The organism is Pseudomonas sp. SHLD1, from assembly GCF_028640935.1.
GTDB classification, from domain to species: domain Bacteria; phylum Pseudomonadota; class Gammaproteobacteria; order Pseudomonadales; family Pseudomonadaceae; genus Chryseomonas; species Chryseomonas aestiva.
Window position 1 is genome coordinate 312801 of record NZ_JAQZAD010000014.1, and the last position, 54485, is coordinate 367285.

At 67.0% G+C, this 54485-nt stretch carries 44 protein-coding genes and 3 pseudogenes; 29 read left to right on the forward strand and 18 right to left on the reverse strand.

The genetic code is table 11. The features are described from left to right. The first annotated feature begins 59 nt into the window (after positions 1-59). The 3 genes from PVZ77_RS12055 to PVZ77_RS12065 are packed head-to-tail and all read left to right on the forward strand — an operon-like array spanning position 60 to position 2982. Positions 60-1352, forward strand: coding sequence for an L-fuconate dehydratase (locus PVZ77_RS12055; protein ID WP_273806619.1), 1293 nt, complete (start codon positions 60-62; stop codon positions 1350-1352). Next, entirely contained in the window at positions 1349-2209 is an 861-nt protein-coding gene (locus PVZ77_RS12060; protein WP_273806620.1) for an amidohydrolase family protein, read from the forward strand. Before PVZ77_RS12055 ends, PVZ77_RS12060 begins: the two co-directional genes overlap by 4 nt. Continuing rightward, the gene (locus tag PVZ77_RS12065; RefSeq protein ID WP_273806621.1) at positions 2206-2982 is read left to right on the forward strand and encodes an SDR family oxidoreductase; all 777 of its coding nucleotides are present in this window, start codon (positions 2206-2208) and stop codon (positions 2980-2982) included. Before PVZ77_RS12060 ends, PVZ77_RS12065 begins: the two co-directional genes overlap by 4 nt. Positions 2983-3192: 210 nt before the next feature. Here the strand turns inward: PVZ77_RS12065 and PVZ77_RS12070 are convergent, their stop codons facing one another. Both PVZ77_RS12070 and PVZ77_RS12075 read right to left on the reverse strand, forming a co-directional pair. Beyond that, on the reverse strand, positions 3193-3330 hold the full coding sequence (locus PVZ77_RS12070; protein WP_167348568.1) for a hypothetical protein: 138 nt from the start codon (positions 3328-3330) through the stop codon (positions 3193-3195). A gap of 60 nt (positions 3331-3390) precedes the next feature. Continuing rightward, complete coding sequence (locus PVZ77_RS12075) at positions 3391-3954, reverse strand: TetR/AcrR family transcriptional regulator (protein ID WP_273806622.1); 564 nt, start codon at positions 3952-3954, stop codon at positions 3391-3393. Positions 3955-4027: 73 nt separating this feature from the next. On the opposite strand from PVZ77_RS12075, the gene PVZ77_RS12080 reads away from it, so the two are divergent. From PVZ77_RS12080 to PVZ77_RS12110, 7 genes and pseudogenes are all read left to right on the forward strand, one after another. Further along, positions 4028-4900, forward strand: a complete 873-nt coding sequence (locus PVZ77_RS12080) for an alpha/beta hydrolase family protein (protein WP_273806623.1) — start codon at positions 4028-4030, stop codon at positions 4898-4900. A gap of 123 nt (positions 4901-5023) precedes the next feature. Continuing rightward, positions 5024-6142 carry a Re/Si-specific NAD(P)(+) transhydrogenase subunit alpha gene (locus PVZ77_RS12085; protein ID WP_273806624.1) on the forward strand — a complete coding sequence of 373 codons (1119 nt, stop codon included), beginning with the start codon at positions 5024-5026 and terminating at the stop codon, positions 6140-6142. A 35-nt stretch (positions 6143-6177) separates the two neighbouring features. After that, positions 6178-6492: an NAD(P) transhydrogenase subunit alpha gene (locus tag PVZ77_RS12090; protein WP_133861386.1), complete on the forward strand. Its 315-nt coding sequence runs from the start codon at positions 6178-6180 to the stop codon at positions 6490-6492. Position 6493: 1 nt separating this feature from the next. After that, positions 6494-7930, forward strand: a complete 1437-nt coding sequence (locus tag PVZ77_RS12095) for an NAD(P)(+) transhydrogenase (Re/Si-specific) subunit beta (RefSeq protein ID WP_273806625.1) — start codon at positions 6494-6496, stop codon at positions 7928-7930. A gap of 258 nt (positions 7931-8188) precedes the next feature. Continuing rightward, positions 8189-9310, forward strand: coding sequence for a hypothetical protein (locus tag PVZ77_RS12100; protein ID WP_273806626.1), 1122 nt, complete (start codon positions 8189-8191; stop codon positions 9308-9310). Between the two features lie 124 nt (positions 9311-9434). Further along, the gene (locus PVZ77_RS12105) at positions 9435-9917 is read left to right on the forward strand and encodes a hypothetical protein (protein WP_273806627.1); all 483 of its coding nucleotides are present in this window, start codon (positions 9435-9437) and stop codon (positions 9915-9917) included. A 21-nt stretch (positions 9918-9938) separates the two neighbouring features. Continuing rightward, a pseudogene (locus PVZ77_RS12110) lies at positions 9939-10685 on the forward strand (SDR family oxidoreductase); the annotation flags it as partial. A gap of 70 nt (positions 10686-10755) precedes the next feature. Here the strand turns inward: PVZ77_RS12110 and PVZ77_RS12115 are convergent. Continuing rightward, positions 10756-11007: a hypothetical protein gene (locus PVZ77_RS12115; RefSeq protein ID WP_273806628.1), complete on the reverse strand. Its 252-nt coding sequence runs from the start codon at positions 11005-11007 to the stop codon at positions 10756-10758. A gap of 403 nt (positions 11008-11410) precedes the next feature. Between PVZ77_RS12115 and PVZ77_RS12120 the strand changes: the two genes are divergently transcribed. After that, the gene (locus PVZ77_RS12120; RefSeq protein ID WP_443218031.1) at positions 11411-12490 is read left to right on the forward strand and encodes an alpha/beta fold hydrolase; all 1080 of its coding nucleotides are present in this window, start codon (positions 11411-11413) and stop codon (positions 12488-12490) included. A gap of 9 nt (positions 12491-12499) precedes the next feature. Here PVZ77_RS12120 and PVZ77_RS12125 read toward each other — a convergent pair whose 3' ends face one another. Next, positions 12500-13000, reverse strand: coding sequence for a GNAT family N-acetyltransferase (locus PVZ77_RS12125; protein ID WP_273806630.1), 501 nt, complete (start codon positions 12998-13000; stop codon positions 12500-12502). A 165-nt stretch (positions 13001-13165) separates the two neighbouring features. Between PVZ77_RS12125 and PVZ77_RS12130 the strand changes: the two genes are divergently transcribed. Further along, complete coding sequence (locus PVZ77_RS12130) at positions 13166-13726, forward strand: carboxymuconolactone decarboxylase family protein (protein ID WP_273806631.1); 561 nt, start codon at positions 13166-13168, stop codon at positions 13724-13726. Between the two features lie 13 nt (positions 13727-13739). Here the strand turns inward: PVZ77_RS12130 and PVZ77_RS12135 are convergent, their stop codons facing one another. Next, complete coding sequence (locus PVZ77_RS12135; RefSeq protein ID WP_273806632.1) at positions 13740-14909, reverse strand: MFS transporter; 1170 nt, start codon at positions 14907-14909, stop codon at positions 13740-13742. 96 nt (positions 14910-15005) lie between these two features. Between PVZ77_RS12135 and PVZ77_RS12140 the strand changes: the two genes are divergently transcribed. The 4 genes and pseudogenes from PVZ77_RS12140 to PVZ77_RS26095 all read left to right on the forward strand — a co-directional run bounded on the left by PVZ77_RS12140 (position 15006) and on the right by PVZ77_RS26095 (position 19593). Then, the gene (locus tag PVZ77_RS12140) at positions 15006-15899 is read left to right on the forward strand and encodes a LysR family transcriptional regulator (RefSeq protein WP_273806633.1); all 894 of its coding nucleotides are present in this window, start codon (positions 15006-15008) and stop codon (positions 15897-15899) included. Positions 15900-16083: 184 nt separating this feature from the next. Further along, complete coding sequence (locus PVZ77_RS12145; protein WP_273806634.1) at positions 16084-17496, forward strand: sugar porter family MFS transporter; 1413 nt, start codon at positions 16084-16086, stop codon at positions 17494-17496. A 234-nt stretch (positions 17497-17730) separates the two neighbouring features. Continuing rightward, positions 17731-18738: pseudogene (locus tag PVZ77_RS26090) on the forward strand (cache domain-containing protein); the annotation flags it as partial. 87 nt (positions 18739-18825) lie between these two features. Next, positions 18826-19593, forward strand: a complete 768-nt coding sequence (locus tag PVZ77_RS26095; RefSeq protein WP_405046307.1) for a methyl-accepting chemotaxis protein — start codon at positions 18826-18828, stop codon at positions 19591-19593. Positions 19594-19832: 239 nt separating this feature from the next. Here PVZ77_RS26095 and PVZ77_RS12155 read toward each other — a convergent pair whose 3' ends face one another. After that, positions 19833-21269, reverse strand: a complete 1437-nt coding sequence (locus tag PVZ77_RS12155; RefSeq protein WP_273806636.1) for a dihydrolipoyl dehydrogenase — start codon at positions 21267-21269, stop codon at positions 19833-19835. A 234-nt stretch (positions 21270-21503) separates the two neighbouring features. Here PVZ77_RS12155 and PVZ77_RS12160 point away from each other — a divergent pair, with 234 nt between their 5' ends. Together PVZ77_RS12160 and PVZ77_RS12165 are read left to right on the forward strand one after the other, a co-directional pair. Further along, positions 21504-22025: a hypothetical protein gene (locus PVZ77_RS12160; protein ID WP_187980319.1), complete on the forward strand. Its 522-nt coding sequence runs from the start codon at positions 21504-21506 to the stop codon at positions 22023-22025. A gap of 351 nt (positions 22026-22376) precedes the next feature. Beyond that, entirely contained in the window at positions 22377-23429 is a 1053-nt protein-coding gene (locus PVZ77_RS12165; RefSeq protein ID WP_273806637.1) for an acyltransferase family protein, read from the forward strand. A gap of 19 nt (positions 23430-23448) precedes the next feature. On the opposite strand, the gene crcB is transcribed toward PVZ77_RS12165, so the two are convergent. Together crcB and nhaA are read right to left on the reverse strand one after the other, a co-directional pair. Continuing rightward, positions 23449-23826, reverse strand: a complete 378-nt coding sequence (gene crcB / locus PVZ77_RS12170; RefSeq protein WP_273806638.1) for a fluoride efflux transporter CrcB — start codon at positions 23824-23826, stop codon at positions 23449-23451. Positions 23827-23837: 11 nt separating this feature from the next. After that, entirely contained in the window at positions 23838-25007 is a 1170-nt protein-coding gene (gene nhaA, locus PVZ77_RS12175; RefSeq protein WP_273806639.1) for a Na+/H+ antiporter NhaA, read from the reverse strand. 274 nt (positions 25008-25281) lie between these two features. On the opposite strand from nhaA, the gene PVZ77_RS12180 reads away from it, so the two are divergent. Next, positions 25282-26427: an HPP family protein gene (locus PVZ77_RS12180; protein ID WP_273806640.1), complete on the forward strand. Its 1146-nt coding sequence runs from the start codon at positions 25282-25284 to the stop codon at positions 26425-26427. A gap of 3 nt (positions 26428-26430) precedes the next feature. Here PVZ77_RS12180 and PVZ77_RS12185 read toward each other — a convergent pair whose 3' ends face one another. Continuing rightward, a complete protein-coding gene (locus PVZ77_RS12185; protein WP_273806641.1) occupies positions 26431-28056 on the reverse strand; it encodes a methyl-accepting chemotaxis protein in 1626 nt (541 codons plus the stop codon). Between the two features lie 158 nt (positions 28057-28214). Here PVZ77_RS12185 and PVZ77_RS12190 point away from each other — a divergent pair, with 158 nt between their 5' ends. The 4 genes and pseudogenes from PVZ77_RS12190 to PVZ77_RS12205 all read left to right on the forward strand — a co-directional run bounded on the left by PVZ77_RS12190 (position 28215) and on the right by PVZ77_RS12205 (position 30648). Beyond that, positions 28215-28646 (forward strand): DUF4398 domain-containing protein, encoded by a 432-nt coding sequence (locus PVZ77_RS12190; protein ID WP_273806642.1) that lies wholly within the window; start codon positions 28215-28217, stop codon positions 28644-28646. Between the two features lie 29 nt (positions 28647-28675). Beyond that, a pseudogene (locus PVZ77_RS12195) lies at positions 28676-29059 on the forward strand (DUF4398 domain-containing protein); the annotation flags it as partial. 105 nt (positions 29060-29164) lie between these two features. Beyond that, positions 29165-30172 (forward strand): zinc-dependent alcohol dehydrogenase family protein, encoded by a 1008-nt coding sequence (locus PVZ77_RS12200; protein ID WP_273806643.1) that lies wholly within the window; start codon positions 29165-29167, stop codon positions 30170-30172. Between the two features lie 83 nt (positions 30173-30255). Beyond that, positions 30256-30648 (forward strand): response regulator, encoded by a 393-nt coding sequence (locus PVZ77_RS12205; RefSeq protein WP_273806644.1) that lies wholly within the window; start codon positions 30256-30258, stop codon positions 30646-30648. Here PVZ77_RS12205 and PVZ77_RS12210 read toward each other — a convergent pair. Continuing rightward, the gene (locus tag PVZ77_RS12210; protein ID WP_273806645.1) at positions 30645-31028 is read right to left on the reverse strand and encodes a response regulator; all 384 of its coding nucleotides are present in this window, start codon (positions 31026-31028) and stop codon (positions 30645-30647) included. The two genes, PVZ77_RS12205 and PVZ77_RS12210, sit on opposite strands and share 4 nt — an antisense overlap. A 244-nt stretch (positions 31029-31272) precedes the next feature. Between PVZ77_RS12210 and PVZ77_RS12215 the strand changes: the two genes are divergently transcribed. Next, on the forward strand, positions 31273-34614 hold the full coding sequence (locus tag PVZ77_RS12215) for a PAS domain S-box protein (protein WP_273806646.1): 3342 nt from the start codon (positions 31273-31275) through the stop codon (positions 34612-34614). Between the two features lie 550 nt (positions 34615-35164). Here the strand turns inward: PVZ77_RS12215 and prpF are convergent. The 4 genes from prpF to PVZ77_RS12235 form a co-directional block, all read right to left on the reverse strand. Beyond that, positions 35165-36316, reverse strand: a complete 1152-nt coding sequence (gene prpF, locus PVZ77_RS12220; protein WP_273806647.1) for a 2-methylaconitate cis-trans isomerase PrpF — start codon at positions 36314-36316, stop codon at positions 35165-35167. A gap of 21 nt (positions 36317-36337) precedes the next feature. Continuing rightward, positions 36338-37228, reverse strand: coding sequence for a YghX family hydrolase (yghX, locus tag PVZ77_RS12225; RefSeq protein ID WP_273806648.1), 891 nt, complete (start codon positions 37226-37228; stop codon positions 36338-36340). A 104-nt stretch (positions 37229-37332) separates the two neighbouring features. Continuing rightward, complete coding sequence (locus tag PVZ77_RS12230) at positions 37333-41448, reverse strand: CheR family methyltransferase (RefSeq protein WP_273806649.1); 4116 nt, start codon at positions 41446-41448, stop codon at positions 37333-37335. Between the two features lie 340 nt (positions 41449-41788). Continuing rightward, complete coding sequence (locus tag PVZ77_RS12235) at positions 41789-44122, reverse strand: DNA polymerase II (protein WP_273806650.1); 2334 nt, start codon at positions 44120-44122, stop codon at positions 41789-41791. 209 nt (positions 44123-44331) lie between these two features. Between PVZ77_RS12235 and PVZ77_RS12240 the strand changes: the two genes are divergently transcribed. Further along, positions 44332-45024, forward strand: a complete 693-nt coding sequence (locus tag PVZ77_RS12240) for a 3'-5' exonuclease (protein WP_273806651.1) — start codon at positions 44332-44334, stop codon at positions 45022-45024. Positions 45025-45118: 94 nt separating this feature from the next. Continuing rightward, a complete protein-coding gene (locus PVZ77_RS12245; protein ID WP_273806652.1) occupies positions 45119-46162 on the forward strand; it encodes a zinc-dependent alcohol dehydrogenase family protein in 1044 nt (347 codons plus the stop codon). Between the two features lie 6 nt (positions 46163-46168). Here PVZ77_RS12245 and PVZ77_RS12250 read toward each other — a convergent pair whose 3' ends face one another. Then, a complete protein-coding gene (locus PVZ77_RS12250) occupies positions 46169-46660 on the reverse strand; it encodes a hypothetical protein (RefSeq protein WP_178083908.1) in 492 nt (163 codons plus the stop codon). 400 nt (positions 46661-47060) lie between these two features. On the opposite strand from PVZ77_RS12250, the gene PVZ77_RS12255 reads away from it, so the two are divergent. Continuing rightward, entirely contained in the window at positions 47061-48080 is a 1020-nt protein-coding gene (locus tag PVZ77_RS12255; protein WP_273806653.1) for a branched-chain amino acid aminotransferase, read from the forward strand. Positions 48081-49065: 985 nt separating this feature from the next. Here the strand turns inward: PVZ77_RS12255 and PVZ77_RS12260 are convergent. From PVZ77_RS12260 to PVZ77_RS12270, 3 genes are all read right to left on the reverse strand, one after another. Further along, on the reverse strand, positions 49066-49629 hold the full coding sequence (locus PVZ77_RS12260) for a DedA family protein (RefSeq protein WP_273806654.1): 564 nt from the start codon (positions 49627-49629) through the stop codon (positions 49066-49068). A gap of 9 nt (positions 49630-49638) precedes the next feature. Next, positions 49639-50745 (reverse strand): calcium:proton antiporter, encoded by a 1107-nt coding sequence (locus PVZ77_RS12265; RefSeq protein ID WP_017638648.1) that lies wholly within the window; start codon positions 50743-50745, stop codon positions 49639-49641. Between the two features lie 106 nt (positions 50746-50851). Next, entirely contained in the window at positions 50852-51952 is a 1101-nt protein-coding gene (locus PVZ77_RS12270; protein WP_273806655.1) for an acyltransferase family protein, read from the reverse strand. Positions 51953-52180: 228 nt separating this feature from the next. Here PVZ77_RS12270 and PVZ77_RS12275 point away from each other — a divergent pair, with 228 nt between their 5' ends. Together PVZ77_RS12275 and hisN are read left to right on the forward strand one after the other, a co-directional pair. Then, positions 52181-53131 (forward strand): adenosine deaminase, encoded by a 951-nt coding sequence (locus tag PVZ77_RS12275; protein WP_273806656.1) that lies wholly within the window; start codon positions 52181-52183, stop codon positions 53129-53131. A 2-nt stretch (positions 53132-53133) separates the two neighbouring features. Then, entirely contained in the window at positions 53134-53940 is an 807-nt protein-coding gene (gene hisN / locus PVZ77_RS12280) for a histidinol-phosphatase (protein WP_273806657.1), read from the forward strand. Positions 53941-54485: the final 545 nt, after the last annotated feature.

The following is a 54485-nucleotide window of genomic DNA, read 5'->3' on the forward strand; positions in this document are numbered from 1 at the left end:
ATCGAGCGGGCACGGGACCGGGCTCGCTTAGCCCGCGAAAACCCCTCGAGGACAGCGCCATGCCAACAACAATTACCGGCCTGCAGATCGAAGACATCCGCTTCCCCACCAGCCAGGCGCTGGATGGTTCCGATGCCATGAACCCTGATCCGGACTACTCCGCCGCCTACGTCATCCTGCAGACCGACCAGCCGGGCCTGGAGGGTCACGGCCTCACCTTCACCATCGGCCGCGGCAACGAGATCTGCTGCGCCGCCCTGCGCGCCCTGGAGCCGCGGGTGCGCGGCCTGACCCTGGAGTGGATCCAGGAAGACCCGGGCCGTTTCTGGCGCCACATCACCAGTGACAGCCAGCTGCGCTGGATCGGCCCGGACAAGGGCGCCATCCACCTGGCCACCGGCGCGGTGGTCAACGCCGCCTGGGACCTCTGGGCGCGCGCCGTGGGCAAGCCGGTCTGGCGCCTGGTGGCGGAGATGAGTCCCGAGGAACTGGTGCGCTGCATCGACTTCCGCTATCTCACCGATTGCATCACTCCCGAAGAGGCCCTGGCCCTGCTGCGCCAGCGCGCCGAGGGCAAGGCCGAACGGCTGCGGCGCCTCGAAGCCGAGGGCTATCCCTGCTACACCACCTCGGCCGGCTGGCTCGGCTATCCCGACGACAAGCTGCGCCGCCTCTGCCAGGAGGCCATCGACGCCGGCTTCTCCCATATCAAGCTCAAGGTCGGCCGCGACCTTGCCGACGACATCCGCCGGGTGCGCATCGCCCGCGAGGTGATCGGCCCCGAGCGCCACCTGATGATCGACGCCAACCAGGTGTGGGAAGTCGGCGAGGCCATCGACTGGGTGCGCGAACTGGCCTTCGCCAAGCCCTGGTTCATCGAAGAGCCCACCAGCCCCGATGACGTGGAGGGCCATCGCGCCATCCGCGAGGCGGTGGCGCCGGTCAAGGTCGCCACCGGCGAGATGTGCCAGAACCGCATCCTCTTCAAGCAATTCATCATGCGCGGCGGCCTGGACGTGGTGCAGCTCGACGCCTGCCGCCTGGGCGGCCTCAACGAGGTGCTGGCGGTGCAGCTGATGGCCGCCAAGTACGACCTGCCGGTCTGCCCCCATGCCGGCGGCGTGGGCCTCTGCGAATACGTGCAGCACCTGGCGATGATCGACTACCTCTGCGTCGCCGGCACCCACGAGGGCCGGGTGGTGGAATACGTCGACCATCTCCACGAACACTTCGAGGACCCCTGCCAGGTGCGCGGCGCCGCCTACCTGGCACCCCAGGCGCCGGGTTTCTCCATCGCCATCAAGGCCGCCTCCCGGGCGCGCTATCGCCATGCCGGGGAGCAGCCGTCATGAGTCTGCGCCTGGATGCCCACCAGCACTTCTGGCGCTACCGCCCGGCCGAGTTCGGCTGGATCGACGGGCGCATGGCCGGGCTGCAGCGCGACCATCTGCCCGCCGATCTGCAGCCGCACCTGCAGCGCGCCGGCTTCGACGGCTGCATCGCCGTCCAGGCGCGCACCCTGGAAGAAGAGACGGATTTTCTGCTCGACCTCGCCGCCCGGACGCCCTGGGTACAGGCGGTGGTCGGCTGGACCGACCTGCGCGCCGCCGACCTGGTGGCACGCCTGGAACGGCGCCAGGGCAGTCGTCACCTGCGCGGCTTTCGCCATCCGGTGCAGGACGAGGCCGATCCCGGCGCCTGGCTGGCCGATGCCGCCGCCAACCGGGGCGTCGCCACCCTGCAGCGGCATGGCTATCTCTATGAACTGCTGATCCACGCCGAGACCCTGCCCGCCGCCACCGCCTTCGCCGCCCGCCATGACCATGGCGTGCTGGTGCTGGACCACCTGGGCAAGCCGCCGGGCCGGGTCGCCCCCGCCGACTACGCCCGCCTACTGGCGCCCCTGGCACGGCTGCCCCATGTGCATTGCAAGCTGTCCGGGCTGGTCACCGAGGCCGACTGGCACGGCTGGCAGGCGGAGCAGTTGCTGCCCTATGCGCGGATCGCCCTGGAGGCCTTTGGGCCGGAGCGGCTGCTGTTCGGCTCCGACTGGCCGGTCTGTACCCTCGCCGCCAGTTACGCCGAGGTGATCGACCTGGCCGAACAGGCGCTGCTGGATCTCACGCCCAGCGAGCGCGGGGCGGTCTTTGGCGGCAACGCGGCCCGCCTCTATGGCCTGGGCACCCAGCCACGGGAGGCCGTGGCATGAACCTGCAGCTGACCGACAAGGTGTTCCTGGTCACCGGCGGTGGCTCCGGCATCGGCGCCGCCATCTCCCTGGCCCTGGCCGCCGAGGGCGCCATCCCGGTGATTCTCGCCCGCGAGCCGCTGGCGGCCGACTTCGCTGCGCAACTGGCCGAACGTCAGCCCAGGGCGCGGGCCTTCACGGTGGAGCTGTGCGACGAAGCCGCCTGCGAGCGGACCGTGGCCGCGGTGCAGGACGCCCATGGGCGCATCGATGGACTGGTCAACAACGCCGGGGTCAACGATGGCGTGAGTCTCAGCGCCGGTCGGGCGGCCTTCGTCGCCTCCCTGGAGCGCAACCTGGTGCACTACTACCACCTGGCGCACCTCTGCCTGCCGGCGCTGCGCGCCAGCACCGGCGCCATCGTCAACATCGCCTCCAAGACCGCCCTCTCCGGCCAGGGCGACACCAGCGGCTACACCGCGGCCAAGGGCGGCGTCCTGGCCCTGACCCGGGAGTGGGCCGCCTCGCTGCTGGACGACGGCATCCGGGTCAACGCGGTGATCCCCGCCGAGGTGATGACGCCGCTCTACGAACGCTGGCTACAGGGCTTTCCCGACCCGGCCGCCAAGCTCGCCGCCATCACCGCGCGCATTCCCCTCGGCCGCCGCATGACCACCCCGGAGGAGATCGCCGACACCGTGGCCTTCCTGCTGTCGCCACGCTCCAGCCATACCACCGGCCAGTGGCTGAGTGTCGACGGCGGCTACCTGCATCTGGATCGGGCATTGACATGAGGGAGTGAGGCGGAGGAGCAGGAAGGCGCCCTCACCCCAGCCCTCTCCCGGAGGGAGAGGGGGTGGTATCAACGTTAGCGATGGGATCATCCGTACGTGGAAAACGCTTCGCGGTTTTCCACCCTACCCATCTGCCGTAGTTTGGCGAGAGCGAGCTCCCGTAGGGTGAACAACGGCGCAGCCTTGTCCACGTGCCGGGCACCCAACCCGCTAGCGCTTCGGACTCAAGGGACTGTCGTCCTGGTCCTCGCGCTCTTCGGTGGTGGTGGTGTTCGCCGAATCCGGCACGTCGCCGTATTCGTCGTAGTCGTGGGGGGTCTGCTTGTCGTCGGCGGGTTCGGGATTCATGGGGTACTCCGATCTTAGAGGCACCCTCGGTGGAGTCCGCCGGCCCCGGTGGCGTTCCCGTCAGATCAGCGCCACCAGACGTTCGGCCACCCGGTCGAAGGGTTCGATGCTGCGCTGGGCGCGGCACAGCGGGATCACCCCCTGCACCGCCGCCACCAGCAAGGTGGCCAACCCCGTGGCCGCCTGCTCCGCATGGCCATGCTCGACCAGCGCCACCTGCAAGCGCGCTTCCCAGCGGCGATAGATGCCCGCCGCCGCATCCAGCTCGCGTTGGGCGATCTCGTCCACCGGTTCTTCCACCGCCACCGCCATCACCGGACAGCCGACGCGAAAGTCCGAGTCCAGCAGGATGTCGCGCCAGAGCCGCAGGAAGCCCTGGATGCCTGCCAGCGCCCCGGCCTGCAGCTGCCGCTCCAGGTCGCGACTGACCTGGGCGCCGGCCAGCTCCACCGCCTCCACCACCAGCTGATGCTTGCCGCCGGGAAAGTGATGATAGGTGGACCCCAGCGGCGCCTCGGCGCGCTTGATGGTCTCGCGGATGCTGGTGGCATTGAGGCCGTGCTGCGCCAGCATGGCCGACGCCGCTACCACTACCCGTTCCCGTACCGTCGACTGCTCGGTCATCCATTCTCCTTGCTATGACAGTCGTCATAATCTACCGTCCAGGCATTATAACAACTGTCATAGGGACCACCCCATGCCCAGCGACGCCCTCGTCGAGGAATTGATCACCGCGGACGGTTATCGCCTCAGTACCAGTCGCTTTCCCGCCCAGGGGCCGCTACAGGGACGGCTGATCGTCGCCGGCGCCACCGCCGTGCCCCAGGGCTTCTACCGGCGTTTTGCCCAGCACGCCGCGGCCCGCGGCTTCGAGACGCTGACCCTGGACTATCGCGGCGTCGGCCGCTCGGCGCCGGCGTCGCTCAAGGGCTTTCGCATGGACCTGCTGGACTGGGCACGCCAGGACCTCGCCGCCGCCGTGGACACCATGGCCCGGGGCGACGTCCCCCTCTACCTGGTCGGCCACTCCTATGGCGGCCATGCCTTCGGCCTCCTGCCCAACCACGCCAAGGTGGCCGGCTTCTACGTCTTCGGCACCAGCGCCGGCTGGTACGGCTACATGCCGCCGCTGGAAAGACTCAAGGTGCTGACCATGTGGAAACTGGTCTTGCCGGTCATGACGTGGTGGAAAGGCTACTGCCCCTGGAGCGCCCTGGGCCTGGGCGAAGACCTGCCGCGCGACGTCTATCGCCAGTGGCGCCACTGGTGCAGCTATCCCCACTATTTCTTCGACGACCCGGCCATGCGGGGCATTGAGGTCGGCTACGCGGAAGTGCGTACGCCCATCGTCGCGGTCAACGCCCTGGACGATCTCTGGGCCACGCCGCGCTCGCGCGATGCCTTCATGCAGGCCTATCGCAACGTCGACCTCCAGCGCGAAGACCTCGATCCCCGCCAGCACGGCGGCGCCATCGGCCACATGGGTTATTTCCGCGCCAGCGCCCAGCCCCTCTGGGATCGCGCCCTGGACTGGTTTGCCGCCCTGCCTCGTGTACCTGGCGTGAACTGAGCCCCGAACAGGCCGCCCCAGGGCGTGCCTGTCGCTTTTCCAAAAGCTCCCCGTCGTTTCCGGACAGCCATCCCGCTGCCCCAGGTCCCATTGTGGCGGCTCGAATAAAAAGGAGTGACACCCGTGCTGATCGGCATCCCGATGGAAACCGGTGCGGGGGAAACGCGCGTGGCCGCGACCCCCGAGACCCTCAAGAAACTGATCGGCCAGGGCCACCAGGTGGTGGTGCAACAGGGCGCCGGCGAACGCGCCAGCGTGCCCGACGCGGCCTATGCCGCCAGCGGTGCCCGACTCGGTGATGCCGCCGCGGCCCTGGGCGCCGACCTGGTGCTCAAGGTGGCGGCGCCCGATGCCGCCGAGCTGGCGCTGATGAAGCCCGGCGCCGTGCTGATCGGCATGCTCAACCCTTTCGCCCAGGAGACCCTGGCCCAGCTCAATGCCCAGGGCCTCACCGCCTTCGCCCTGGAAGCGGCGCCGCGCACCTCCCGCGCCCAGAGCCTGGACGTGCTCTCCTCCCAGGCCAACATCGCCGGCTACAAGGCGGTGATGCTGGCGGCCGACCACTATCCACGCTTCATGCCCATGCTGATGACCGCCGCCGGCACGGTAAAGGCCGCGCGGGTGCTGATCCTCGGCGCCGGGGTAGCCGGCCTGCAGGCCATCGCCACCGCCAAGCGCCTCGGCGCGGTGATCGAGGCCTCGGACGTGCGTCCGGCGGTCAAGGAACAGATCGAATCCCTCGGCGCCAAGTTCGTCGACGTGCCCTTAGAAACCGAGGAAGAACGCCAGTGCGCCGAAGGCGTCGGCGGCTATGCCCGGCCCATGCCGGCCTCCTGGATGGAGCGCCAGGCCAAGGCCGTGCACGAGCGCGCCAGGCAGGCCGACATCGTCATCACCACCGCGCTGATCCCCGGTCGCCGCGCCCCCACCCTGCTGCACGCGGCCACCGTGGCCGAGATGAAGCCGGGCTCGGTGGTCATCGACCTCGCCGCGAGCCAGGGCGGCAACTGCCCGCTGACCGAACTGGACCAGGTGGTGGTCAGGCACGGCGTCACCCTGGTGGGCTACGGCAACCTGGCCGCCCGGGTGCCGGCGGACGCCTCCGCGCTCTATGCCCGCAACCTGCTGGACTTTCTCAAGCTGGTGCTCAAGGACGGGGCCTTCCACCTCGACCTGGCCGACGACATCGTCGCCGCCTGCCTGATGTGCCACGGCGGCGAATTGCGCCGCAAGAACGCCTGAGCGCCCGCCCTCCGCCTATATAAAGGACTGCCCCCATGGATCTGATTTCCGACGGTCTCTACAACCTGATCATCTTTGTGCTGGCCATCTATGTCGGCTACCACGTGGTCTGGAACGTCACCCCCGCGCTGCACACCCCGCTGATGGCGGTGACCAACGCCATCTCCGCCATCGTCATCGTTGGCGCCATGCTCGCCGCCGCCCTCACCGTGACCCCGCTAGGCAAGACCATGGGCACCCTGGCCGTGGCCCTGGCGGCGGTCAACGTCTTCGGCGGCTTCCTGGTCACCCGCCGCATGCTGGAGATGTTCAAGAAGAAGGCCCCCAAGGCCCCGGCGGAGCAGCGCTGACATGAGCATGAACCTCATCACCCTGCTCTACCTGATCGCCTCGGTGTGCTTCATCCAGGCGCTCAAGGGCCTCTCCCATCCCACCACCTCGCGCCGCGGCAACGCCTTCGGCGTGGCCGGCATGACCCTCGCCGTGCTCACCACCCTGGCGCTGATCCACAAGCTCGGCAGCGAACTGGCGGTACAGGGCATTGGCTACGTCATCGTCGGCCTGCTGGTGGGCGGCAGCGCCGGCGCCTACATGGCCAAGCGCGTGGAAATGACCAAGATGCCCGAACTGGTGGCCTTCATGCACAGCATGATCGGCCTGGCCGCGGTGTTCATCGCCATCGCCGCGGTGGTCGAGCCGCAATCCCTGGGCATCGTCGCCAGCTTTGGCCAGCCGATCCCCGCCGGCAACCGCCTGGAGCTGTTCCTCGGCGCGGCCATCGGCGCCATCACCTTCTCCGGTTCGGTGATCGCCTTCGGCAAGCTCTCCGGCAAATACAAATTCCGCCTGTTCCAGGGCGCGCCGGTGCGCTTCGCCGGCCAGCATCCGCTCAACCTGGTGATCGGCCTGGCCATCCTGGCCTTAGGCCTGGTCTTCACCTTCAGCGGCAACCTTGGCGCCTTCGCCGTACTGGTGGCCCTGGCCTTCGCTATCGGCGTGCTGATCATCATCCCCATCGGCGGCGCCGACATGCCGGTGGTGGTCTCCATGCTCAACAGCTACTCCGGCTGGGCCGCCGCCGGCATCGGCTTCTCGCTCAACAACTCCATGCTAATCATCGCCGGCTCGCTGGTGGGTTCGAGCGGCGCCATCCTCTCCTACATCATGTGCAAGGCGATGAACCGCTCCTTCTTCAACGTCATCCTCGGCGGCTTCGGCGGGGCGACGGAAGCCGCAGCCAGTGGCGGCAGTGGCGAGCAGCGCCCGGTCAAATCCGGCTCGGCGGACGACGCTGCCTTCCTGCTCGGCAACGCCGACAGCGTCATCATCGTCCCCGGCTACGGCCTGGCCGTGGCCCGCGCCCAGCACGCCCTCAAGGAGCTGACCGAGAAGCTGGTGCACAACGGCGTGACGGTGAAATACGCCATCCACCCGGTGGCCGGCCGCATGCCCGGCCATATGAACGTGCTGCTGGCCGAAGCCGAGGTGCCCTACGACCAGGTGTTCGAGATGGACGACATCAACTCCGAATTCGGCCAGGCCGACGTGGTGCTGGTGCTCGGCGCCAACGACGTGGTCAACCCGGCGGCCAAGAACGACCCCAAATCGCCCATCGCCGGCATGCCCATCCTCGAAGCCTTCAAGGCCAAGACGATCATCGTCAACAAGAGATCCATGGCCAGCGGCTACGCGGGTCTCGACAACGAACTCTTCTACCTGGACAAGACCCTGATGGTCTTTGGCGATGCCAAGAAGGTCATCGAGGAGATGGTCAAGGCGGTGGATTAAGTCGTAGCCCCTCACGACCGCTTGGGTGGTCGCGAGGGGCTGTTCGCTGGCACCCCATAAGACATACGTTTCTCTCTCAAAGCCTCCAGGCTTACGCACTCAACGCAAGGTCGTTCACGCAAGGATCAGCATCGCTCCTTCGACCGATTGCGCCTTCAGCCTCACTAATCAGATTATTCCTCAGCGCCTCACCTATCCCCTGCCTCCAATCGAACGCTCACGCGCAGGGCTCTCCCAGCCCTCACAAGGACCGTCCCCATGCACACCTCCCGCTCCCTCATGGTCGCGTTGCTGCTGGCCAACACCGGTGCCGTCTGGGCCGAGTCCAATACGGCCAATGTCCAGCAGAACGGCGGCTTCAACGTGGTGAATCTGAACCAGGGCAGCGAGCTGTCGGCGCGCAACAAGGCGGATATCCAGCAGAGCGGCAGCTTTCTGAACGCCCAGGTCACCCAGCAGAACGATGCCGATGACAGCGTGCGGGTGCTGCAGACCAATGCCAGGAGCGCGGTCGAGGTCAATCAGGTCTGGGGTTCGCAGCGCCTGGTGGATATCGAGCAGCGCGATGGCGGCTATGACCGGGTGCAGGTCGATCAGGGACCGGGCAGCGGCAACGAGACGGTGGTGCGGCAGAGCGGTCTGCGGCAGGACACCTCTGTCCATCAGGACGGTGGCTATCACCGGATCGATATCGAGCAGGGCAGCTATGCCGCGGGCCAGAACACCCTGACGGTGCGTCAGGATGGCCTCAACGGCAAGCTCGATCTGGCTCAGCACGGTGATCGCCAGGACCTGCAGGTGACCAGTTTCGGTCTGCGCAACGAGGTCTGGGCGAGCCAGAACGGCGAGGACTCGACCACCCTCATCACGCAGAACGGCAACGACAACTACATCGGCCTCAAGCAGGGCGGTGAGCGGTTGGAGACCCAGGTGGTACAGCAGGGCAATGGCAACGACGCCCGGGTCCGGCATTCCAGTGGCAGCTCGCAGCCCAGTAAAGTCGACATCGCCCAGCGCGGTGATCTCAACCATGCGGACGTCAACGTCTATGGCACAGGCAACCAGCTGACCCTGGCGCAGACCGGTAACGGCAATGGCGCCACCGCCATCGTCTCGGGCGAGGGCAACCAGTTGGACTTGGCGTCCACTGGCGACGGCAATGGCATCAACGCCTATGCCCTGGGCAACGACGGCCAGCTGAAGGTCGATCAGCAGGGCAACGATCTGGCGCTGACCGCCTACGTCACGGGCAATGCCTCCAGCATCACCGCCAGTCAGAGCGGCTATCAGCACACCGCCAACCTGACCCAGAACACCGCGGGCAATGCCATCAACCTGACCCAGAGCGGCTTTTCCAACCACGCCGTCATCAGCCAGTAGACCTGGATCAGCGGGGTCCATCCCCGCCCTCTCCGGCAGGGGATGGGGTCCGCCCTGCCCCGCTCGCTCAATTTTCGCCTCCTGCGGCCGCTATCCTTGGGATGTACCTTTCAAGGAGTCCGCGATGTCCAGCACGCTGTCGGTGAATGGCATCGGCCATGGCATCTTGCGCGCGCCTACGCTCAGGCTGGGTGGCGCGACTGCCAAGCCCACCGCCGAGGAAGAGGCGGCCAAGGTCGAGCAAGCCAAGAAGCCCAAGGGCATCGGCAAGCCCAATTCGCTGAACCAGATCAAGGATAAGGCCGAAGCCGACGCCGCCCCCGCCAGCGAGAAGGGCAGCACCGGCAACAAGACCCTGGATACCCTGCAGAAGGCCATCGACATGGCCAAGCGGCAACTAGAGCTGGCGCAAAAGCAATTACGCGCCGTGGAGGCCCAGAGCAAGGGCGGCAGCAAGGCCGAGCAGGAGACCAGCCAGGCTGCCCGTGAAGCCGCCCAGGCCAATGTCGCCGCCGCCAGCGAAGCCCTGACTACGGCCTACGCCGCCTATACCGAAGCCCTGAAGAAGGCCGGCGAGACCACCAGCGGGGTCAGCGCCCGGGCGTGATGCTGGCCCCCTGACCCGACCGCCCGGGCCTTCGTGGCGGAAGGCGCCTTCGTCTATCTCACCGATCTCAACACTGAGCTCGGCCACGCCGTCGCGGCCGAGCTCGGCGACCTCGCCTGCTATCTGCCCCTGGATGTGCGTCTGGAGGCCGACTGGCAGCGGGTGATCGGGCAGCTTCTCGCTGAGCGCGGGCGGCTGGATGTGCTGGTGAACAACGCGGGGATCACCGGCTTCGAGCAGGGCGTGGTCGCCCATGATCCCGAACACGCCCGGCTCGAAGACTGGCACGCGGTGCATCGCACCAACCTGGATGGCGTCTTTCTCGGCTGCAAGCATGGCATTCGTGCCATGCGTCCGGCCGGGGCCGGGTCCATCATCAATATTTCGTCGCGCTCCGGGCTGGTGGGTATTCCCGGTGCGGCGGCCTATGCCTCGTCCAAGGCCGCCGTGCGCAACCACAGCAAGACGGTGGCGCTCTATTGCGCGGAACAGGGCCTCGCCATCCGCTGCAATTCGATCCACCCCGCCGCCATTCTCACGCCCATGTGGGAACCCATGCTGGGTGACGGACCCGACCGCGCGGCACGCATGGCGGCGCTGGTACGGGACACGCCGCTGCGGCGCTTTGGCCGCTCCGAGGAGGTGGCGGCCGTGGCGCTGTTGCTGGCGTCCGACGAGGCCGCCTACATGACCGGCAGCGAGCTGAATCTGGATGGCGGTCTGCTGGCCGGTTCGGCGGTGACGCCCGCGGTGGTCGAGTCACCCTAGCCGTTGATTTTGCAACTCAGCCGCAACGCGGTGCGGCGCCGGCTACCTGGTAGAGGCATCCTGCCGGTCGCTAGTCATTCGGATAGATGTCTGCCGCGGTGATGGCCGGCAGGCTGCCGCCGGCGCGCAATTCGTTGATGGCGTCGCGGATCACCTCGTAGAGCAGCGCCGTATTGCGCACCAGCGCCTGATTGAGGGTCCGTGATACCCGCGCCGGCCGGGCGGGGTCGATGAGGGTGATCAGCAGGTTGTCACCCTGGGATTGGATCTCGTGCTTGATGGGCGGGTCCAGCGCCGCCAGTTGGCTTTTAAGGGCTTGCATAGAGCCAAGTGTTCTCCAGGTGGTAATACTTTTACGACTCGACCGCTGGCGCCAGCGTTCCAGCGTTTCGCTCGCCAACGTCTGTCGTTCGGGGCCAGGGCTGACGAGAGCCCTTACCCGTCCAGCCCTCAACAGAGCCGTTTCACCACGAACGCGTGCCTGGCCCTCGGCGCACCGATTCAGCAGCGGAAACGAGAGAGTGCCTGCCTGCGATCGGAAGATCGGAAGGATGACGAGGACGTGGGCAGTCGTTGGAGCGGCCGGAAAGGGGCAAGCAGCCGCGGCAGGACGACTGCCGCGGTGGCCAAGCGCCTGAGTTGTCAGCTGCGCGGTTAGGACTTATACATTTCGATTCATCATTCTAATAAGAAACGGAAAGGCCTCAATGAACAGCATTTTCATCATGCGACGCGCCACGGCCACCCTGTACTCGGCCATGACCTTCCTGTTGCTGCTGACCACCCTGAGCGTCAAGGCGGACGAGCCACCCAAGCCGGTCGCAGGCGACTTCGTGGTGCCGCGCTTCACCTTCCATACCGGCCAGACACTCGACAACTTCCGCCTGCACTACCTGACGCTGGGCAAGCACGGCAACCCTGCCGTCCTGGTGCTGCACGGTACCGGCCAACAGGGCGCTGCGATGCTGAGCAAGGATGTCGGCGGCCAGTTGTTCGGTCCGGGCCAGCCGCTGGATGCAACCAAGTTCTTTATCGTGATTCCGGATGCGATCGGCACCGGTAGCTCGACCAAGCCGTCGGATGGCCTGCGCGCCGCCTTTCCCCCTTACAACTATGCCGACATGGTGCAGGCGCAGTACCTGCTGCTCACCCAGGGATTGGGGATAGAGCACCTGCGGCTGATCATCGGCAATTCGATGGGCGGCATGCAGACCTGGCTGTGGGGCGGCCTGCACCCCGGCTTCGCCGATGGCCTGGTGCCCATGGCGGCGCAGCCGACGGAGATGGCCGGCCGCAACTGGATCATGAGGCGCATGCTGGTGGAATCCATCAAGCAGGACCCGGCCTGGAACCAGGGCAATTACCAGACCCAGCCGCCGTCGCTGCGCCTGGCCAAGACCATGTTCGAATTCGCCACCAGTGGCGGCACCCTGAACTACCAGGAGATCGCCGGCACCCATGCCCAGGCCGATGCGCTGGTCGACAAGCGCCTGGCGGCCTCGGTCGCCGTCGACGCCAATGATTTCATCTACCAATGGCAGTCCTCGGCCGACTACAACGCCGAGCCGGGGCTGGGCAGGATCAAGGTGCCGGTGCTGGCCATCAACGCCGCGGACGACGAGCGCAATCCACCGGAAACCGGCGTCATGCAGGCGGCGCTCAAGCAGGTGCCCAGTGCCCGCTACCTGCTGATTCCGGGCAGCGCCGACACGCGCGGACACGGTACCACCGGGCTGGCCAGGCTCTATGCGGCGGAGCTGGCGCAATTCGTCGAAAAACTGCCCAGCGCCCCTGCCGGACGCTAGGGCCCTGGCCTAGAGCGGGGTCGTTTCTTCCTGGTAGATCCGCAGCCCGCGCGCCTGGTAGTTGGCCAGGGCCGCCGGATGATCCAGGGTGCAGGTGTGCACCCAGACGCGCTCGGTGCCCACCCAGTCCCAGGCGCAGCGGAGGGCGTGACTCAGCAGCGGACCGCCGAAGCCGAGCCCCATGAAGGCATTGGCCAAGCCGAAGTAGCGGATCTCGACGTTGCGGCCATCCGGGCGGTACAGCTCGTAGTAGCCGGCGATGGCGCCACGGTGATAGGCGACCCAGGTGCGGTGCCCTTCCTGCTCCACCAGTTCGCGCCACTGGGCATCGCTCCAGCCGCTGAGATCGCTCCAGTCCCAGGCCTGGCCGACCAGGGCATAGAGAAAGCGGTTGAGTTCGGGTTGCGGCACCTCGCACTCGACGATCTGCAGGTCGGGCCGCTGTGGCTTCTCGCGCAACTCGGCCGAGGAGGTCATTTCGAGGTAGAAGGTCGTGCAGGTCCGGTCCATCGCCAAGACTCCCTGGAAAAGGTCAGACCCGATTGTGACCAGAGCGGCAGGGGCGGTGCCAGTCCAATTGCGACCCTTGGCCAGGCAGCGCCGCGCTCTTGCCCCAGGAGCCTGGGGTGAGATTGGATAGGCGTCTCCCTGCCCACTGCCCGCTGAGTTATCACCATGCCCATCTCGTCACGCCTGACGCCCCTGTCCGACCAGAACACGACGCCCGAGCAGCAGCGGGTGCTGGACGACATCCAGCGCGGCCCAAGGGGCAATCTCGACGGCCCCTTCCTGGCCTGGGTGCACAGCCCGGCGCTGGCCGATCACGCCCAGCGGCTAGGCGCCTTCTGCCGCTATGGCACCCGGCTGGACGTGCGTCTCACGGAGCTGGCGATCCTCACCACCGCGGCCTGGTGGCGCTCCCAGGCTGAGTGGCAGATCCATGAGCCCATCGCCCGGCAGGCGGGCCTGGCGGAGGCCGTGATCGAGGCGCTCCGGCAAGGCACCGTGCCGGCCTTCGAAACGCCCGCGGAGACCTGTGTCCATGCCATCGGCGTGGCGCTCTACGCTACTCGGCGGATTCCCGAGGATCTCTATCGCCAGGGGGTAGCGCTGTTCGGTGAAGCGGGAATGGTCGAACTGGTGGGCGTCTATGGCTACTACAGCCTGGTCGCCATGACCCTCAATGCCTTCGCGGTGGATCGGGGCGGCGATACGCCCCGCCCCTTCGCCGAATGACGCCGCCGCGTCCCTAGCCGGCCACCGCCGCAGCGCTGGCCCGACCGCGCCAGGCCAGGGCCAGGGCCATCGCCAGGCCCAGGGCGGCCATGCCGGCGCCGGCCAGGGAGATCGCCGGATAGCCGAGGCCGGCGTCGATCACCGCGCCGCCCAGGGCCGCGCCGAGGGCATTGCCCAGATTGAAGGCGCCGATATTGACCGCCGAGGCCAGGTTGGGCGCGTCCTTGGCGGCTTCCATCACGCGCATCTGCAGCGGCGGCACCAGGGCGAAGCTGGCGATGCCCCAGACGAGAATGGCCACGGCGGCCGCCAGCGGCCAGCGCATCAGCACGCTGAAGGCCAGCAGCACCACGATGAGCACGCCCAGGGAGGCGATCAGGGTACGGTCGATGGATTTGTCCGCGGCCTTGCCGCCCCAGAGATTGCCCAGGGTCAGGCCGACGCCGAACAGCACCAGCATGGCGGTGATGAAGGCCGTGGAGCCATGGGTCTCGCGGGCGAGGATGGGCGCGATATAGGTGAAGACGGTGAACATGGCGCCGGAACCGACCACCGTCAGCCCGAGGGCGGCCAGCACCGGCGGACGACCCAGCACGCGGATCTCGGCCAGCACGCCGTCGCTCGGCGGCAGGGCCACGTTGGGCAGGGCGAACCAGAGCGCGGCCATGGTCAGCAGGCCGAGACCGGCGATGCCCCAGAAGGCCTGGCGCCAGCCGAGCAATTCGCCGAACCAGGTGGCCAGGGGCACGCCGCCGATGGTGGCCAGGGTCAGCCCCATGAACATCGCGGCGACCGCCCCGGCGCGCTTGTCCGGGGCGACCACGCTGGCCGCCACCAGGGCGCCGACGCCAAAGAAGGCGCCGTGGTTGAGCGAGGTCACCACCCGGGCGATCAGCAGGCTGGTGTAGTCGGTGGCCAGCGCCGACATCAGGTTGCCCAGGGTGAAGATGGCCATCAGGCCGATCAGCAGATGACGGCGCGGAATGCGGCCGGTGGTCAGGGTCATCAGCGGCGCCCCGATCAGCACGCCCAGGGCATAGGCGCTGATCAGGAGGCCGGCCGCCGGGATGGAGACGCCAAGATCGGCGGCGATGCCGGGCAGCATGCCCATGGGCGCGAATTCGGTGACGCCGATGCCGAAGGCACCGGTGGCCAGGGCCAGCAGGGGTGGATTGATACGCATGGGAAGGGCTCCTTATCTATGCCGTGAATGCTAAGCTCCCGCTTCAAGCGCCGGTAGACGGCGGTTTTGGCATGCACCTTTGCCCTGGAGTCACAAGTGGATCTGAATGGTCGCTCGGGAGAGATGGCGGTGTTCGCCCAGGTGGTGGAGGCCGGCAGCCTGTCTGCTGCCGCCAGGGCCCTGCGCCTGACGCCTTCGGCGGTGAGTCGCTCCATCGCCCGCACCGAGCAGCGCCTCGGCACGCGACTGCTGTTGCGCACCACCCGGGCCATCACGCTCACGGCCGAGGGCGCGGCCTATCTGCGCGCGGCGCGGCGCATCCTCGCGGACCTGGCCGAGGTGGAAGACGCCATCGCCGACCAGGGCGTGCCCAGGGGACGGCTGAGGGTCAGCGCCGCCCTCGGTCATGGCCGCATGACCCTGGTGCCGCTGGTGGCGGCCTTCAGCGCCCGCTATCCGGATATCGTCGTGGACCTGGCGCTGGGCGACGAGGTGGTGGACATCCTCGCCGGCCAGGCCGACGTGGCGATCCGCTTCGGCCACTTGGCCGACAGCCCCCTCAGCGCCCGCCCCATCGGCGTCACCGGGCAGGTGGTGGTGGCCTCGCCCGCCTATCTCGCCCGCCATGGCACACCCCAGGTACCGGAAGACCTGCTCGAGCACAACTGCCTGAGATTCAACTTCCGCCGCGCCCTGCCCGACTGGCCCTTCGTCCGCGACGGCCAGGCCTTCGCCCTGAAGATCGGCGGCAACATCGAGTGCAACAGTGGCGAGGCCCTGGCCCTGCTGGCCCGTGAAGGCGCCGGCATCGCCCGCATCGGTGAATTCAGCGTGGCCGAGGACCTGCGCAGCGGCGCCCTGGTGCCGCTGCTGGAAGCCTGGAATCCGGGCGACCTGGAGCCCATCCACGCGGTCTTCGTCGGCGGCTCGACCATGCCGGCGCGGGTCCGGGTGTTCGTGGATTTCCTGGTGGAGCGGCTGGGCCGTTGAAGGTGCGCGTCGCGCCCGACCTGCCCACCTCGGGAACTCCAGCCGGCATCCTCGCCCTAACCCCCCACGCCCGCATCCATGGCGCCCCTTCGCTGACTCGCAACGCTCCAATCGTTCGCTTCGCTGGTCTGAGGGCGCCCCGTTCGCCGGTCCCTCTCGAGTCTTGCCAGGATCCCGCTCTGCCATGTCCGCTTCCGCTTCCCCCGCCGTCGACCCCGACCAGAAGGCTTCGGCCCGCCGGCTGATCTTCATTACCGTGCTGGTCGCCACCATGGGCGCCCTGGCCTTCGGCTACGACACCGGCATCATCGCCGGCGCCCTGCCCTTCATGACCCTGCCCCCCGACCAGGGCGGCCTGGGCCTCAACGCCTACACCGAGGGGCTGGTGACCGCCGCCCTGATCGTCGGTGCGGCCTTCGGCTCGCTGGCGGCGGGTTATCTCGCCGATCGCTATGGCCGCCGCACCACCCTGCGCCTGCTGTCGATCCTCTTCGTCGTGGGCGCCCTGGGTACCGCGGTGGCGCCCTCGGTGGAGCTGATGGTGGTCGCGCGCTTCGTGCTCGGCCTGGCGGTGGGCGGCGGATCGGCCACGGTGCCGGTGTTCATCGCCGAGATCGCCGGGCCCAAGCGTCGCGGTCGCCTGGTGAGCCGCAACGAGCTGATGATCGTCAGCGGCCAGCTGCTGGCCTATGTGCTCAGCGCCCTGCTCGCCTGGCTGGTGCACGACAACGGCATCTGGCGCTACATGCTGGCCATCGCCATGGTGCCGGGCATCCTGCTGTTCGCCGGTACCTTCCTGCTGCCCACCTCGCCGCGCTGGCTGGCGGCCAAGGGCCGCATCGAAGAGGCCGAAGCCGTGCTGGAGCGCCTGCGCGACACCCCCGAGGAGGTCGAGCGCGAGGTCCAGGAGATGCGCGAGAGCGAGGAGCAGGCCAAGCATCGCCCGCCAGTGCGCGAATTGCTCAGCCAGGGCTGGGTGGTCAAGTTGCTCCTGCTGGGCATCGGCCTGGGCTTCGTCGCCCAGTTCACCGGGGTCAACGCCTTCATGTACTACACCCCGATCATCCTCAAGAGCACCGGCATGGGCACCAGCGCGGCCCTCACCGCCACCATCGGCAACGGCGTGGTCTCGGTGATCGCCACCCTGCTCGGCATCTGGGCCATCGGCCGCGCCGGACGGCGCACCCTGCTGCTGATCGGCCTGGTGATCGTGGTCGTGGCGCAACTGGCGCTGGGCAGCGTGTTGCTGTGGCTGCCGCAGAACCTCACCCAGAGTTACCTGGCGCTGGCCTGCATCCTGGTGTTCCTGCTGTTCATGCAGATGTGCATCGCCCCGGTCTACTGGCTGCTGATGTCCGAGCTGTTTCCCAACCAGGTCCGTGGCCTGCTGACCGGGGTAGCGGTAGCCGTGCAATGGCTGTGCAACGCCACCGTGGCCTTCAGCTTTCCGGTGGCCTTGGAAGCCATCGGCAACTACACCTTCTATGTATTCGCCGCCATCAACCTGGGCTCGCTGGTGTTCGTCTATTTCTGCCTGCCGGAGACCCGCGGCAAGTCTCTGGAAGAAATCGAACGCCATCTGAAGAAAGAGCTATAGCGGGTCGTTAGCCGACCGATCGGCGATTTTCCGGCTTGCTGCGGACCAAATGGAATAATTTTTCATTCCGTATCAAGTCGGACTTATCCAAGCCGATGCAGAGTGAAGGCATGTTGCCGTCACTCTTCGCGCAGCGCGCGACCGGGGCTTTCGATGAACATCAAACAAAAACTCACTTCGCTTTTCGCGGTAACCGCCTGCCTCCCGGTGATCCTGGTGGCGGGCGTGGTCATCATGAACGTGCGCAGTCAGGCCACCGGCGACTTCCTCGACGGTAGCGGGCGCGAAATCCGCCAGATCGATCGCAACATCCAGCAGTTCTTTGCCGGCATCCAGCAGAACGTCGACTTCCTCGCCAAGGAGCCGAACATCCTCGCCCTAGAAGGGCTGAAGAACTACAGCGGTGCCGATGCCGCCCAGATCCCGCAGCCGGAAGCCGGCCAGCAGGCGCTGGCCTATTTCACCCGCTTCGCCAAGACCCACCCCACCACCGCCTACCTGTCGGTGGGCCTGGCCGATGGCGGCTACGTCAGCTGGCCGGACGACGCCAAGCTGACCAACTACGACCCGCGCGTGCGCCCCTGGTACCAGACGGCCATGAACAATCCGGGCAAGGTGGTGCGCACCCCGGCCTACTACTGGGCGACCGACGACGTCTCGCTGATGGGCGTGGTACGGACCATAGAAGATGCCAGCGGCAAGGTCCGCGGCGTGGTGGGCCTGGACATCTCGCTCAAGCAGCTCACCGACCTGGTCAAGAGCATCACCCTGGGTCAGAGCGGCTACCTGATGCTGGTGGAAGACAACGGCAACGTGCTGGTCGACCCCCGCGATCCCAAGCACAACTTCAAGCAGCTCAAGGAGCTGGGCGACGCCTACCAGACCCTCAGCGGCATCCAGAACGGGCTGGGTGAGGTCAATCTCAACGGCACCGACTACATGGTCAACGTCTACCAGGCCAAGGATCTCGGCTGGAAATTCATCGGCCTGATCGAGCGCAGCGAAGTCATGGGCAAGGCCACCGCCCTGACCTGGCAGATCGCCGGCATCACCGCGGTGCTGGCGCTGCTGTTCGCCGTGCTCGGCGCGGCCTTTGCCGGCATGATCGTGCGGCCGATCCGCGGCGTTTCCGCCGGCCTGGAATCCATCGCCCAGGGCGAAGGCGACCTGACCAAGAGCCTGAACGTGCAGGGCAAGGACGAAACCGCCGCCCTGGCGGGCTGGTTCAACCAGTTCCTCGCCAGCATCCGCCAGCTGGTGCAACGTATCGGCCAGGCCTCCAACGATCTGCAGCAGGCCTCGCAGACCACCACCCAGGCGGCGGCCAGCATGAACGAAGTGGCCGGTCGCCAGCGCGAAGCCGTGGAGCTGGTCTCCACCGCCTTCAACGAAATGGTCGCCACCTCCAACGAGGTCGCGCGCTCCTGCAGCCAGGCCGCGGCCTCCGCCGACGCCGGTCATCACAAGGTGCAGGAAGGCTACGGCCAGATCGAGAAGGCCACCGGCAACGTCAATCGCCTCAGCGGCAGCCTGGAGCAGTCGGCCCAGGCCATGGCGGTGCTGGAGCAGGACAGCCACAACATCAACACCATCCTCGACACCATCCGCGGCATCGCCGAGCAGACCAACCTGCTGGCGCTCAACGCCGCCATCGAAGCGGCACGGGCCGGTGAGCAGGGGCGCGGCTTCGCCGTGGTGGCCGACGAGGTGCGGGCCCTGGCCAAGCGCACCGCCGACTCCACCGGCGAGATCGACGGCCTGCTCGGCAGCCTGGCGCGGCGCACCCAGGAGGTCACCCGCCAGATCGAGACCAGCCTGGAGCTGTCGCAGACCAGCGTGACCTCCATCAGCGAGGCGCGTGGCAGTTTCGAAGGCATCCGCCAGTCGGTGGACGAGATCCGCGACCAGGCCCTGCAGATCGCCGCGGCGGCCGAGGAACAGCACCAGGTGGCCGAGGACATCAACCGCCACATCGCCCAGATCCACGACGACGCCCAGCAGGTGGAAGGCCTGGCCCAGTCCACCACCCGCGACTCCTCGCGCCTGTCGCAACTGTCGGGCGAACTGGATGGCCTGGTGCGGCGCTTCAAGGCCTGATGGCTGTTTGGCGGTAGCAGAAGCCCCGCCGGTGATCCCGGCGGGGCTTTTTTGTGGGCGGGCGTTCGGTGATGCGTGGATAAGGCTGCGCCGTTATCCACCCTACGAACGTTGAACCTCCCCGCTACGCCGGACAGCCCCCTCTCCCGCCTGCGGGAAAGGGTTCAAGCGAGGGTGCCTTCAGCAAAACCGTAGCGTGGAAAACGGCGCAGCCTTTTCCGCTGCCGGATCGACCCCACTCAAGCTCCGGACGGCAAGCCCTGGTCGCGATCGCCACGCAGGCTGCTGTGGGCGGCCTGACAGATCTCGCGCAGGCCGCTCTTGAGGCCTTCTTCGAGGGTAGGGTGGTAGAAGGGCATGTCGAGCAGCGAACTGGCGGTCTCGCCATGGATCAGCGCCAGCACCAGCAGATGGCCGATATGGTCCATGCCCGGTCCGACCATGGCCGCGCCGGTCAACTTGCCGGTGCCCGGCTCAGCATAGAAACGGGCGATGCCCTGGTTGCGCGCCTCGACCCGGGCGCGGCCCTGGTCGTGGTAGGAAGAGGTGCCGATCAGACTGCCTTCGTCGGGTGGACTGCCCAGCACCGCCACCGGCGGATCGGTGAAGATCAGCGAAAACAGCGGCGACCTGGGGGTGGGCCGCACCTCGGGATAGCAGGCGGCATTGTGCCCGGCGATGGCGCCCTCGTCGGAGGCCTCATGGAGGATCGGCCGGTCATGATCGGCATCGCCGGCGATGAAGATCGACGAAGAGCCACACTGCAGCGTCTCGGGGTCGTAGACCGGGGTGCCATGGTCGTCCAGCGCGATGCCGGTGGTTTCCAGACCCAGGCCCTTGAGTCGTGGTGGTCGCCCGGCGGCCACCAGCACGTAGTCGAAAGCACCCTCGCCGCTCGCCGCGCCGGACCAGGACAGCCGTACGCCCTCGCCTTCGCGGCGGGCGTCCACCTCGACGTCCAGCAGCAAGGTCAGGTCCTGTTCCAGGATCTTGCGCAACTCGGCCTTGACCTCCGGATCCTTGAGCGCGCCCAGGCCATCGTCCTGGCCGAACAAGGTGACGGCCACGCCAAGACGAGCCATGGCCTGGGCCAGTTCCAGGCCCACCGGACCGGTGCCGATCACCGCCAGGGAGCGCGGCAGATCGGGCAGCTCGAAGATCGTCTCGTTGGTCAGCGCACGCTCGCCCAGCCCGGCGAAAGGTTCCGGCACCAGGGGATAGGAACCGGTGGCGATGACCACGCTGCGCGCGCTTATAGTCTTACCATTGCTAAGCTGCAGGCGATCCGCCGCCACGAAGCGTGCCGTGGCCCGCTGGGCCACGCCCGCGGGCAACTTGGCGAAACCCTGCTTGGTGGCGGCGACGAAATGATCGCGCTCGCGCCGCACCCGCGCCATGACCGCCGCGCCATCGACGCTGACGCTTCCCACCTCGATGCCGAAGGTAGCAGCACGGCGGACGGCGTGATGCGCCTCACCGGCAACGATCAGCAGCTTGGAGGGCATGCAGCCCACGGCGGCACAGGTAGTCCCCGCCCAGTGATCGTCGATCAGCAGGGTGCGCGCACCCTGGCGCCGGGCGGCACGTTCGGCGGCAAGGCCGGCGGTTCCGGCCCCGATCACGGCGACATCGCAGTCGAGATCGGCAGAGGTGGAAGGGGCTGCGGGATCACTCATCTCATCACCTGACGTTGCGGAGGATTAACCCGACTCGCGCCAGGGCTCCAGCAAGGGACCCTAAGCGCAGCGTTGAGGTTGCATCCCAAAGGCGTGATCCACTTCGACAAAAAACCGACAATTCTTGTCAGGAGTGTCAAATTCCATGCCACTCGTCACCTTATACTGGCCAACTGGAACCATTGAGGGTGTCCTATCCTCAATTAGCCAACTTAAATGGACGCAGGCACTCACATGGAACGTGACATCAGCAAGATTCCGCTCATCAACGATTGGTCCTACCTGATCGCCCTGGAAACCGGCCTGTTCACCCGTGGCGAACTCAGCGGCGTGGTACTCAAGGCCCTCAACGACCAGGCCCGTCTGCTCTCCCGTCGCTACCTGGTGCAGAAGTCCAAGCTGGATGTACGCAAGCTGTCGCCGGCCGAAACCGAGATCCTCGATACCCTCAGCGACACCGCCGCCAGTCTGAGACGCCGCCAGCGGCTGCCGCACAACATCGTCAAGAGCCTCAGGGCCGGCGGCCTGATCGCCGCGGTAGAGCGCAGCGTCTGCGCGTCGGGCATCCTGCAGTGCCACAACGGCTTCTACGAAGACGGCCTGGAGCCGGGCGCCTTCGAACAGATCGTCATGCGCCATCCGCATGAATTCGGCGATCACGCCCGCCAGAGCGCCGCCCTGTATTTCGCCCAGGAACCCTTCGCCCTAGAACAGTCGCAAGACGTGCACGAACAGCCGCTGCAGGCCAGCGCCTGATGAGCGAGGCGTACGCAACGACCGGGGCGGCCGGGAGGCCTCAGACCCCGATCGCCTGCGCGCGCCTCGCCGCCCCCGTTCCTTCTTGCCGTACCGCTTTTCCGGAGTCCTGGCGCATGACGCCCGCTTTCGCGCCGCTCAGCCCCCCATAGCGTCCCTGCCCTCGCCGGCCGGCCGATCTCGCTGATCGCGTCGGCTGTCGCCCTTTCGTTGCCGGTCCAGCCGGCAGCGGCCTTTGCCTGCGCGCGTCTCACGACGGGCGTTTCCGCCAATGCCGTCTGCGTCGCTGTCCGCCTGGAGTGCGCTCCCGGACGGCGGCCGCGGCATGGGCCACGGCTGCGAGGAGCAGACATGACTACCGTCCACGTCCCCCACGGACGCAACAACTTCGATTTCCTGAGATTCGCCGCGGCCTCCACCGTGGTGATCGGCCACGGCTTCTGGCTCTCGGGGCACATCGGCGCCGAGCCGATCCTCAACTTCACCGGCTTCACCGACGCGGCCAACATCGCCGTCTATGTGTTCTTCGTGATCAGCGGCTTCCTGATCACGGCGTCCTTCCAGCGCAGCCGCAATCCCCTGGACTTCATCCTCAAGCGCGCCCTGCGGATCTTTCCGGCGCTGATCGTCTCGGTGCTGTTCTCGGTGCTGGTGGTGGGCTGGCTCGCCACCAGTCGCGAGACGAGCGCCTACTTCGGCGATCGCCAGACCCTGGGCTTCTTCAAGAACATCTTCCTGATGACGCGCTTCGAACTGCCCGGCGTCTTCACCGGCAATCCCTTTCCGGACACGGTGAACGGCAGCTACTGGACCCTGCCCTACGAGGTGTTCATGTACCTGTCGCTGCTGATCATCGGCGTGCTGGGGCTGCTGACCCGCTCGGTGGTCATGGCCACCCTGGTGGTGCTGGTGCTGGGCAACTTCCTGCTGCTGCCGCAGATGGGCGTCGCCAGCTTCGTGCTGCACAAGGTGTTCAGCCTGGGCATGTTCTTTTTCGCCGGCGCCCTGCTGCAGCTCGCCGGACCGCGCATACCCTGGCGCCTGGATATCGCCCTGGCGCTCTGCCTGCTGTCGCTGGCGGCCATCGTCTGGCACATCCTGCCGGTGATCCACCTGGTGTCGCTGGCCTATGTGATCATCTACCTGGCCCAGGTGCAGGTACCGGTGCTGCACGGTTTCGGTCGTTTCGGCGACTATTCCTACGGCCTCTACCTGTTCAACTTCCCGGTCCAGCAACTGCTCATGCACCGGTTTCCCGACAGCTTCTCGCTGCCCGGTTTCCTGCTGGTGAGCTACGTCCTGACCCTGGGCCTCGCGGTGCTCTCCTGGCACCTGATCGAGGCGCCGGCGCTGAGATTCAAGCCGCGGCGCCAGGCCCCGACCGCGCCGGTGGCACCCGCCTGAGCCCGGCTGGCCGGTCGCCTCAGCCGAGGCGGCCAGCCAGGGCGAAACCGGCCAGGGTCAGCAGCAGCGACCCCAGCACGTGGACGGTCACGGTGAGCGCTGCCCAGCCCAGGCGGCCGCTCTGCAGCAGGCCCACCACCTCGGCGGAAAAGGTCGAGAAGGTGGTGAAGCCGCCGCAGAAGCCGGTCACCAGGAGCAGCTTCCACTGCGGGTCCATGCCTGGATAGCGGGAGAAGAAGCCCAAGGCGAGCCCGATCACGAAGCCGCCGACCAGATTGACCAGCAGCGTGCCCATGGGCAGCAGCGGAAACAGCGCATTCAGCCGCAGCCCGATCCACCAGCGGCACGCGCTGCCGACGGCGCCTCCGAACATCACCGCAAACAGCGCATAGGGCATGACAGTCCTCGTTAACGACGACGGGCGGCCAGGAGCAGGACGGCGATGCCGGCCAGGGCGGACAGCAGCGACCCCAGCAGCACGCCGATCTTGACCTCGTCGACCAGGAAGGGCGCACCCGGAAAGGCCAGGGCGCCAATGAACAGGCTCATGGTAAAGCCAATCCCGCAGAGCAGGGCCACGCCATAGAGTTGCAGCCAGCTGGCGCCTTCCGGCAGTCGCGCCAAGCCGCTGCGGATGGCCAGCACCGCCATGAGGGAAATACCGATCTGCTTGCCGAGGAACAGCCCCAGGGTCACGCCCAGCGGGACCGGATCCAGCAGGTTGGCGGGTGACATCCCGGCCAGGGAGACCCCGGCATTGGCGAAGCCGAACAGGGGCACGATCAGGAAGGCCACCCAGGGGTGCAGCGCGGACTCCAGCTTGAGCAGCGGCGAGGCGTCGTCGGCCTCGGTATCGCCCAGGGGAATGAACAGCGCCAGGATCACCCCGGCCAGGGTCGCATGGATGCCCGAGCGCAGCATGCAAAACCACAGCAGCGCCCCCACCAGCAGATAGGGCAGCAAGGCGGTGACCTTGAGGCGGTTGAGCACGAAGAGCACCGCCACCAGCCCTGCCGTGGCCAGCAGCATGGTGGTGGAGAGATCGCTGGTATAGAACAGCGCGATGATCAGCACGGCGCCTAGGTCATCGAGGATCGCCAGCGCCGAGAGGAACACCTTGAGCGAAACAGGGACCCGCGAACCCAGCAGCGACAACACGCCGAGGGCAAAGGCAATATCGGTGGCGGCGGGAATCGCCCAGCCCGACAGGGTCTGGGGATCATGGCGGTTGACCAGGGCGTAGAGCAGCGCCGGCACCAGCATGCCGCCGAGGGCCGCGAGACCCGGCAGGGCGCGATCGCCCCAGCTGGCGAGTTGGCCGACCGCCATCTCGCGCTTGATCTCCAGCCCCACCAGCAGGAAGAAGATGGCCATCAGGCCGTCGTTGATCCAGTGGCCCACGGAGAGCCCGCCGATGTACCAGTGCAGGCTGGCGAAATAGCCCTCGGCCAGCGGCGAGTTGGCGACGATGAGGGCGATGGCCGCGGCCACCATCAGCACGATGCCACCGGCCGCTTCGGCCGCGCAGAAGCGATTGAGAAAGGCCAGGGCCTTCGCTGGAGAAAGAGGGGAGTTCATGGGCAGCCGTACTCCGCGCGGCGGCCCGACCTGCGCTCGATTCAACCTGTCCTACCGCGAGGTTGCGGCGACACCCAGCCGATCATCCTACTACGGCAATCCGGGTGGTCGCAGCAGAAAATCTCTTCGGGACCGTGGCCGCTCTGGGTCGCCGCCTGGCCGCCGGCGGTGGCGGCCGTGGTCTTCGCCGCTATTGCCAGGGCTCCGTACAGGGTGGACCATCAGCGCCCTCGTCCTGCCCAGCCGCCGCTTCGCCATGCCCCAGGAACCCCTTGTGCCGTCTTCATCCCTCCACGCCCGCCTGGTCCAGGGCCTGCGCGCCTTCTGGCCGGCGCCGTTGCCCATCGACGGTCGCGAACGCCTGCGCGCCAGCCTGGGCGCCGGCCTCGGCATCCTGCTCGCCGCGCTCCTGGCGGCCTGGTGGCTGGAGGGCCAGCCGGTGCATCAGCATGGCGCCCTGGCGCTGGCCCTGGTGGCGCCGCTGGGCGCCAGCGCCGTGCTGGTGTTCGCCCTGCCCTCCAGTCCGCTGGCGCAGCCCTGGTCGGTGGTGGGCGGCAACACCCTCTCGGCGCTGATCGGCATCGCCTGCGCGCGCTGGATTCCCGAAGCCAACCTGGCCGCCGCAATGGCGGTCGCCCTGGCCATCGCCGCCATGTTCACGCTGCGCTGTCTGCACCCGCCGGGCGGTGCCTCGGCGCTGCTGATGGTGCTTATCGGCGCCCAGGACTTCGGCTATGCCTGGAGTCCGGTGGCGCTGGACTCGCTGCTGCTGGTGAGTGCCGGCCTGTTCTACAACAACCTGACCCGCCGCCCCTGGCCCCATGTGCCACGCCCCGCCGAACCGAGCGGCGAGACGCGCCTGCAGCGCGCCGACCTGGACGCCGTGCTGGCGCGCTACAACCAGGTGCTGGACATCAGCCGCGACGACCTTGCCGAATTGCTCGAACAGGTGGAGGCGCGTGCCTACCAGCGCAAGATGGGCGAGCTGCGCTGCGCCGACGTCATGAGCCACGAACCGGTGACGGCCCGCGCCGAGATGCCGCTGCAGGAAGCCTGGGCGCTGATGCGCGCCCGCCGTATCAAGGCGCTGCCGGTGGTGGATCGCCAGGGCCATCTGCTGGGCATCGTCACCGTCGCCGACTTCATGCGGCAGATCGACCTGGACGTCCACGAGGGCCTCGGCTGGCGCCTGCGCTCGCTGGTCCGGCCGAAGGCCCGCCAGGACGAAAACAGCGTCGGCCGCATCATGACCCGCACCGTGCGGGTGGCCAGCGCCGACCGCCTGCTGATCGACCTGGTGCCGGTGTTTTCCGAGAATGGCCACCGCCACATCCCCATCATCGACGGCTCGCGCCGCCTGGTCGGCATCATCACCCAGTCGGATCTGATCCGGGCGCTGTACCAGGCGGTGCGGGCCTAGGGCTCACACCTGGAAGCGATTCACCAGCCCCTGCAGGTCCACCGCCAGGCGTGACAGCTCCTGGCTGGCGGCGTTGGTCTGTCGGGCACCGTCGGCGGACTGGGTGGAGAGATCGCGGATGTTGACCAGGTTGCGATCCACTTCCCGGGCCACCTGCGCCTGCTCTTCGGCCGCGCTGGCAATCACCAGGTTGCGCTCGTACATCTCGCCGATGCGGCTGTTGATCTCGTCCAGCGCCACCCCGGCGGTTTCCGCCAGGGCACGCGTGGCCTGGGCGCGCTGACTGCTGCTGTGCATGGAGCCCAGCGCCTGACTGGCACCGCTGCGCATGCCGGAGACCATCTGCTCGATTTCCAGGGTGGACTGCTGGGTGCGGCTGGCCAGGGCGCGCACCTCGTCGGCGACCACGGCGAAACCGCGGCCGGCCTCGCCGGCGCGCGCCGCCTCGATGGCCGCATTGAGCGCCAGCAGGTTGGTCTGTTCGGCGATGGCGCGAATGACGTCGAGCACCTTGCCGATGTCCTGGGACTGCTCGGCGAGCCGCTGGACCAGCGTCCCGGTGGCGGAGACCTCGTCGGACAGGGCGGCGATGGCGCCCAGGGTATCGGCGACCCGGGTCTGGCCCTGCTGCGCGGCCTGACTGGAGGCCCGCGAGGCTTCGGAGGTGGAGACGGCGTTGCGCGCCACCTCGTCCACCGCGGTGCTCATCTCGGTGACGGCCGTGGCGGCCTGTTCGAGTTCGTCGTTCTGCTGCTGCAGGCCCTGGCCAGCGGCCTCGGTGACCGCATTGAGCTCTTCGGCGGCGGTCGCCAGCTGGGTGGAGGAGCCGGCGATACGCGAGAGGGTCTCGCGCAGCTGCGCCTGCATCTGCTGCAGGGCGCGCTGCAATTCGCTCACCTCGTCGCGGCCTTGCACGGCCAGGGTCTGGGTCAGGTCGCCCTGGGCGACGCGGCGGGCGGCCAGCAGCGCCTCGCGCAGCGGTCCGACGATGCTGCGGGTCAGCAGCCAGGCCATGAGCACCGTGGCCAGGGCGGCCAGGGCGATCACCGCGATGACGATCAGCCGCGAGGCGGCGTAGCGGTCCGCCGAGATCCTGCCGTCGCGCTCGATGCCCTCGGCATAGAAGTCGCCCAACTCACCCAGCTGCTTGCCGGTGCCGTCCACCACCGGCTTCATGTCCACCAGCGTCAGCTTGTTGAGGGCGGCGGTATCGCCACGCCGGGCCAGGTCGAAGGACTCGGTCATGCCCTGCTGGTAGGTGGCGAAATCGCGCTTGAACAGGTCCCAGCGCTGGCGCTCCTCGGGGGTATCGACAAGGACCTCATAGGCCTTGATGCCGTCCATGAGCACCTTGTTGCGTGCCTCGTACTGGCCGACATAGGTATCGATGTTGCGCGGGTCCGGGTCCAGCGCCAGGCGCAGGGAAATGGTACGGATGCGCAGCATGTTCTCACGAATGGCGTCTACCGCGCGGATGCTGGGCACCCAGTCACGCTCCGTCACCACCTGCCGTTCGCGGATACCCGCCATCTGCGCCAGGGAAAACAGCCCGAGAAAAGCCACCATCAGCGCGATCAGGCCGAAGCCCAGCGCGGCTCGGGGCGCGATGTTGCAGTTGCGTAACAGCATGGAAGTCTCCGTGGCCGCTGGCCCTTGTTGTTGTCAGACAACAGATATCGGCCGCTACCCCCTGACCTTGAGCGCAGCGGTCGCAGCGAACCTCGCCGCGTTTTCGCCGTCTCAAAGGCACTGTCGCCCATTCCGGGCGACCTGCCAGGAATGTTCGGATGAAAACCGGTCCCTCTCGCGCCTCCCCGTTCTCCGCGCCTCGTGCGCTGCTCGCCAGCCTGGTCCTGGGCGGCGGTCTGCTGCTCGCGGGCTGCGCCGGCAACCCGCCGACCGCGCAGATGGCCGTGACCCAGTCGGCCGTCAACGAAGCCGTGAGCGGCGGCGGCAACCAGTTCGCCCCCATCGAGACCAAGTCGGCCCAGGACAAGTGGACCCAGGCCCAGGCGGCCCTGGCCAACGAGAAGTACGACGAAGCCAAGCAACTGGCCGAGCAGGCCGAGTGGGATGCCCGCCTGGCGACCCGCAAGACCCAGGCCGCCAAGGCCGCGGCGGCGCTGCAGGATGCCCAGAACAGCATCCAGCAGATCCGTGAGGAAGGTCAGATCAACCTCCAGCTGCAACAGAATCTACAGAAAAAGGTGCAGCAGTAAGGCTGCCCGCTCTCTTGAAGGACGAAACCATGCGTAAACGTTTTCTGCTCCCGCTGATGTCGGCGCTGACCCTGACCCTGGCCGCCTGCGCCACCCCGCCCAACCCCAATCTGGAAAAGGCGCGCAACGACTACGCCGCCCTCGAATCCCAGCCCCAGGCCACCCAGCTGGCGGCCCTGGAAACCAAGGATGCCGGCACCTGGCTGGCCAAGACCGACAAGGCCTACAAGGACGGTGAGAACGAGCGCACCGTCGACCAGCTGGCCTACCTGACCCAGCAACGCATCCAGACCGCCATGCAGACCATCAAGCTGCGCATGGCCGAAGCCGAGCTGAAGAAGGTCGACGCCCAGCGCGGCGAAACCCGCCTGAACACCCGTACCCAGCAGCTGCAGCAACTGCAGAAGGCGATCAAGTAAGGTCCAGGGCGCAGGGTCCCTTCGGGAATCCTGCGCCCCCTGCCGTGGTCCTCTACTGACCTGCGAGCGTCCTGCTCGCCACAGTCAGGAGGATCTCTCATGCACGCCATACGCCTACGCAAACCCGGTGGTCTGGACCAGCTGGAAGCCTGCGAGCTGCCTGATCCCGGGCAACCGGGAGCGGGCGAGATCCGGGTGCGGATCAAGGCCAGCTCGCTGAATTTCCATGACCTGGGCGTGGTGCTGGGCAAGATGCCGACCGCCGATGGGCGCATTCCGATGTCCGACGGCGCCGGCGTGGTCGAGGCCGTGGGCGCGGGGGTCAGCGAATTTGCCGTGGGCGATCACGTGGTTTCGACGTTCTTTCCCCACTGGCTGGATGGCGAGCCGCCCATCGATGACTTTTCCACGACCCCTGGCGATGGTGTCGACGGCTTCGCCTGCGAGGTGGTGGTACGCCCGGCCACGGCCTTCACCCTGGCGCCCAAGGGCTACAGCCATGCCGAGGCGGCAACCCTGACCACCGCCGGCCTCACCGCCTGGCGTGCCCTGGTGGTGGACGGTGGCCTCAAGGCCGGCGACAGCGTGCTGGTCATGGGTACCGGCGGGGTGTCGATCTTCGCCCTGCAGATGGCCAAGGCCATGGGCGCCACGGTGACCGCCACCTCCTCCTCGGACGAGAAGCTGCAGCGCGCCTATGCCCTGGGCGCCGATCACCTGATCAATTACCGCGACGAACCGGAATGGGGTGCCAAGGTGCAGGCCATCACCGGCGGCCGCGGCGTCGACATCGTGGTGGAAGTAGGCGGTCCGGCGACCCTGGCGCAGTCGATCCAGGCCGCGCGTATCCATGGTCACCTGGCGTTGATCGGGGTGCTCACCGGCGTCGAGGGGCAGGTCCCCACGGCCAATCTGATGCGCCGCCATCAGCGGCTGCAGGGGCTGATCGTCGGCAGCCGCCGCCAGCAGCAGGAGATGATCCAGGCGCTGGAAGGCAACGGAATTAAGCCGGTCATCGATCGCAGTTATCCGCTAGACGAAATCGCCGCGGCCTTCGCCTTCCAGAAGGACGGCAGCCACTTCGGCAAGATCGTCCTGGAGTTCTAATAATGGTCAGACGAAAGCCGGAATGACGCCGGCAAGGCTCTGCTAGACTTCCGGAATCGTCTCGTCGCGTTCCGGAAGTCTCGATGACCTCGCCAGACCCCCTTCCCTATCTCGTCGTCATCGAAGACAACAGCCTGCTCGCCGAGCTGCTGAGCAACCATCTCGAAGATCGCCTCTGCTGGACCTGTCGGCAGTTCGACAATGCCGACGATGCCCTCGTGCATCTGCTACAGCAGCAGCAGGCCCCCGGCCTGGTGATCACCGATCATCTGATGCCCGGCCAGCTGCGCGGCGGTGAGCTGGCGGAGATGCTGCTCCAGCGTTGGCCCGCGCTGCCCATGGTCATCACCTCGGGCTATGGCTACGAGATCACCACGGCGCTGCCCCCGCAGGTGATCTTCCTGCAGAAACCCTGGACGCTTGATGAGGTGGATTCGGCGGTACGCCTCGCGCGCGCGCGTCAGGTGGGCGGTTAGACGCCCAGCTGGCCGCACGCCTTCAGCAACTGGTCAATGGTCCAGGGCTTGGGCAGGAACAGCGCCCGGTCTTCGCGTTCGGCATACTGCTGGCCGGTATAGCCGGACGACACCAGTATCGGCAACTGCGGAAAACGTTGGCGGACCTGTTTGGCCAGGGCGAGACCATCCAGCCGACCGGGCATGCGCACGTCGGTGAAGAGGAGATCAGGCGGCAGCGGGTCGGCTTCGAACCAGCACCAGGCGGCATCGGCGGTGTCGAACGACTGGACGGCATAACCCTCCATCTCGAACACCTCCGTCGCCAGCGATCGCAGTACAGGATCGTCCTCGACCACCAGCACGGTGGTAACGGTTGCGGAAGAAACTACATCGGTCATGGCAACGCTACTTCATTAGTACGACTAAATAGACCGAAATTACTCGAATTGGATCACAACCCTCGGATGGACGGCTGGCCGCTTGGTGCCGGCACTTGTCTGATGCCGTAACAGCTACTTAATTCCCTGCCTGTCGGAAAAAGATGCTGGCAGATCGCTAGCCGGCGCCCGACTCTCTTACTCTAAGGCTCTCGCTGGACGTAATTGGCGTCCGCTTCCGCTGCCCACGCGCTTGAAAGACCCCATGGCTGAATCCGCTCCCTCCTACGCTGAACTCCAGGCCGAAGTCCGTCGCCTCCGCGCCGCGCTCGACCAGTGCACCGCGCTGCCGCCCCAGGACGCCCAGCGGCGCCTGGCGATCTTCGATGGCGCCATCGACTTCGCCATGGTCGTACTGGATCCGGCCGGGGTCATCACCGACTGGAACACCGGCGCCGAGCGCCTGCTCGGCTGGACCGCTGCGGAGATTCGCGGCGCACCGGCGGCATGCTTCTTCACCCCGGAGGACAACCGCAACGGCCGGGCCGCGCTGGAAATGCGGCTGGCGCTGCAGGATGGTCGCGCCGAAGACGAACGCTGGCACCTGCGGCGCGACGGCACCCGCTTCTGGGCCAGCGGCGAGATGCATCCGCTGCACGACGACGCCGGCACCCATACCGGCTTCGTCAAGATCCTGCGCGACCGCACCCCCCAGCACCTGGCCGGCGAGGCCCTGCGTGACAGCCAGCGCCACGTGGGCGAGGTGCAGCGGCAACTGGCGGAGAGCGAGCGCTATTGGCGCGGCCTGTTCGAACAGCTGGACGAGGGCTTCATCCTTGGCACCATCCTGCGCGATGACCAGGGCCATGGCCGGGACTGGCGCTATGACCAGGTCAACCGCGCCTGGTGCACCCACTTCGGCCTGAGCGCGGAACAGACGATCGGCCAGACCGCCCGCACCCTGTTTCCCGAACTCGAAGAACTCTGGGTGGAGGATTTCACCCGGGTGGTGGATACCGGCCAGTCGTTCAGCTACGTGCGGCAATTCCAGTTCAACGGTCGCTGGTACGAAGGCCATGCACACAAGGCCGGCCCGGACAGCTTTCTGGTGCTGTTCCTGGATGTCACCGAGCGCGAGCAGGCCGCCCAGGCCACGCGTGACGAAGAGCGCTATCGTCGCGCCCTCGCCGAATTGGGCGAAGGCTTCAGCCAGCTGAACGACATCGGGGCGGTCACCGAACTCGCCTGCACCGCCCTGGGCACCATCCTGAATGCCCATCTGGTGGGCTATGGTCTGGTGGACGCCGAGACCGAGACCATCACCGTGGAGCGCGACTGGACGGTCCCGGGTGCCCGCAGCCTGATGGGCACGCTGAATTTTCGCGACTACGGCAGCTACAGCGAGGCCTTCAAACGCGGTGAGACCGTGGTGATCGAGGACGTGCAGGAAGACCCTCGTACCCGCGACAACCTCGCGGCCCTGCAACGCCTGGAGACCCGCGCCCTCGTCAACCTGCCGCTGTTCGAGCACGGCAACCTGGTGGCCCTGCTCTATGTCTGCTCCAGTCAGCCGCGGCGCTGGACGCCGGCCGAGCTGCAATTCATCCGCGAGGTCGCCAATCGCACCCGCTCGGCCACGGCGCGACTGACCGCGGAACGTGCCCTGCGCGACAGCGAACTCAATCTGCGCCTGGTGGCCGACACCCTGCCCTGCCTGATCGCCTTCGTCGATCGCGACCTGATCTATCGCTTCGCCAATATCGAGGCGCCCAAGTGGTTCAAGGACGCCCCGCAGAGCATCCTGGGCCGCAGCATGGGCGAGGTCTTCGCGCCGGAACTGTTCGCTGCCCGCCGCCCGGCCATCCAGGCCGCCCTGGACGGCACTCCGGCGCGACTGGACCTGCCCTGGGCCTGGCCGGACGGTCGCCGGCGCATCGCCGACATCCACTACCGCCCACGGCGCGATGCGCGCGGTGCGGTGGATGGCTTCTATGTCTTCGCCCAGGACGTCACCATCCAGCGCGACGCCCAGGCGCTGATCCAGGCGCAGAATCTCAGCCTCAGCCAGGAGGTCCAGGCCCGTACCGCCGAGCGCGACCGGCTCTGGGCGCTCAGCGAGGACCTGCTGCTCACCGCCGACTTCAACGGGCAGCTCCTGCGGGTGAGTCCGTCCTGGTCGCGCGGCCTGGGCTATTCCGAAGCCGAGTTGCTCAGCCGCCCCTACACCGAACTCATCCATCCCGACGACCTGCCGGGCGTGCTGGTGGCGCTGGACGAACTGCGCCGCAGCGGCCTGCCGACCCGGGTGGAGAATCGGGCCCAGGCGGCGGACGGCAGCTGGCGCTGGCTGTCCTGGACGCTGTCGATAGACACCGAACAGGATCGCCTCACCGGCGCCGGGCGCGACATCACCCGGGAAAAGGACGCCGCGGAAACCCAGGCGCTGCTGGAAGAGCAGTTGCGCCAGTCGCAGAAGATGGAAGCGGTCGGCCAACTCACCGGTGGCCTGGCCCACGACTTCAACAACCTGCTCGCCGGCATCGTCGGCAGCCTGGACCTGCTCACGGTGCGCATCGGCCAGGGCCGACTGAACAACCTCGAGCGCTACACCACCGCCGCCCAGGGCGCCGCCATCCGCGCCGCCGCCCTGACCCACCGGCTGCTGGCCTTTTCCCGCCGGCAGACGCTGGACCCCAAGCCCACCGACGTCAATCGCCTGGTGGCCGGCATGGAAGACCTGATCCGCCGCACGGTGGGGCCAGCGATCCAGATCGAGGTGGTGGCCAGCAGCGAGCTGTGGTCGACCCTGGTCGATCCGCCGCAACTGGAAAACGCCCTGCTCAACCTCTGCATCAATGCCCGCGACGCCATGCCCGAGGGGGGCCGCATCTTCATCGAGACCGCCAATCGGGCGCTGGATGCGCGCATGGCCCGGGTCCGCGACCTGGAAGCGGGCGAATACATCGCCCTCTCGGTGACCGACAACGGCTGCGGCATGCCGCCCGAGGTGATCGCCAAGGCCTTCGATCCCTTCTTCACCACCAAGCCGATCGGGGTGGGCACCGGACTCGGCCTGTCGATGATCTACGGCTTCGTGCGCCAGTCAGGCGGCCAGGCGCGCATCCATTCCCAGGTCGATCAGGGCACCAGCGTCACCCTCTTCCTGCCGCGCCATCGCGAGGTGGCCACTGGCGTCGACCTCGCCGCCAGCCAGCCGACCCTGCCGCGCCAGGGCCACGGCGAGACGGTGCTGGTGGTGGATGACGAACCCACGGTGCGGATGCTGGTGGTGGAGGTGCTGGAAGAACTGGGCTACGCCGCCCTGGAAGCGGCGGATGCCAGCTCCGGGCTGCGCCTGCTGGAATCCGATGTGCGCATCGACCTGCTGATCAGCGATGTCGGCCTGCCTGGCGGGATGAACGGCCGGCAGATGGCCGACGCTGCCCGCCAGCGCCGCCCCGGGCTCAAGGTGCTGTTCATCACCGGCTACGCCGAAAACGCCGTGGTCGGCAACGGCCACCTGGAGCCCGGCATGCACGTGATGACCAAACCCTTCGCCATGGACGCCCTGGCGGTACGTATTCGCGATCTGATCGAAGGGACCTGAGGTCCGCTTCCGAGCGGATCGCCTCTCACTCTGGAGGTCTCCCCACGTTGGGCTTCGCTGCGCTCAACCCAATCTACGCGGACGCTCTCGGCCGTAGGGTGGATAACGGCGCAGCCTTCCACGGATGACGTGAAGGCTCGCCCCGTGGAAAACGCTGCGCGGTTTTCCACGCTACGGTGACGCGGCCAAGGTACACGAGCCACAACCCCGCATCAGGCTCGATCGCCCCCTCTCCCTCCGGGAGAGGGTTGGGGTGAGGGTGCTCCAGCACAGAGGTCTCCCCACGTTGGGCTTCGCTGCGCTCAACCCAACCTACGCGGACGCTCTCGGCCTTAGGGTGGATAACGGCGCAGCCTTCCACGGATGACGTGAAGGCTCACCCTGTGGAAAACGCTGCGCGGTTCTCCACGCTACGAGGAGCGACCCTGGAAGGCGAGCCACAAACTCACGCTGGACTCGATCGCCCCCTCTCCCTCCGGGAGAGGGTTGGGGTGAGGGCGCTCCAGCACAGAGGTCTCCCCACGTTGGGCTTCGCTGCGCTCAACCCAACCTACGGGATCTCCGTCGGTACCCGCACCCAGCCTTCCATCAGGCGGCGGGCGCTGCGGCTCATGCTGGCCTTTTCCACCTGCCAGATACCGGCGACCTCGCGGGCCTGGGCGCCGACCGCCACGCTGCCGGCGGTGTGCGCTATCCGTACCTGGCGACCACCCAGGTCGCCGGTCAGCGCATGAACCAGGGTCCCGGGCAGCGCCGCGGCCACCGCCACGGCGACCGCGCCGGTCCCGGGGATGGCGTGGTGCAGCTTGCCCATGGAGATCATCCGCGCGATGACGTCGAGTTCCTCGGCCTGGACCTGCTTGCCACCGGCCACCCGGTAGGTCTGGGGCGCGGCGACCAGGCACAGCTTGGGCGTATGCGGGCGCTCCGCCGTCGCCTGGGCAACCGTGGCGGCCAGGCCCATGGCGACCGCGCCCGCGGCGCGCAGGGCTTCCAGGCGCCCCAGCAGCGCCGCATCGCCGTTGACCTGCGCCTGGGTCTCGGTGCCGCTGAGGCCCAGGGTCTCGGCCCGCACGAAAATGGTGGGATTGCCGGCATTGAGCAGGGTCACCGGCAGTCGGCCCAGCTCCGGAACATAGAGTTCGTCAACGGCCCGCCCGGTGGGCAGCACACTGCCATCGGTACCGGTGGGATCGAGAAAATCGAGCACCACCTCGGCCGCCGGAAAGGCCACGCCGTCGAAGCGGAAATCGCCTTCTTCCTGCACCTCGCCGTTGGCCATGGGGACATGGGCGAGGATGCGCTTGCCGAGATTGGCCTGCCAGATGCGCACCGTGGCCAGGCCCTCGCGCGGTGCCTGGACCAGACCCTCGCTGATGGCGAAGGGCCCGACGGCGGCGCTGAGATTGCCGCAGTTGCCCGACCAGTCGATCACCGGCGCCTCGATGGCCGGGGCGCCGAACAGGTAGTCGACATCGCAGTCCGGCCGGCAGGAGGGTGCGATCACCACCACCTTGCTGGTGCTGGAGGTGGCGCCGCCCAGGCCGTCGATCTGCTTGCCGTAGGGATCGGGGCTCCCGATCACCCGCAGCAGCAGCGCATCGCGCGCCGGACCGGCCGGCGGCAGGTCGCGGGCATGAAAGAACACGCCCTTGCTGGAACCGCCGCGCATGTAGACGGCGGGAATGCGCAGTTGCGGCATCTAAGGTCTCCTCCGGGGTGCCTAGGCGAGATAGCGACCGAACCAGCCCAGGGTACGGTCCCAGGCCAGGCGCGCGGCGGCTTCGTCGTAGCGCGGGGTGGAATCGTTGTGGAAACCATGGTTGGTGCCGGCATAGCGATGCACCTCATAGGTCTTGCCGGCCGCCTTGAGCGCCGCTTCGTAGGCGGCGGCGCCCTCGTTGATGCGCGGATCGTTCTCGGCGTAATGGATCAGCAGCGGCGCCCTGATCGCGGCCACCTCCTCGGCGCGCGGCTGGCGACCATAGAAGGGCACGGCCGCGGCCAGTTCGGGATAGGCCACGGCGGCCGCATTGGCCACCCCGCCGCCGTAGCAGAAACCGGTGATGCCGACCTTGCCGGTGCTGAATTCGTGGCCCATCAGGTTTTCCACGGCGGCGAAGAAGTCGTTCATCAGCTTCTCGGGATCGACCTGCTGCTGCAGTTCGCGGCCCTTGTCGTCGTTGCCGGGGTAACCGCCCATGGAGGTGAGGCCGTCCGGCGCCAGGGCCAGATAGCCGGCCTTGGCCAGGCGTCGGGCGACGTCTTCGATATAGGGATTGAGGCCGCGATTCTCGTGGACCACCACCACCGCCGGCACCTTGCCGCTGGCCTTGGCCGGGCGCACCAGATAACCGCGGACCCGCCCATGCCCCTTGGGCGAGGGGTAGTAGACGTAGTCGGCGACGATATCCGGATCGGTGAACTCGACCTGGGTGGCCAGGGCATAGTTGGGCGTCAGGGCCGCCAGCACTCCGGTGGCCGACAACCCCAGCACCGCGGCGCAGGCCCCGGCACGGTCGAGGAAGTCGCGACGGCTGATGCGACCGTGCACATAGAAGTCGTAGAGTTCGAGCAGTTCGGGCGAGAAATCCTTGGCGGTGAGGCGGGTCATCGCGGCGCTCCTCTGGCGGGAAACAAGGCATCCGGCCCGATTGGCCAGGCGCCCTGGGGGCTCCCGAGTGTGCCGCGAATCATCTGACTATGCCACTGCCCGCCTTAGCTGGAGACCTGCAATTCGTGCAGCACGGCGATCAGCGCCTCGAAGCTGACCGGCTTGTTCAGATGCCGGGTGAAGCCCGCCGCCCGCGCCTTGTCGACATCCAGCCGGGTGCCATAGCCGGACAGCGCCACCGCCGGAGTGCCGACGTTGCGATCGCCCGCCCGCACCTGGCGCAGGAATTCGTGACCGTCCATCTCCGGCATGCCGATGTCGGAAAGGATGATGTCGAAATCCTGCGTCTGGGCCAGCACCAGGCCCTGCCGGGAGTCGGTGGCGGTGATGACCCGCACGCCCTCCTCCTCCAGCAGCAGCTGCAGGGTCTCGACGATGTCGGGAGAGTCGTCCACCAGCAGGACCCGCAATCCGGCGATGGATTGGTCATCCGCTCGCGCCTCCGGCGCAAGCCGCCGCTCGTCCTCGCACAGGGGCAGCCAGACGCTGAAGCGCGCGCCCTGGTCGAGTCCGGCGGAATGGGCTTCGATGCGCCCGCCGTGGGCTTCCACCAGTTGTTTGACCAGTGCCAGGCCGATCCCTAGGCCGTGCTGGGCGCGGGCGGTGTACTTCATTTCCGCCTGGCCGAACATCTCGAACACCCGCGGCAGGAAGTCCGGCTCTATACCCTGGCCCGTATCGGTGACGTCCAGCCGGGCTTCAACGCCTTCGATCCCCAGGGCGATCTCCACCCGCCCACCGGCCGGGGTGAACTTGACGGCATTGTTGAGCAGATTCCAGACGATCTGGCCGACCCGGGTGGCGTCCGCCTGCACAAACAGCGGCGCTTTCGGTAGCTGCAGGCTGCTGACCTCGACCTCACCCGCCAGCGGCCGGATCACTTCAACGATCTCGCGCAGCTGCTGCACCAGATCCAGGCTCTGGCGCTCCAGCTTGAGCTTGCCGGTACGGATACGCGACAGGTCGAGCAGGTCGTCGATGATCTGCGCCTGGCTGCGCACGGCGCGCTGGATGGCCTCGGTGGCACGCCGCGCCAGAGGCACGTCGCGCAGCACTGGCGAGCGGGTCAGCAGCTCGCTGTTGAGCTGGATGAGATTGAGCGGGTGCTTGAGTTCGTGGGACATCACCGCGAAGAACTCGTCCTTGAGCTGCACCAGGGCGCGCTGCTGTGCCTGCTGATTGGCGTTCTCGCTGGCACGGACGTGATCGGCGGTGGCGTCCCGGGCGATCTTGGCATAGCCGCGACCGCCCGAGGCATTGCTCATGCGACTGAGCACCCCGGTGCAATAGAGGCGGCTGCCATCCTTGCGCCTGAGCCAGCGTTCATCCTGGGCGGCGCCCTGCTCGTCGGCCTGGCGCAGCTCCGCTTCCGGAACCTGGGCGGCCAGGTCTTCCGGAGTGAAGATCAGGCCCATGGGCTGCCCCAGCGCCTCGCGTTCGCTATAGCCGAACAGCCGGGTGGCGCCACCGTTCCAGCTGTTGATGATGCCGCCGGCATCCAGGGTGACGATGGCATAGTCATGGATGTTCTGCGCCATGAGGCGCATGTTTTCCTCGCCATCGCGGGCCCGATCCTGGGCCTTGCGCCGCTCGGTGATGTCGATGAAGGTCAGCACCGCACCTTCGATGCGGTCCTCCGCGGTGCGGTAGGGCAGCAACCGTGCCAGGTACCAGCGGTCATCGTGGCTGCGAACCTCCCGCTCGATCTGGCCGAGGGACTCGAAGACCTGATTGGCATCGGTGGCCAGCTCCGGATAGTCCAGGCGATGGGTGATGTCGAGCAGCGAGCGGCCGGTATCGCTGACGATGATGTTGAAGATGCTGGCGGCGCGCGGAGTGAACCTCTTGATGCGCATGCCGCGGTCGACGAACACCGTGGCGATGTCGGTGGAGGTGATGAGGTTCTGCAGATCGTCGTTGATCTTGCCGGTTTCCTCGATCTTGGACTTGAGCTCGTAGTTGACGGTGATCAGCTCTTCGTTGATCGACTGCAACTCTTCCTTGCTGGTCTCCAGCTCCTCGGTGGCCGAGCGCAATTCCTCGTTGATCGCCTGCAGCTCTTCGTTGGAGGCCTTGAGCTCCTCGGTGGAGGTCTCGGACTGCTCGATGGTCAGCTGCAGCTGCTCCTTGGTGCGCTGCAACTCGGCTTCCAGCTGGGTGAGGACGCTGTCCTTGGCTTCGACGTGATCGCTGACGGAATCGGCGCTCATGACATCTTCGACTTCATCGAAGAGCACCAGCAGGTAGTCGGTGTTGGTGTCGCTGTCGCGGAACGGCCGCACCACCATGTTGATGTAGTAGCTGCGGTCGTCGCGCTGGATATGCACGCGTCGCGCCTCGACGCTCTTGTTGCTCTGCAGCGCCTGAAACAGGGCGGTACGCAGCTCCAGGCGCAACTCCTCCAGCACCAGCGCCGGCAGGCTGTAGCTGGGCTCGCCGCCGACGTACCTCAGGAAGCGCCCGGCCCGCTCGGAGAGGTGCACGATGTTGGATTCGCGATCGACGATGATGCTGGGCGGGGCATATTGCTCCAGCACCCGCTGATGCACCTCGGCGAAGGACACCTTGTTGCGCCGACCGACCTGGTGCGGTGGCAGGCGCACGCTGTGCACGCCCGGATTGAGATTGAGCAGCGGCGTGGGACGCACCACGCTGGTCGTGTGCTTGGCCCGATAGATGCGGTTCTTCTTGTCGACCGTGGCGAACAGGCTGCTCTGCACATCGGCCGACTCGGAACTGCCGAGAAACAGGTAGCCACCCGGCTTGAGGGCGAAATGGAAGGTGTGCAGGATCTCGGCCTGCACCTCGCGATCCAGATAGATCAGCAGATTGCGGCAGCTGATGAGGTCGAGCCGGGAAAACGGTGGATCGCTGAGCAGGTTGTGCTGGGCGAACAGCACCTTCTCGCGCAGCTCCTTTTTCACCCGGTACTGATTCTGTTCCTTGAGCAGGTGCTGGCGCAGCCGGGCGGGGGCGACGTCGGTGACGATGGAACCGGGATAGACACCATAGCGCGCCATCGCCAGGGCATGCTCGTCGAGATCGGTGGCAAAGACCTGCAGGCGCGCGTCCGACTGGCGCAACTCGGCCTGCTCGGTCAGCAGCATGGCCAGCGAATAGGCCTCTTCGCCGCTGGAGCAGGCGGCGCTCCAGACCCGCAGCTCCTGGTCTTCCCCAGCCGGCAGGTGCTCGAACAATTCCGGAATGACGTCGCGTTCCAGGGCCTCGAAGGCCTCGCGGTCGCGGAAGAAATTGGTCACGCCGATGAGCATGTCCTTGAGCAGCGCCGGTGTCTCTTCCGGATGATCATGGAGAAAACCGGCATAGGCCGGCATGTCGGCGATGGCGTTCACCTGCATGCGCCGCTCCACCCGGCGCAATACCGTGGCGGTCTTGTATTGCTTGAAGTTGTGCCCGGTACGGGTGCGCAGCAGGGTGAGGATGTCACGCAGCGCCAGTTGCATGGCCTTGCTCGACGGACCTGGAATCCGAGCTTCGAGATCGAGCTGGTGCAACTCGCCCTGGCTCAGGGTACTGAGGGTGGCGGCCAGCTCCAGCAGCTTTTGCGGCATCTCCACCACCGGCAGGACGAAGTCCACCACCCCGGCGGTGATCGCGCTCTTGGGCATGGAATCGAATTCGGCATCTTCCGGCGCCTGGGCGAGGGTCACCCCGCCCTGCTCCTTGATACGCCCCAGGCCCACCGAGCCATCGGCACCATTACCCGACAGGACGATGGCGACGGCATGGGTCTTGTGCACGTCGGCCAGGGCGCGAAAGAACAGGTCCACGGCGACATGATCGCCTTGGGGGCGCTCCGCCGGGGCCAGTCGCAGGTAGCCGTCGTTCATGGTCAGATCGGAGCCGGGCGGGATCACATAGACGTGCTCGGCCTGGATCGGCACCGGCTGGGTCACCTGCTGCACCGGCAAGCGGGTCACCCGCTGCAGGATCTCGTCGAGATGACTCTGGTGCTCCCGCGACAGGTGCATCACCACCACGAAGGCCATGCCGCAATCGGCCGGCAGGGCTTCGAAGAAATGCAGCAGCGCCTGGATACCCCCGGCAGAGGCCCCAATCCCCACCACCGGAAACGGCAGGTCGCTGGGGGTCAGGTTCCTGGAGTTGTTGGGTCGGGCCACATCCGCCTGGTCGCTCATCTATCCGCCGTCTGCACATCCACAAGAAATCGTGATCGCCGCGTCCGCACCGATCCTGGCACGCCACCTATCCTTCCCACGGAAAAGACCTGTCGCCGGCCGGAGTATAACGAGCCCAGGCCGGGAGAGCGGGCATCATCCAGCAGTGAGACTGACCGACGGCCGCACCGCCTGAGTGGGACTGGCGCGTGCAGGGCAAGTGCGGGCGAAGCGCGGGACAGCCTGGGCGAGCCGGGATTTTGTTGGATTCGCAGCGCGCTCGGCCTCGCCGCCGAGCGCGCGTGGAGGAGGCCAGGCCGTCATCCGCCCTAAACGGCAACCGCCCCCTCTCCAGACCGCGCTAGAACAACCCCATCTGCCGATCCAGCAACCGATCGAAACGATCGCCAACGAAGGGCAGGATGGCGTCGGCCACCGGGGCCAGCTGGCGCTGCACATAGTGGTCGTAGTCCGGCGGCGCATGGGGCAGTTCGACCGGTTCGGCGCCGGCGATGGTGATCAGGTAGCTGATCCAGCCGCCGCGGCGAAAGCGGCTGCGGCGTCCCAGGCGGGCGTTTTCCGCCTCCAGCAGCCGCGCCGCGCGGACCTGGGGCGAGAGGTTGCTCTGGTACTCCTCCAGCGGCCGGCGCAGGCGCTTGCGATAGACCAGCAGGTCGTCGAAGTCGCCGGCGCGGGTCTGGGCGACGAAGTCACGCACATAGTCCTCGTGGGGCTGGCCGGTGAAGATGCGCAGATACAGTTCGCGCTGGAAGCGCTGGGCCAGCGGCGACCAGTCGCTGCGTACCGTCTCCAGGCCCTTGAACACCAGTTCCGGCTGACCATCGGCACCGGGTCGCAGCCCGGCGTATCTTTTCTTGCTGCCCTCCTCCGCGCCGCGGATGGTGGGCATGAGAAAGCGGCTGAAGTGGGTCTCGTACTGCAGCTCCAGATGGCTTTCCAGTCCCAGCTCGACCTGCAGCTGCTCGCGCCAGTGGGCGTTGACCGCCGCCACCAGGTCGCGACCGATGCGCTCGGCCTCGGCTTCGGCCTGGGCGCGCCCGAGCCAGACGAAGGTGGAGTCGGTATCGCCATAGATCACCCGATGACCGCGCGCCTCGATCAGCTCGCGGGTCTGGTGCATCACCGCGTGGCCGCGCAGGGTGATGGACGAGGCCAGGCGGTGATCGAAGAAGCGGCAGTGCGGGGTGCCCAGCACGCCATAGAAGCTGTTCATGATGATCTTCAGCGCCTGGGCCAGGGGCGCGTTGCCGGCGCGCTTGGCGGCGTCGCGCCCCTCCCAGACCCGCGCCACCATCTCCGGCAGGCAGTGCCGGGTGCGATGGTAGCGCGCGCCGCGAAAGCCCGGCACCGTCTCGCCCTCGGGCAGCGCCAGGCCCTCCACCAGGCCCACCGGATCGATGAGAAAGGTGCGGATCAGCGAGGGATAGAGGCTCTTGTAGTCCAGCACCAGCACCGAGTCGTAGAGCCCGGGCCGGGAATCCATGACGAAACCGCCGGGGCTGGCCTCGGGCGGCTGGGCACCGAGATTGGGCGCGACGAAACCCTGGCGGTGCATCAGCGGCAGATAGAGGTGGTAGAAGGCGGCGATGGAGGCGCCGTGACGCTCCAGCGGCAGACCGGTGACACTGGCCCGCTCCAGCAGGAAACGCAGCAGCCCGGTCTTGGCGAAGATCCGCGTGACCAGTTCGCAATCCACCAGGTTGTAGCGCGCCAGGGCGCTCTTCTCGCCGGCGAACATGCGGTTGATCGAGGCCATGCGGTCGTGGGGATTGTCGATGGCCTTGCCCTCGCCCAGCAGGCTGCGGCTGACGTTCTCCAGGCTGTAGGAGGGAAACACCCAGGTCGCCGCCTTGAGCGCCTCCACCCCGTCGATGATTGGCCGTCCGGCCAGCAGGGCGTGGAAGGGCCGGCCCTGGCCGCCCGGTTCGTAGCGATCGTCCTCGGCGGCGCCACGGCCCAGGTGCAGCGGCACAGCCAGTTTGCGCGCGTGCTCGTGGAGCACGCGGATGTCGAACTGCAGCACGCTCCAGCCAATGATGACGTCAGGATCATGGCGCGCCATCCAGGCGTTGAGGCGTTCGAGCAGCGTGGCGCGGTCGGCGACGTATTCCAGGTCGAAGTCCACCGCGGCGTCTTCGCCGGTGGGGGGACCGAGCATGTACACCTGGCGCTGGCCGCAGCCGTGCAGGCCGATGCTGTAGAGCTCGCCGCGCTCGCTGGTCTCGATGTCCAGCGACAGGGTGCGCAGCGTGGGGCGATAGTCGGGATCGGGCCGCAGGGGCGCGCCGTCGGCGGTGGGCAGCGTCACCGGCGCGGTGATGAAGCGTTCCATGAGAAAGCGATCTGCCGGGGCGATGTCCGCCTCGTAGACGTCGATGCCGGCGGCGGGGAGACGCTGCTCCAGTTCGCGCAGGGTGCGATAGCGCGGCGCATAGAGCCCCAGGACGGGGCGCCGCTGGAAGTCCTGCAGCGCCAGCTCGCGGATCTCCACCCCGGCCGGCAACAGGCGCTCGATGTCCGCCCGTCGCGCGGCCGGGGCGAAGGCCACCGCCTGCTGCGCCGGCACCCGCAGCTGGTGCGGACCGTTATCGGTGGCGAACCAGAACACCAGCTCCATCCCGGTGGAAGTCTCGCGCCAGAGGCGTGTCAGCAAGAAACCCTGGACGGCGGCCAAAGCAATGGCACTCCTCGACATGGATGAAGCGCCCATTCTCGCAAGGCCAGCCGGTACCGGCGACCTCGGCGCGCCAGGTGGTCCGCTCGTCGCCCCCGCCGAACGGCCTGTGTCCTGTGGCGATGATCTTGCATCGAATGCCCACACCCGTCGTAGAGCCGACTTGTCGGCTGTTGGGCGCATCCTTGGTTATAGCTGTCAGGCCGTGTATGAATCCGTTGTCGTCGTCTTTTTCCAGCGCTGTCCCACCCCGCTACAACGCCCAGCAAGCACGGGTGCGCGAGCAGGCGCGTCGCTGGCTGGAGCAGGACGTCCTGGTGCTGGATACCGAGGCGACCGGGCTGGGCGAGGATGCCCAGCTGATCGAGGTGGCGGTCATGACCCTCAGCGGCCGGGTGCTGCTCGATACCCTGGTCCGCCCGAGCATCGCCGTACCGCGCGAGGCGACCCTGATCCACGGTCTGACCGATGCCCACCTGGCCCAGGCGCCACGCTTTCCCGAGGTGTTCGCCGGCCTCTGGCCCCTGCTGCAGGGCCGCACCGTGCTGGCCTATGGCATGGCCTTCGACTATCGCCTGCTGGCCCACAATGCCCGCCGCCACGGCCAGGCCCTGCCGCCGGAACTGGAGCGCGAGACGCCACCGGTACAACTGGTGGATGGCACCCGTCTGCACTGCCTGATGCAGCTCTATGCGCACTTCTGGCAGGAGCCGAGTCTGGACAGCCGCAGCCAGGACGGCTGGCGCCGCAAGTCCCTGGCCATGGCCGCGCGCCAGCAAGGCGTCGCCGTGCAGGAAACCCATCGCGCCCTGCCCGATTGCCGGCTCAAGGCCGCCCTGGTGCAAGCGCTGGGTGACGAGGCGCCGGCTACCTGGAGCGGGCTGCAGGCCCTGGCGGGCTAGTCGAGCGGCGGTCCGCCGGCAACACCGGCACGCAGACAGGCTAGATTCGTGCGGCTTGCCATACTGGAGGCATCATCCAGCCCGAGGCCCCGCCATGAAAGCCGTCGTCTATGAAGCCTTTTCCGCGCCACCCCGCCTGACCACGGTCGCGGACCCCACCCCCGAGCCCCACGGCGTCGTGCTCAAGGTCATGGCCACCGGCGTCTGCCGCAGCGACTGGCACGGCTGGGTCGGTCATGACAGCGACATCGAGCTGCCCCATGTGCCGGGCCACGAACTGGCCGGGGTGGTCGAGGCGGTGGGCAGGGACGTGACACTCTGGCGCATCGGCGACCGGGTGACGGTGCCCTTCGTCGGTGGCTGCGGCGCCTGTCCTCAGTGCCATGCCGGCCACCAGCAGGTCTGCGACCACCAGTTCCAGCCCGGCTTCACCCACTGGGGGTCCTTCGCTCAGTACGTCGGCATCCACCAGGCCGATCTCAATCTGGTCGCCTTGCCCGAGCAGCTGGACTTCGCCACGGCGGCCAGTCTCGGCTGTCGCTTCGTGACGGCCTTTCGTGCGGTGGTCGATCAGGGCCGGGTCAGCGCCGGCCAGTGGGTGGCAGTGCACGGCTGCGGCGGCGTCGGCCTCTCGGCGATCATGATCGCCCGCGCCCTGGGCGCCCAGGTGGTGGCCATCGACATCACCGCCGACAAGCTGGCCTTGGCGCGTCGTCTCGGCGCGGTGGCGACGCTGGATGCCACCCAGGTGGCCAACGTGCCCGAGGCGGTGCAGGAGCTCACCGGTGGCGGTGCGCACGTCTCCCTCGACGCCCTGGGGCATCCCACCACCTGCTGCAACTCCATTGCCAGCCTGCGCAAGCGCGGCAGGCACGTCCAGGTCGGGCTGCTGCTGGATGACCAGGCGACCCCGGCGCTGCCGATGAATCTGGTGATCGCCCGGGAACTGGAGATCCTTGGCAGCCACGGCATGCAGGCCCATCGCTACGACGTGCTGATGGCCATGCTGCGCCAGGGCACCCTGGCACCGGAGCAACTGATCGGCCGCGAGATCAGCCTGGCCGAATCCGGCGCGGCGCTGATGCACATGGACACATTCGCAGGCACCGGAGTGACTGTCATCACCCGCTTCGACTAGCCCCGGCTAATCCGCCTCCGCCGCCTGCAATACCCAGCGCAGGCCCTGCAGGTCCTCGGCGGTCAGGGTTTCGCGCAGGCGACAAAGGCGATAGTGAACGCGGGTGTTCATGGCCACCCACTCCAGATCCTGGCGAGTGGGTTGGGCGACGAAGTATTCGCCGTAGCGCTCGTCCAGCCCGGCCATGCGGTACTGGCCCTTGAGCGGCAGGTAGATCTGGCCGTTCATCTCCCAGCGACTGGCGCTGCAGCCATTGAAGCGCACCTTGTCGCCAAAGGTGGAGAGCTGGGTGCGGAAATCGGTGGTGGCGTTGCCGGCACTGGTCTTGAACTGGCTGGCAATGACGCTGAAGACGATGCCTTCCGGCGAGGGCGCGCCTCGCCATTCGATGACCCGGCGATTGAGCGCCGCGTCGAATCCATCGGTGAAGATACCGGCGGCCTGCGCCGTGAGCGTTGGCAGGGTCAAGGCACCCAGCAACGCCATCATTGTTTTCAAAACGAGCTCCTGGTGATGACCCCACCCTCCAGCCTGAGGCAGCAGGCCGAGGCGGCAAAGGGCCAGCTTCAGACTTTGGAGACCCGATTGGCTGAAAGGTGCCCCCAGCGGTCCGGATAAGCGGTATCTTTCACACTCTAGGCTCTGTACGAAAAGTGCCTGCGCTAGGTGATGCTGCGTTAAAAATCAGCTCGGAATGCTCATTTACCACTCGTAAGCTCGTTCGCGAGCCCGGTCCGCTTCCTCGCCGATTCTTGCCTTGCCTGACCTTCGCTCGGCGACTTTTCATACAGAACCTAGCGACGAGCCCGCCTCGTCCACCCCTTGAACCGTCGCCGGCGAGGCGTACGGCCCGACCACGAAACGACCGGCCACGCGCCGGAGAGCACTGCGAGGATTTATGAGCGCTGCGGACATCGATTGGAAGACCCTCGGTTTCGACTACATCAAGACCGACTTCCGCTATATCGCCACCTATCGCAACGGCAGCTGGGGACCCGGCGAGCTGACTCGCGACAACCAGTTGCACATCAGCGAAGGCTCCACGGCCATCCACTACGGCCAGCAGTGCTTCGAAGGCCTCAAGGCCTATCGCTGCCAGGACGGCTCTATCAACCTGTTCCGTCCCGATCGCAACGCCGCGCGCATGCACAGGAGCTGCGCCCGCCTGCTGATGCCGCCGGTCCCCACCGAGATGTTCATCGACGCCTGCCAGCAGGTGGTCAAGGCCAACGAGGCCTGGATCCCGCCGTACGGCACCGGTGGCGCCTTCTACCTGCGTCCCTTCGTCATCGGTGTCGGTGACAACATCGGCGTGCGTACCGCCCCCGAGTTCCACTTCGTGGTATTCGGCATCCCGGTCGGCGCCTACTTCAAGGGCGGCATGACCCCGCACAACTTCGTGATCTCCGGCTACGACCGCGCCGCGCCCCAGGGCACCGGTGCCGCCAAGGTCGGCGGCAACTACGCCGCCAGCCTGATGCCCGGCGCCCAGGCCAAGGCCGAAGGCTTTGCCGACTGCATCTACCTGGACCCCCTGACCCATAGCAAGATCGAGGAAGTCGGTTCGGCCAACTTCTTCGCCATCACCGGCGACGGCAAGTTCGTCACCCCGCGCTCCGAATCGGTGCTGCCGGGCGTGACCCGCATGTCGCTGATGGACCTGGCGCGCGAGCGGCTGAATCTGGAAGTGGTCGAGGGCGATGTCCATATCGACCAGCTCGACCAGTTCGTCGAAGCCGGCGCCTGTGGCACGGCGGCGGTCATCACCCCCATCGGCGGCATCCAGTACGGCGAGAAGCTGCATGTCTTCCACAGTCTGACCGACGTCGGCCCGGTGACGCGCAAGCTCTACGAGGAACTGACCGGTATCCAGACCGGCGACAAGCCGGCGCCCGAGGGTTGGATCGTCAAGGTCTGACGTGGGGGTTGGCTTGGTTTGAAGAAGGCGCCTCAGGGCGCCTTTTTTGTTGGAGAAGGGGTTGGCGGTAGGTTGGGTTGAGCGCAAGCGAAGCCCAATGCTACGGTGCTACAGGCTTGGCTTTGTCGGTGCCTTGGCTGCTTATCGAGTGCTTTGACGGTTTTGATTTCGCCCACCCGGGCGAGTCACTTTTGCCAGTCGCGGCTGCGCGCCCCGGACAAAAGTAACCAAAAACGCTTGCCCCGGACATCCGGCCCTACGCTGCGCTCCGGGTGATTCGCTGCGCTCACCCTTCGGGCCAGCCTGCGGCTGTTACTCCGCTTCGCTACGTTTCACTCACGCCAGCGCCGTTCCGGGGTCGGTCCAGATGGGCCGTCCATGGCCCACTGGACCTCTCGCCGCATCCATGCGGCTCGACCCACTCCACGACGCTGGCGTTCGCCCTGCTGAACGGGGCGATTCGCGTGCCTGATGCCTTGGGTGCAAACCGGTAGTGTGGACAACGGCGCAGCCTTGTCCACGCGTTAAGCGTTACTCCCTCAGTGGAAAACGCTACGCGGTTTTCCACGCTACAACCTGTGAACACCCAAGTATCAGGCTTGCGCCCCGTCCCCGTCAGTGAGGCCGAGTGCAGGCGTTGCGTAGGGGGATGCGAGGCAGGACGCCGAGCAAGGCGCGAGGGGCAGGAGGCCCCTTCGTGCCGTGCCCCCGGAGCGGCGCCGGAGCAAGGGAAACGTAGCGAAGCGGAGTAACAGCCGCAGGCTGGCCCGAAGGGTGAGCGAAGCGAATCACCCGGAGCGCAGCGAAGGGCCGAAACGTGGGGACAAGCGTTTTTGGTTACTTTTTTGGCGTTTGAAAAAAGTGACTCGCCCGGGTGGGCGAAACAGAAACCATCAGCAAACCACGATAATCAGCCAGTACAGCAGCTCAAACCCAAAGCCTTGGGCTTCGCTTACGCTCAACCCAACCTACACAACCACCTCCCCTACACCCTCTCCCGCCGCCGCAGGATGGCGCGGGCGCCGATGAACAGTACCGCCACGCAGATCGCCGCCGCAAAGAACCACCGCTTCGACACATGATGCTCGGCGAAGAAATCCCGCAAGATCTCGCCCACCGCATAACCGATGCCGGTCATGAAGAAGCCCCAGAGCAGCGCGCCGATGATGTTGAAGAACAGGAAGCGCCGCGGGCGTACGCCGCTGGCGCCGATCAGCAGCGGGCCGATCAGGCGGAAGCCGTAGGCGAAGCGGATGCCGATGATCCACAGTGCCTCGTGGCGATGGATGCGGCTGCGCAGCCAGTCGATGCGCGCCTGCTGGCGCTTGAAGCGACCGAGGATGCGGTCGCCGTAGCGCCGCCCGAGAAAGAACAGCGTCTGGTCACCGATGAAGCCGCCCAGGGCCACGCAAACGGCCGTGAGCGGATACAGCAGGTAGCCGTGGCGGGCGGCGATGCCGACCAGGATGGCCACGCCATCGCCCTCGATGAGGGCGCCCAGGACGGCGGCTCCGTAGCCGTAGTTGCTGATGACCTCGCTGTCGATCATGGCGCGTCCCTAGAGACCGAGAATGGTCAGCATGATGAAGGTGCCGAACAGCACGAAGTGGGTCATGCCCTCGATGGCGTTGGTCTCGCCGTCGTTGAGGTTGATGGCGGCGACGATCAGGGTCACGGCCATCATCACCGTCTGCACCGGGGTCATGGCCATCTGGATCGGCTGGCCGTTGTACAGGGCGATGGCTTCCACCACCGGCACGGTGAGGATCACGGTGGACAGGCTGGCACCCAGGGCGATGTTGATCACCGACTGCATGCGATTGGCCATGGCCGCGCGCAGGGCGGTGAGGATCTCGGGGCTGGCGGAGATCACCGCCACCACCAGCGCGGGGACCAGCGCCGGCACGGCCAGGCCTTCCAGCCCGGTATCCAGCGACTTGGACATCACCTCGGCCAGCGCCCCGGTGGCGACGATGCCGACGATCAGCATGGCGATGGACAGGGTGGCGCTGCTTTCACCATGGCCAGCGGTGGCGGCTTCGCCCTCGACCGCCGGACGCTTGCGCTTCTTGTCCGGGTAGTTGTAGCTGAAGAAATAGCTGTGCGGGCCGGTCTGCATGCGCAGGAACAGGGTATAGAGCAGCGCCATGGCGCCGATGGTGAAGAAGGAATAGACGTGCCACTGGGCCGAGGGGATGAATTCCGGCACCAGCATGGAGATGCTCACCGCGGTGATGATCATCACCCCGTAGCTGCGGCTGGAGTCGTCGTTGTAGGGCTGCTCGCCGTGCTTGAGGCCACCGAGCAGCGCGGCCAGGCCAATGATGCCGTTCATGTCCAGCATCACCGCGGCATAGATGGTGTCGCGGGCCAGGGTCGGCGAGTGGTCGTGGCTCATCATGATCGCCAGGATGATCACCTCCACCAGCACGGCGGAGAGGGTCAGGATCATGGTGCCATAGGGATCGCCAACCTTCTCCGCCAGCAGTTCGGCGTGATGGGCCACGCGCATGGCCGCGCAGATGATGGCGGCGATCAGACCGCCTGCCGCGATCAGCGCCAGGGTCTGGCCACCGCCGAGCAGGGCGTGTTCGAACACATAGGCCAGCACCGTGGCGCCGATGGCGACCAGCAGCAGGGTTTCGTCTTTGAGGGCGGCAAGCATGGAAAGGGGCGTCCTTGGTTGAGCAATGCCTTGTTACGACCGCCGTAGACGGTAAAACGCTCGCACCTTGATACAGCCCTGACCTGATCGCCCGCGCGGCCGCTCCTCAGCCCACCCGGGGGCGCGGCGCCAGGCGCTTCCACACCGCCTTGGTGCCCGTGGCGCAGGCCTGGCGATAGCCCAGGGCATGGCGCTCCACCAGGAACCAGGAGACCACCGCCAACGGCAGGGTGATGCCGATCGAGAGCAGCACCAGGGTCCAGGCCTCGATGCCGGGGATCACCGCCGCCAGGGTCTGCTGCACCGGGAAGGAATAGATGTAGAGCCCGTAGGAATAGTCGCCCACCTCGTTGAAGGCGCGGATGCGCCCGCCCGGGACGAAGGCGAGGTAGAGCAGCACGTAGCCCAGCGTCAGGTTGTAGACCAGGAAGAAGCTGTCACGGTCGGGGGTGGCCACCGCCAGCAGTGCCACGGCGGCGGCGAACAGCGCGCGCGACAGGGGAATGTAGCCGCGCAGCACATAGAAGGCGCCCCCCAGAAAGAACATCTGGAACAGCCGCAGCAGGTGCGATTCGCTGGCGAAGAAGTAATAGGCGAACAGCTTGAACAGGACCGCGCCCGCGGCGAACAGCAGGATGGCCCGCTGGAAGTGCCGGCTGTCCAGGCGCAGCCAGAGCACGGCCAGCCACAGCAGCGCCAGGGCGCCGTACATCCCCACCTCGAAGGGCAGCGTCCACAGCGAACCATTGACGATGGTCTGCAGCGGATTGCCCTCGAACAGCCCGGGCAGGTCGAATTCGGCGCCGGCGATCAGCCCGGTGTTCTTCAGCAGATAGAACCAGGTCTGGGGATCGCTCAGATAATCCTGCAGCGGTGCCCGGGTCAGCCAGGCGCCGAGGCCGAGCACTGTCAGCATCAGCATCACCAGCAACCCTGGCACCACGCGCAGGGCGCGGCCCCAGACGAAGTCGATGATGTCGGCGCGGCTGAGCAGACTCTTGGTGACCAGGAAACCGCTGGTGATGAAGAAGATGTCGACCGCGATGTCGCCGAGGGTCATGCCCAGGCTCTCGCGTCCGGGTTCCGCCGTGGCGGTGCCACTGGAGATGGCGAAACTGTGGCTGAAGACCACGGCGAGCGCCGCGATCATGCGAATCAGATTGAGATTGTTGTTCTTGCCGCCAACGTAATCCTGAACGGTCTGCACGGATACCTCACGTCTGGTGTTTGGAGCCATGCGTCCCGATTGTAGTCAGATCCGGACCCAATGCAGGCGTTATGGCCTTTTGCTGGCCCAAAGCGTGGAATGCTGGGAATTTCTAACCGACGAAGCCACCGTACATCGGTCAGCGGGAACCCGGATGCCTGCGGAAAACCCGGCAAAGCGTGCGACAATCGTCCATCTTTTTCCGATTCAAGCTATCCCGAGGCTCCCATGTACGACTGGCTCAACGCCCTGCCCAAGGCCGAACTGCACCTGCACCTGGAAGGCACCCTGGAGCCCGAGCTGCTGTTCAAGCTGGCCGAGCGCCATGGCGTCGCCCTGCCCTGGGGCGATGTCGAAGCCCTGCGCGCCGCCTACAACTTCGGCAACCTGCAGGAATTCCTCGACCTCTATTACGCCGGTGCCGACGTGCTGCGCACCGAGCAGGACTTCTACGACCTGACCTGGGCCTATCTGCTCAAGTGCAAGGAACAGAACGTCATCCACACCGAGCCCTTCTTCGATCCCCAGACCCACACCGATCGCGGCGTTCCCATCGAGGTGGTGGTGCGCGGCATCACCCAGGCGCTGAGCGACGGCGAGCGGCAGCTGGGCGTGACCAGCGGGCTGATCCTGAGCTTTCTGCGGCACCTGTCCGAAGACGCCGCCCAGGCCACCCTGGACCAGGCACTGCCGTTCCGCGACCACTTCGTCGCCGTCGGCCTGGACAGCTCGGAAAAGGGTCATCCGCCGAGCAAGTTCAAGCGCGTCTTCGCCCGCGCCCGTGCCGAAGGCTTTCCGGCCGTGGCCCACGCCGGCGAGGAAGGTCCGCCGGAATACATCTGGGAAGCCCTCGACCAGCTCGGCGTGGTGCGGATCGACCACGGCGTGCGCGCCTTCGAGGACGAGCGGCTGATGGCCCGTCTGGTCGACCAGCAGATCCCGCTCACCGTCTGCCCGCTGTCCAACACCAAACTCTGCGTGTTCGACGACATGAGCCAGCACACCATCCTCAAGATGCTCGACCGCGGCCTCAAGGTCACCGTCAACTCGGACGACCCGGCCTATTTCGGCGGCTACGTCACCGAGAACTTCATGGCCCTGCACGAAGGCCTGGGCATGACCCAGGAGCAGGCCCGGCGCCTGGCGCAGAACAGCCTCGACGCCCGCCTGGTGAAATGAGCATGACCCTGACCGCTGCCGAGATTTCCTACTACGAACGCTTCGCCGAGCGCCTGGCCGACGCCGCCGCCGTGGCCATCCAGCCCTACTTCCGCGCCCAGCTGGCGGTGGACGACAAGGGCGACGCGGCCATCGCCGGCCGCCGCTACGACCCGGTGACCATCGCCGACAAGGCCGCCGAGCGGGCCATGCGCGAACTCATCCAGGCCGAGCACCCGGATCACGGCATCCTCGGTGAGGAAGAGGAGAACGTCGCCGGCAGCAGTCCCCTGAGCTGGGTGCTGGACCCCATCGACGGCACCCGCGCCTTCATCACCGGCCTGCCGCTGTGGGGCACCCTGGTGGCGCTCAACGACGGCAGCCGTCCGGTGATCGGGGTGATGAACCAGCCCTTCACCGGCGAGCGCTACCTGGGTACCCCCGCCGGCGCCTGGCGCAACGGCGCGGCCCTGCGCACCCGCGCCTGCGCCAACCTGGCCCAGGCTCGGCTGATGTGCACCAGCCGCGACATCTTCGACACCCCCGAGCGCCTGGCCGCCTTCGACGCCGTGGCCGCCGAGGTGCAGCTGGCCCGCTTCGGCGGCGACTGCTACGCCTACTGCATGCTGGCCTCGGGCTTCGTCGACGTCATCATCGAAGCGGGCCTGCAGCCCTACGACGTCCAGGCACTGATCCCCATCATCGAAGGCGCCGGCGGCCGCATGACCGCCTGGGATGGCGGCGATGCCCAGCAAGGCGGCGCCATCCTCGCCTGTGGCGATCCAGGGTTGCATGCGCAGTTGGTGGAAAGGTTGAAGCACCTGGCGTAGGACGCCTGCTTTCTTAGATTCGGTTGAGCGGAGCGAAGCCCAACACTGCCCCCTGCTCGAACTAGGCACGTTGGGCCCCAATGATAGAGCCGTCTCGATCCGAGCTAGGCGACTGCAACGTAGGTTGGGTTGAGCGCAGCGAAGCCCAACATTATGTGTGCGTCAGGTCTGGCTTATGGGTGTTCTGGCTGCATATCGAGTGCGTTGATGGTTTTTGTTTCGCCCACCCGGGCGAGTCACTTTTGCCAATCGCGGCTGCGCGCCCCGGACTACGCGTCCCGGACAAAAGTAACCAAAAACGCTTGCCCCACCATCCGGCCCTCCGCTGCGCTCCGGGTGATTCGCTGCGCTCACCCTTCGGGCCAGACTGCGGCTGTTACTCCGCTTCGCTACGTTTCGCTCACACCAGTGCCGTTCCGGGGTCGGCCTACACGGGCCGTCCATGGCCCGTTAGGCCTCCTGAACGGGGCGATTCGCCAGCCTGAACGTATTGGTTGAAGAACCGTAAGCGGTCGTAGCGTGGACAACGGCGCAGCCTTGTCCAC

Bases quoted from the DNA above. Each gene is read 5' to 3' on its own strand.
- PVZ77_RS12055 (WP_273806619.1), top strand. From the start codon at position 60: ATGCCAACAACAATTACCGGCCTGCAGATCGAAGACATCCGCTTCCCC.
- PVZ77_RS12060 (WP_273806620.1), top strand. From the start codon at position 1,349: ATGAGTCTGCGCCTGGATGCCCACCAGCACTTCTGGCGCTACCGCCCG.
- PVZ77_RS12065 (WP_273806621.1), top strand. From the start codon at position 2,206: ATGAACCTGCAGCTGACCGACAAGGTGTTCCTGGTCACCGGCGGTGGC.
- PVZ77_RS12070 (WP_167348568.1), bottom strand. From the start codon at position 3,330: ATGAATCCCGAACCCGCCGACGACAAGCAGACCCCCCACGACTACGAC.
- PVZ77_RS12075 (WP_273806622.1), bottom strand. From the start codon at position 3,954: ATGACCGAGCAGTCGACGGTACGGGAACGGGTAGTGGTAGCGGCGTCG.
- PVZ77_RS12080 (WP_273806623.1), top strand. From the start codon at position 4,028: ATGCCCAGCGACGCCCTCGTCGAGGAATTGATCACCGCGGACGGTTAT.
- PVZ77_RS12090 (WP_133861386.1), top strand. From the start codon at position 6,178: ATGGATCTGATTTCCGACGGTCTCTACAACCTGATCATCTTTGTGCTG.
- PVZ77_RS12095 (WP_273806625.1), top strand. From the start codon at position 6,494: ATGAGCATGAACCTCATCACCCTGCTCTACCTGATCGCCTCGGTGTGC.
- PVZ77_RS12100 (WP_273806626.1), top strand. From the start codon at position 8,189: ATGCACACCTCCCGCTCCCTCATGGTCGCGTTGCTGCTGGCCAACACC.
- PVZ77_RS12105 (WP_273806627.1), top strand. From the start codon at position 9,435: ATGTCCAGCACGCTGTCGGTGAATGGCATCGGCCATGGCATCTTGCGC.
- PVZ77_RS12115 (WP_273806628.1), bottom strand. From the start codon at position 11,007: ATGCAAGCCCTTAAAAGCCAACTGGCGGCGCTGGACCCGCCCATCAAG.
- PVZ77_RS12120 (WP_443218031.1), top strand. From the start codon at position 11,411: ATGCGACGCGCCACGGCCACCCTGTACTCGGCCATGACCTTCCTGTTG.
- PVZ77_RS12125 (WP_273806630.1), bottom strand. From the start codon at position 13,000: ATGGACCGGACCTGCACGACCTTCTACCTCGAAATGACCTCCTCGGCC.
- PVZ77_RS12130 (WP_273806631.1), top strand. From the start codon at position 13,166: ATGCCCATCTCGTCACGCCTGACGCCCCTGTCCGACCAGAACACGACG.
- PVZ77_RS12135 (WP_273806632.1), bottom strand. From the start codon at position 14,909: ATGCGTATCAATCCACCCCTGCTGGCCCTGGCCACCGGTGCCTTCGGC.
- PVZ77_RS12145 (WP_273806634.1), top strand. From the start codon at position 16,084: ATGTCCGCTTCCGCTTCCCCCGCCGTCGACCCCGACCAGAAGGCTTCG.
- PVZ77_RS26095 (WP_405046307.1), top strand. From the start codon at position 18,826: ATGAACGAAGTGGCCGGTCGCCAGCGCGAAGCCGTGGAGCTGGTCTCC.
- PVZ77_RS12155 (WP_273806636.1), bottom strand. From the start codon at position 21,269: ATGAGTGATCCCGCAGCCCCTTCCACCTCTGCCGATCTCGACTGCGAT.
- PVZ77_RS12160 (WP_187980319.1), top strand. From the start codon at position 21,504: ATGGAACGTGACATCAGCAAGATTCCGCTCATCAACGATTGGTCCTAC.
- PVZ77_RS12165 (WP_273806637.1), top strand. From the start codon at position 22,377: ATGACTACCGTCCACGTCCCCCACGGACGCAACAACTTCGATTTCCTG.
- crcB (WP_273806638.1), bottom strand. From the start codon at position 23,826: ATGCCCTATGCGCTGTTTGCGGTGATGTTCGGAGGCGCCGTCGGCAGC.
- nhaA (WP_273806639.1), bottom strand. From the start codon at position 25,007: ATGAACTCCCCTCTTTCTCCAGCGAAGGCCCTGGCCTTTCTCAATCGC.
- PVZ77_RS12185 (WP_273806641.1), bottom strand. From the start codon at position 28,056: ATGCTGTTACGCAACTGCAACATCGCGCCCCGAGCCGCGCTGGGCTTC.
- PVZ77_RS12190 (WP_273806642.1), top strand. From the start codon at position 28,215: ATGAAAACCGGTCCCTCTCGCGCCTCCCCGTTCTCCGCGCCTCGTGCG.
- PVZ77_RS12200 (WP_273806643.1), top strand. From the start codon at position 29,165: ATGCACGCCATACGCCTACGCAAACCCGGTGGTCTGGACCAGCTGGAA.
- PVZ77_RS12205 (WP_273806644.1), top strand. From the start codon at position 30,256: ATGACCTCGCCAGACCCCCTTCCCTATCTCGTCGTCATCGAAGACAAC.
- PVZ77_RS12210 (WP_273806645.1), bottom strand. From the start codon at position 31,028: ATGACCGATGTAGTTTCTTCCGCAACCGTTACCACCGTGCTGGTGGTC.
- PVZ77_RS12215 (WP_273806646.1), top strand. From the start codon at position 31,273: ATGGCTGAATCCGCTCCCTCCTACGCTGAACTCCAGGCCGAAGTCCGT.
- prpF (WP_273806647.1), bottom strand. From the start codon at position 36,316: ATGCCGCAACTGCGCATTCCCGCCGTCTACATGCGCGGCGGTTCCAGC.
- yghX (WP_273806648.1), bottom strand. From the start codon at position 37,228: ATGACCCGCCTCACCGCCAAGGATTTCTCGCCCGAACTGCTCGAACTC.
- PVZ77_RS12230 (WP_273806649.1), bottom strand. From the start codon at position 41,448: ATGAGCGACCAGGCGGATGTGGCCCGACCCAACAACTCCAGGAACCTG.
- PVZ77_RS12240 (WP_273806651.1), top strand. From the start codon at position 44,332: ATGAATCCGTTGTCGTCGTCTTTTTCCAGCGCTGTCCCACCCCGCTAC.
- PVZ77_RS12245 (WP_273806652.1), top strand. From the start codon at position 45,119: ATGAAAGCCGTCGTCTATGAAGCCTTTTCCGCGCCACCCCGCCTGACC.
- PVZ77_RS12255 (WP_273806653.1), top strand. From the start codon at position 47,061: ATGAGCGCTGCGGACATCGATTGGAAGACCCTCGGTTTCGACTACATC.
- PVZ77_RS12260 (WP_273806654.1), bottom strand. From the start codon at position 49,629: ATGATCGACAGCGAGGTCATCAGCAACTACGGCTACGGAGCCGCCGTC.
- PVZ77_RS12265 (WP_017638648.1), bottom strand. From the start codon at position 50,745: ATGCTTGCCGCCCTCAAAGACGAAACCCTGCTGCTGGTCGCCATCGGC.
- PVZ77_RS12275 (WP_273806656.1), top strand. From the start codon at position 52,181: ATGTACGACTGGCTCAACGCCCTGCCCAAGGCCGAACTGCACCTGCAC.
- hisN (WP_273806657.1), top strand. From the start codon at position 53,134: ATGACCCTGACCGCTGCCGAGATTTCCTACTACGAACGCTTCGCCGAG.